Origin of the sequence: Dactylosporangium sp. NPDC048998 (assembly GCF_043197855.1) — a bacterium.
Lineage (GTDB): Bacteria > Actinomycetota > Actinomycetes > Mycobacteriales > Micromonosporaceae > Dactylosporangium.
Map to the genome: position 1 here is coordinate 1 of NZ_JBICTV010000013.1, position 54,984 is coordinate 54,984.

General features: G+C 74.6%; 57 protein-coding genes (1 of these 57 only partly in view). 24 read left to right on the plus strand and 33 right to left on the minus strand.

From position 1 onward, the window contains the following. Both ACGFI8_RS26870 and ACGFI8_RS26875 read left to right on the plus strand, forming a co-directional pair. Positions 1-489 (plus strand): substrate-binding domain-containing protein (locus ACGFI8_RS26870; RefSeq protein ID WP_392808987.1); only part of this gene is annotated, 489 nt, incomplete at its 5' end. Positions 490-635: 146 nt separating this feature from the next. Continuing rightward, positions 636-1,520, plus strand: a complete 885-nt coding sequence (locus ACGFI8_RS26875) for an ion transporter (RefSeq protein WP_392808989.1) — start codon at positions 636-638, stop codon at positions 1,518-1,520. Between the two features lie 13 nt (positions 1,521-1,533). On the opposite strand, the gene ACGFI8_RS26880 is transcribed toward ACGFI8_RS26875, so the two are convergent. From ACGFI8_RS26880 to lipB, 10 genes are all read right to left on the minus strand, one after another. Then, positions 1,534-2,433 (minus strand): class I SAM-dependent methyltransferase, encoded by a 900-nt coding sequence (locus ACGFI8_RS26880; protein WP_392808990.1) that lies wholly within the window; start codon positions 2,431-2,433, stop codon positions 1,534-1,536. Positions 2,434-2,506: 73 nt separating this feature from the next. After that, positions 2,507-3,286 (minus strand): aminotransferase class IV, encoded by a 780-nt coding sequence (locus ACGFI8_RS26885; protein ID WP_392808991.1) that lies wholly within the window; start codon positions 3,284-3,286, stop codon positions 2,507-2,509. Beyond that, positions 3,255-3,404, minus strand: coding sequence for a hypothetical protein (locus tag ACGFI8_RS26890; protein WP_392808992.1), 150 nt, complete (start codon positions 3,402-3,404; stop codon positions 3,255-3,257). The genes ACGFI8_RS26885 and ACGFI8_RS26890 overlap by 32 nt, the downstream gene beginning before the upstream one ends. A gap of 117 nt (positions 3,405-3,521) precedes the next feature. Continuing rightward, a complete protein-coding gene (locus ACGFI8_RS26895; RefSeq protein WP_392808994.1) occupies positions 3,522-4,013 on the minus strand; it encodes a hypothetical protein in 492 nt (163 codons plus the stop codon). A gap of 264 nt (positions 4,014-4,277) precedes the next feature. Further along, positions 4,278-7,232: a glycoside hydrolase family 3 C-terminal domain-containing protein gene (locus tag ACGFI8_RS26900; protein WP_392808996.1), complete on the minus strand. Its 2,955-nt coding sequence runs from the start codon at positions 7,230-7,232 to the stop codon at positions 4,278-4,280. Positions 7,233-7,247: 15 nt separating this feature from the next. Next, positions 7,248-9,590: an alpha-xylosidase gene (yicI, locus tag ACGFI8_RS26905; protein WP_392808998.1), complete on the minus strand. Its 2,343-nt coding sequence runs from the start codon at positions 9,588-9,590 to the stop codon at positions 7,248-7,250. 21 nt (positions 9,591-9,611) lie between these two features. Beyond that, positions 9,612-10,436 (minus strand): carbohydrate ABC transporter permease, encoded by an 825-nt coding sequence (locus tag ACGFI8_RS26910; protein WP_392809000.1) that lies wholly within the window; start codon positions 10,434-10,436, stop codon positions 9,612-9,614. After that, positions 10,433-11,305, minus strand: a complete 873-nt coding sequence (locus ACGFI8_RS26915; RefSeq protein ID WP_392809002.1) for a carbohydrate ABC transporter permease — start codon at positions 11,303-11,305, stop codon at positions 10,433-10,435. Before ACGFI8_RS26915 ends, ACGFI8_RS26910 begins: the two co-directional genes overlap by 4 nt. After that, complete coding sequence (locus ACGFI8_RS26920; protein WP_392809004.1) at positions 11,302-12,603, minus strand: extracellular solute-binding protein; 1,302 nt, start codon at positions 12,601-12,603, stop codon at positions 11,302-11,304. The genes ACGFI8_RS26915 and ACGFI8_RS26920 overlap by 4 nt, the downstream gene beginning before the upstream one ends. A 229-nt stretch (positions 12,604-12,832) precedes the next feature. Next, entirely contained in the window at positions 12,833-13,465 is a 633-nt protein-coding gene (lipB, locus tag ACGFI8_RS26925; protein WP_392809006.1) for a lipoyl(octanoyl) transferase LipB, read from the minus strand. Here lipB and ACGFI8_RS26930 point away from each other — a divergent pair. The 3 genes from ACGFI8_RS26930 to ACGFI8_RS26940 all read left to right on the plus strand — a co-directional run bounded on the left by ACGFI8_RS26930 (position 13,464) and on the right by ACGFI8_RS26940 (position 16,211). After that, complete coding sequence (locus tag ACGFI8_RS26930) at positions 13,464-13,640, plus strand: hypothetical protein (protein ID WP_392809007.1); 177 nt, start codon at positions 13,464-13,466, stop codon at positions 13,638-13,640. The genes lipB and ACGFI8_RS26930 overlap by 2 nt on opposite strands. 31 nt (positions 13,641-13,671) lie before the next feature. Beyond that, on the plus strand, positions 13,672-14,541 hold the full coding sequence (locus tag ACGFI8_RS26935; protein ID WP_392809009.1) for a universal stress protein: 870 nt from the start codon (positions 13,672-13,674) through the stop codon (positions 14,539-14,541). A gap of 164 nt (positions 14,542-14,705) precedes the next feature. Beyond that, positions 14,706-16,211 carry a hypothetical protein gene (locus ACGFI8_RS26940; RefSeq protein ID WP_392809011.1) on the plus strand — a complete coding sequence of 502 codons (1,506 nt, stop codon included), beginning with the start codon at positions 14,706-14,708 and terminating at the stop codon, positions 16,209-16,211. Positions 16,212-16,234: 23 nt separating this feature from the next. On the opposite strand, the gene ACGFI8_RS26945 is transcribed toward ACGFI8_RS26940, so the two are convergent. The 4 genes from ACGFI8_RS26945 to ACGFI8_RS26960 all read right to left on the minus strand — a co-directional run bounded on the left by ACGFI8_RS26945 (position 16,235) and on the right by ACGFI8_RS26960 (position 20,020). Next, positions 16,235-17,050 carry a hypothetical protein gene (locus ACGFI8_RS26945; protein ID WP_392809012.1) on the minus strand — a complete coding sequence of 272 codons (816 nt, stop codon included), beginning with the start codon at positions 17,048-17,050 and terminating at the stop codon, positions 16,235-16,237. Positions 17,051-17,109: 59 nt separating this feature from the next. Next, on the minus strand, positions 17,110-18,315 hold the full coding sequence (locus ACGFI8_RS26950; protein ID WP_392809013.1) for a cytochrome P450: 1,206 nt from the start codon (positions 18,313-18,315) through the stop codon (positions 17,110-17,112). A gap of 141 nt (positions 18,316-18,456) precedes the next feature. Then, the gene (locus tag ACGFI8_RS26955) at positions 18,457-19,470 is read right to left on the minus strand and encodes a LacI family DNA-binding transcriptional regulator (protein ID WP_392809015.1); all 1,014 of its coding nucleotides are present in this window, start codon (positions 19,468-19,470) and stop codon (positions 18,457-18,459) included. A gap of 226 nt (positions 19,471-19,696) precedes the next feature. After that, positions 19,697-20,020, minus strand: coding sequence for a GlsB/YeaQ/YmgE family stress response membrane protein (locus tag ACGFI8_RS26960; protein WP_392809017.1), 324 nt, complete (start codon positions 20,018-20,020; stop codon positions 19,697-19,699). Between the two features lie 192 nt (positions 20,021-20,212). Between ACGFI8_RS26960 and ACGFI8_RS26965 the strand changes: the two genes are divergently transcribed. Then, entirely contained in the window at positions 20,213-21,586 is a 1,374-nt protein-coding gene (locus ACGFI8_RS26965) for a dihydrolipoyl dehydrogenase family protein (RefSeq protein ID WP_392809343.1), read from the plus strand. 55 nt (positions 21,587-21,641) lie between these two features. Here the strand turns inward: ACGFI8_RS26965 and ACGFI8_RS26970 are convergent, their stop codons facing one another. The 3 genes from ACGFI8_RS26970 to ACGFI8_RS26980 are packed head-to-tail and all read right to left on the minus strand — an operon-like array spanning position 21,642 to position 24,053. Beyond that, the gene (locus ACGFI8_RS26970; RefSeq protein WP_392809018.1) at positions 21,642-22,544 is read right to left on the minus strand and encodes a TIGR03620 family F420-dependent LLM class oxidoreductase; all 903 of its coding nucleotides are present in this window, start codon (positions 22,542-22,544) and stop codon (positions 21,642-21,644) included. Between the two features lie 47 nt (positions 22,545-22,591). Next, positions 22,592-23,167: an FhaA domain-containing protein gene (locus ACGFI8_RS26975; protein WP_392809020.1), complete on the minus strand. Its 576-nt coding sequence runs from the start codon at positions 23,165-23,167 to the stop codon at positions 22,592-22,594. A gap of 10 nt (positions 23,168-23,177) precedes the next feature. After that, complete coding sequence (locus ACGFI8_RS26980) at positions 23,178-24,053, minus strand: LysR family transcriptional regulator (protein ID WP_392809021.1); 876 nt, start codon at positions 24,051-24,053, stop codon at positions 23,178-23,180. Positions 24,054-24,122: 69 nt separating this feature from the next. Between ACGFI8_RS26980 and ACGFI8_RS26985 the strand changes: the two genes are divergently transcribed. Genes ACGFI8_RS26985 through ACGFI8_RS26995 form a run of 3 tightly spaced genes read left to right on the plus strand, consistent with a single transcriptional unit; the run spans position 24,123 to position 26,065 of the window. Then, positions 24,123-25,094, plus strand: a complete 972-nt coding sequence (locus ACGFI8_RS26985) for a DMT family transporter (protein ID WP_392809023.1) — start codon at positions 24,123-24,125, stop codon at positions 25,092-25,094. A gap of 51 nt (positions 25,095-25,145) precedes the next feature. After that, the gene (locus ACGFI8_RS26990; protein ID WP_392809024.1) at positions 25,146-25,799 is read left to right on the plus strand and encodes a hypothetical protein; all 654 of its coding nucleotides are present in this window, start codon (positions 25,146-25,148) and stop codon (positions 25,797-25,799) included. After that, on the plus strand, positions 25,796-26,065 hold the full coding sequence (locus ACGFI8_RS26995) for a DUF1876 domain-containing protein (RefSeq protein ID WP_392809026.1): 270 nt from the start codon (positions 25,796-25,798) through the stop codon (positions 26,063-26,065). Before ACGFI8_RS26990 ends, ACGFI8_RS26995 begins: the two co-directional genes overlap by 4 nt. 77 nt (positions 26,066-26,142) lie before the next feature. Here ACGFI8_RS26995 and ACGFI8_RS27000 read toward each other — a convergent pair whose 3' ends face one another. The 6 genes from ACGFI8_RS27000 to efeO form a co-directional block, all read right to left on the minus strand. Continuing rightward, entirely contained in the window at positions 26,143-26,382 is a 240-nt protein-coding gene (locus tag ACGFI8_RS27000) for a TrfB-related DNA-binding protein (RefSeq protein WP_392809027.1), read from the minus strand. Positions 26,383-26,414: 32 nt separating this feature from the next. Further along, positions 26,415-26,990, minus strand: a complete 576-nt coding sequence (locus tag ACGFI8_RS27005; protein ID WP_392809029.1) for a hypothetical protein — start codon at positions 26,988-26,990, stop codon at positions 26,415-26,417. Positions 26,991-27,031: 41 nt separating this feature from the next. Continuing rightward, positions 27,032-27,991: a UDP-glucose 4-epimerase GalE gene (galE, locus tag ACGFI8_RS27010; RefSeq protein WP_392809030.1), complete on the minus strand. Its 960-nt coding sequence runs from the start codon at positions 27,989-27,991 to the stop codon at positions 27,032-27,034. Positions 27,992-28,195: 204 nt separating this feature from the next. Next, positions 28,196-28,915, minus strand: coding sequence for a polysaccharide deacetylase family protein (locus tag ACGFI8_RS27015; protein ID WP_392809031.1), 720 nt, complete (start codon positions 28,913-28,915; stop codon positions 28,196-28,198). An 85-nt stretch (positions 28,916-29,000) separates the two neighbouring features. Continuing rightward, positions 29,001-30,005 (minus strand): glycosyltransferase, encoded by a 1,005-nt coding sequence (locus ACGFI8_RS27020; protein ID WP_392809033.1) that lies wholly within the window; start codon positions 30,003-30,005, stop codon positions 29,001-29,003. A 140-nt stretch (positions 30,006-30,145) separates the two neighbouring features. Beyond that, positions 30,146-31,249, minus strand: a complete 1,104-nt coding sequence (efeO, locus tag ACGFI8_RS27025; protein ID WP_392809034.1) for an iron uptake system protein EfeO — start codon at positions 31,247-31,249, stop codon at positions 30,146-30,148. Between the two features lie 94 nt (positions 31,250-31,343). Here efeO and ACGFI8_RS27030 point away from each other — a divergent pair, with 94 nt between their 5' ends. Together ACGFI8_RS27030 and ACGFI8_RS27035 are read left to right on the plus strand one after the other, a co-directional pair. Beyond that, a complete protein-coding gene (locus tag ACGFI8_RS27030; RefSeq protein WP_392809036.1) occupies positions 31,344-31,763 on the plus strand; it encodes a BlaI/MecI/CopY family transcriptional regulator in 420 nt (139 codons plus the stop codon). Further along, positions 31,760-32,704: a M48 family metalloprotease gene (locus tag ACGFI8_RS27035; protein ID WP_392809038.1), complete on the plus strand. Its 945-nt coding sequence runs from the start codon at positions 31,760-31,762 to the stop codon at positions 32,702-32,704. Before ACGFI8_RS27030 ends, ACGFI8_RS27035 begins: the two co-directional genes overlap by 4 nt. Positions 32,705-32,712: 8 nt before the next feature. Here the strand turns inward: ACGFI8_RS27035 and ACGFI8_RS27040 are convergent, their stop codons facing one another. Both ACGFI8_RS27040 and ACGFI8_RS27045 read right to left on the minus strand, forming a co-directional pair. Continuing rightward, positions 32,713-34,089, minus strand: a complete 1,377-nt coding sequence (locus ACGFI8_RS27040) for a sensor histidine kinase (RefSeq protein WP_392809040.1) — start codon at positions 34,087-34,089, stop codon at positions 32,713-32,715. A 145-nt stretch (positions 34,090-34,234) separates the two neighbouring features. Beyond that, entirely contained in the window at positions 34,235-35,338 is a 1,104-nt protein-coding gene (locus tag ACGFI8_RS27045) for a glycosyltransferase 87 family protein (RefSeq protein ID WP_392809042.1), read from the minus strand. An 83-nt stretch (positions 35,339-35,421) separates the two neighbouring features. Between ACGFI8_RS27045 and ACGFI8_RS27050 the strand changes: the two genes are divergently transcribed. Continuing rightward, positions 35,422-35,946 (plus strand): PadR family transcriptional regulator, encoded by a 525-nt coding sequence (locus tag ACGFI8_RS27050; RefSeq protein WP_392809044.1) that lies wholly within the window; start codon positions 35,422-35,424, stop codon positions 35,944-35,946. Between the two features lie 57 nt (positions 35,947-36,003). Further along, positions 36,004-36,975 carry an undecaprenyl-diphosphate phosphatase gene (locus ACGFI8_RS27055; RefSeq protein WP_392809046.1) on the plus strand — a complete coding sequence of 324 codons (972 nt, stop codon included), beginning with the start codon at positions 36,004-36,006 and terminating at the stop codon, positions 36,973-36,975. An 86-nt stretch (positions 36,976-37,061) separates the two neighbouring features. Here ACGFI8_RS27055 and ACGFI8_RS27060 read toward each other — a convergent pair whose 3' ends face one another. From ACGFI8_RS27060 to ACGFI8_RS27070, 3 genes are read right to left on the minus strand one after another with little or no spacing between them, the layout of a single operon-like run. Further along, positions 37,062-38,879 carry an FtsX-like permease family protein gene (locus ACGFI8_RS27060; RefSeq protein WP_392809047.1) on the minus strand — a complete coding sequence of 606 codons (1,818 nt, stop codon included), beginning with the start codon at positions 38,877-38,879 and terminating at the stop codon, positions 37,062-37,064. 4 nt (positions 38,880-38,883) lie between these two features. Further along, entirely contained in the window at positions 38,884-39,606 is a 723-nt protein-coding gene (locus ACGFI8_RS27065; protein WP_392809049.1) for an ABC transporter ATP-binding protein, read from the minus strand. After that, positions 39,603-40,124, minus strand: a complete 522-nt coding sequence (locus tag ACGFI8_RS27070) for a PadR family transcriptional regulator (protein ID WP_392809344.1) — start codon at positions 40,122-40,124, stop codon at positions 39,603-39,605. The genes ACGFI8_RS27065 and ACGFI8_RS27070 overlap by 4 nt, the downstream gene beginning before the upstream one ends. A gap of 139 nt (positions 40,125-40,263) precedes the next feature. On the opposite strand from ACGFI8_RS27070, the gene ACGFI8_RS27075 reads away from it, so the two are divergent. Next, positions 40,264-41,043 carry a hypothetical protein gene (locus ACGFI8_RS27075; RefSeq protein WP_392809051.1) on the plus strand — a complete coding sequence of 260 codons (780 nt, stop codon included), beginning with the start codon at positions 40,264-40,266 and terminating at the stop codon, positions 41,041-41,043. Positions 41,044-41,086: 43 nt separating this feature from the next. Here the strand turns inward: ACGFI8_RS27075 and ACGFI8_RS27080 are convergent, their stop codons facing one another. Continuing rightward, entirely contained in the window at positions 41,087-41,521 is a 435-nt protein-coding gene (locus ACGFI8_RS27080) for a BON domain-containing protein (RefSeq protein WP_392809053.1), read from the minus strand. Positions 41,522-41,586: 65 nt separating this feature from the next. Here ACGFI8_RS27080 and ACGFI8_RS27085 point away from each other — a divergent pair, with 65 nt between their 5' ends. Further along, positions 41,587-43,254, plus strand: coding sequence for an FAD-dependent oxidoreductase (locus ACGFI8_RS27085; RefSeq protein WP_392809055.1), 1,668 nt, complete (start codon positions 41,587-41,589; stop codon positions 43,252-43,254). 123 nt (positions 43,255-43,377) lie between these two features. On the opposite strand, the gene ACGFI8_RS27090 is transcribed toward ACGFI8_RS27085, so the two are convergent. Both ACGFI8_RS27090 and ACGFI8_RS27095 read right to left on the minus strand, forming a co-directional pair. Next, positions 43,378-43,965 carry a hypothetical protein gene (locus ACGFI8_RS27090; protein ID WP_392809057.1) on the minus strand — a complete coding sequence of 196 codons (588 nt, stop codon included), beginning with the start codon at positions 43,963-43,965 and terminating at the stop codon, positions 43,378-43,380. Positions 43,966-44,094: 129 nt separating this feature from the next. Beyond that, positions 44,095-44,733: a trimeric intracellular cation channel family protein gene (locus ACGFI8_RS27095; RefSeq protein ID WP_392809058.1), complete on the minus strand. Its 639-nt coding sequence runs from the start codon at positions 44,731-44,733 to the stop codon at positions 44,095-44,097. A 65-nt stretch (positions 44,734-44,798) separates the two neighbouring features. On the opposite strand from ACGFI8_RS27095, the gene ACGFI8_RS27100 reads away from it, so the two are divergent. The 5 genes from ACGFI8_RS27100 to ACGFI8_RS27120 all read left to right on the plus strand — a co-directional run bounded on the left by ACGFI8_RS27100 (position 44,799) and on the right by ACGFI8_RS27120 (position 50,889). Next, complete coding sequence (locus ACGFI8_RS27100) at positions 44,799-46,052, plus strand: amidohydrolase family protein (protein ID WP_392809060.1); 1,254 nt, start codon at positions 44,799-44,801, stop codon at positions 46,050-46,052. Positions 46,053-46,109: 57 nt separating this feature from the next. Continuing rightward, positions 46,110-47,513 (plus strand): ferric reductase-like transmembrane domain-containing protein, encoded by a 1,404-nt coding sequence (locus ACGFI8_RS27105; protein WP_392809062.1) that lies wholly within the window; start codon positions 46,110-46,112, stop codon positions 47,511-47,513. A gap of 107 nt (positions 47,514-47,620) precedes the next feature. Continuing rightward, positions 47,621-48,340 carry a response regulator transcription factor gene (locus ACGFI8_RS27110; protein ID WP_392809063.1) on the plus strand — a complete coding sequence of 240 codons (720 nt, stop codon included), beginning with the start codon at positions 47,621-47,623 and terminating at the stop codon, positions 48,338-48,340. Further along, the gene (locus ACGFI8_RS27115; protein WP_392809064.1) at positions 48,337-49,821 is read left to right on the plus strand and encodes an ATP-binding protein; all 1,485 of its coding nucleotides are present in this window, start codon (positions 48,337-48,339) and stop codon (positions 49,819-49,821) included. Before ACGFI8_RS27110 ends, ACGFI8_RS27115 begins: the two co-directional genes overlap by 4 nt. 75 nt (positions 49,822-49,896) lie before the next feature. Then, a complete protein-coding gene (locus tag ACGFI8_RS27120) occupies positions 49,897-50,889 on the plus strand; it encodes a YbhN family protein (RefSeq protein WP_392809065.1) in 993 nt (330 codons plus the stop codon). On the opposite strand, the gene ACGFI8_RS27125 is transcribed toward ACGFI8_RS27120, so the two are convergent. Then, entirely contained in the window at positions 50,876-51,205 is a 330-nt protein-coding gene (locus ACGFI8_RS27125; protein ID WP_392809067.1) for a hypothetical protein, read from the minus strand. The genes ACGFI8_RS27120 and ACGFI8_RS27125 overlap by 14 nt on opposite strands. Positions 51,206-51,277: 72 nt before the next feature. On the opposite strand from ACGFI8_RS27125, the gene ACGFI8_RS27130 reads away from it, so the two are divergent. The 4 genes from ACGFI8_RS27130 to ACGFI8_RS27145 all read left to right on the plus strand — a co-directional run bounded on the left by ACGFI8_RS27130 (position 51,278) and on the right by ACGFI8_RS27145 (position 54,736). Further along, positions 51,278-52,213 carry a TIGR03619 family F420-dependent LLM class oxidoreductase gene (locus ACGFI8_RS27130; protein ID WP_392809069.1) on the plus strand — a complete coding sequence of 312 codons (936 nt, stop codon included), beginning with the start codon at positions 51,278-51,280 and terminating at the stop codon, positions 52,211-52,213. Between the two features lie 254 nt (positions 52,214-52,467). Then, on the plus strand, positions 52,468-52,818 hold the full coding sequence (locus ACGFI8_RS27135) for a hypothetical protein (protein ID WP_392809071.1): 351 nt from the start codon (positions 52,468-52,470) through the stop codon (positions 52,816-52,818). Positions 52,819-52,957: 139 nt separating this feature from the next. Further along, a complete protein-coding gene (locus tag ACGFI8_RS27140) occupies positions 52,958-54,244 on the plus strand; it encodes an SLC13 family permease (RefSeq protein ID WP_392809073.1) in 1,287 nt (428 codons plus the stop codon). Between the two features lie 21 nt (positions 54,245-54,265). After that, positions 54,266-54,736: a potassium transporter TrkA gene (locus ACGFI8_RS27145; RefSeq protein WP_392809076.1), complete on the plus strand. Its 471-nt coding sequence runs from the start codon at positions 54,266-54,268 to the stop codon at positions 54,734-54,736. A gap of 79 nt (positions 54,737-54,815) precedes the next feature. Here ACGFI8_RS27145 and ACGFI8_RS27150 read toward each other — a convergent pair whose 3' ends face one another. Next, a protein-coding gene (locus ACGFI8_RS27150) for a CGNR zinc finger domain-containing protein (protein WP_392809078.1) crosses the window boundary here: on the minus strand, positions 54,816-54,984 show its 3' end. Its footprint extends 377 nt past the window's final position; only the last 169 of its 546 coding nucleotides appear in the window; its start codon lies off the right edge, out of view — the gene reads right to left on this strand; it ends in the stop codon at positions 54,816-54,818.

Here is a 54,984-nt window from a genome sequence, read left to right on the forward strand (position 1 = left end):
TCCCTCGGCCGCCGCCACATCGCCCACATCACCGGCGACCTCGGCTACCGCGCCGCCCGCGACCGCGCCGCGGCGCTGACCGAGGTCCTCGACGCCGCCGGCCTGCCCCTCGCCGCCGAACCACAGTTCGGCCAATGGTCACAACGCTGGGGCCGGCACGCCACGGCACGGTTGCTGGCCGCCCACCCCGACATCGACGCCATCTTCTGCGGCAACGACCAGATCGCCTCCGGCGCCGCCGAAGCCCTCCGCGAACTCGGCCGCACCGTCCCCGACGACGTCGCCCTCGTCGGCTACGACAACTGGGAAGTCTTCGCCACCGAATGCCGCCCACCACTCACCACCGTCGACCTCAACCTCGAACAACTGGGGGCGACGGCGGTGCAGCACCTGTTCGCGGTGCTGGACGGCGAGCAGCACTCCGGGGTGGTACGCCAGCCCGGCCGCCTGATCGTGCGCGAGTCCACCGGCGTCGCCCCGGCCCGCTGAACGATCGACCGGGCGCCGTTTCGGCCGTCAGGGGCGGCTCCAGGTCACCGGATGGTTCACCTGGCCCGCGGCGACCGTCCCGTCGGTCGCGGACAGTACCGCCCGCTTTCGGCCGGGTGGCCGACCGCTGTGTAGGCTCGCGCACCGTGGACAGCACGCCGACTGCGGTGTCCCGGATGGCGGCCGCGTGCCGTGCATTGGTGGCCGCCCCTTGGTTCAACGTCGCCTCGTTCGCCGTCATCGTGCTCAACGCCCTGACCCTCGGCCTGGAGACGTACCGCAGCGTCGTCGCCACGGCGGGTCCGGCGTTCCACGTCGTGGAGTACGCCTTCCTCGCCTGCTTCTCGGTGGAGCTGCTCATCCGCCTCGCGGCGCACCTGCCGCGGCCCGGCGGCTTCTTCCGCGACGGCTGGAATCTCTTCGACCTCGCGATCATCCTCGCGCCGCTGGTGCCGGGCGTGCGGGAGAACGTGACCGTGCTGCGGCTGCTGCGCCTGGCCCGCATCGTGCGGGCGTTCCGGCTCTTCCCGAGCCTGCGGGTGATCCTCGTCGGCATCCGGCGCAGCCTGCCCGGCCTGGGCAGCTTCCTGCTCATCACGGTGCTGGTGCTCTACGGCTACGCGATGCTCGGCTGGATGGTCTTCGGCAAGGCGTACCCGGAGGAGTACGGCACCATCGGCCAGGCGATGCTCACCCTGTTCCTGCTGCTGTCGCTGGACGGCATCACCGACACGCTGCAGGCCGGCCGCGAGGTGACGGAGTGGGGGATCGTGTACTACCTGTCGTACATGATCGCCGCGTCGTACCTGCTGACCAACCTCCTCGTCGGCATCGTGCTCAACGCCCTGCAGGAGGCGCACCAGGTCGAGAAGGAGCCGGCCCCGGCGCCGGACGCGGGCATGGAGCAGCGCCTGGCCGTCCTGCGCACCGCCCTGGAGGAGCTGGAGCGGGAGTACGCCCGCTCCAGGTCATCCGGGCACGCCGCGCTGCCGCGCCCACCGCTGCCGGTGGAGGCGGGCGCGCCGCGCTGACCGGCCGGCCGGGTCACGACGGGCGGGCGGCGATCCAGCCGAGGCGCTCGGCCCGGACGGTGAGGTCGGTGCGGCGCAGGATCGAGTGCGGGCCGTGCTCGTCGAGCAGCGCGTCGAGCGCCGCGACGTCGTCGTCGGCGAGGTCGTCGGCAAGGTCGTCGGCGAGGGCCTCGCGGGCGCGGCGCAGCGAGGCCAGGGCGTAGCGGCCGGTCGCCTCGGGCGCCGGGGCCGCCAGGTCGGCGGCGAAGCGGCGCTCGGCGCGCACCTCGAACCCGGCCCCGGTCAGCGCGGCGGCCCAGTCGGCGCCCAGGTGCGGCATGTCCTCGGCGCGGCGGTGGGCCATGGCCTCGTGGCAGCGCTCCTCCAGGCCCGGGCGGCCGACGCCGGCGTCGGCCGGCAGGAAGCGCGGGAACGACTCCAGCTCGACCAGCGCGAGCAGCCCGCCGGCGGGCAGGGCGGCGTGGATGTCGCGCAGCACCCGGCCGGGATCGGCCATATGGTGCATGGAGTTGGCCGCCCACACCAGGTCGGCCTCGCCGAGGCCGGCAGGCCAGCCGGCGTCGAGGTCGGCGACCACGGTCCGGATCCGGCCGTCGAGCCCGCGCCGCGCGGCCTTGGCGGCGAGCCGGTCGAGCATGCCGGCGTCGCTGTCGACGGCGACGGCGCTCGCCGCGGGGAACTGGGTGAGCAGTTCAAGGGTCCCGGTGCCGGTGCCGGCGCCCAGGTCGACGATCGTGGCGGGCTCGCGGCCGGCGGCGTGCTCGCGGACCCAGCCCACGACGCCGGCGTGGTATTCGCGCAGCACCTCCGCGTCGAGGTCGAGCAGTTCGGCGAGGCCTTCGCCATGGTCGTGGCCGTGGTGGCTCCGGCCGTGGTGGCCCTGGTGATGATGGCCGTGATGGTGCGCAGGCATGGGGCAACTGTAGCGATGGTGCCGCACGCGTTCGGCGCCCACGAGGGCCCGGCCGAGATCCTCGGCGCCTCGGTCAGGGCCGGATCTCGTCCCAGGGGATGGTGGCCTCCGCCTCGGCCAGGCGGCGCATCAGGCCGGCGTCCACGCCGTAGTCGACGTCGTCGATGCGGCGCACGGCGGCGGTGCCGATCGAGTTGGTGATGAACGCGGCGCGGTACGACGGCAGATCGGCCAGCAGCACCTGGGCGCGGCGCGACGGCAGGCCGGCGGCGGGCAGGCGCGGGGCCAGCAGGAGCATGGCGATGCCCGGCAGGTGCGGCGCCGTCGGCCAGGTCACGCCCGTGCCGTCGAAGAAGCCGATGTTGGCGATCGCCGACTCCTCCACCGCGCCGGTGTGGTCGGTCAGCAGGGCGTCGTCGAAGCCCTCGGCCTCGGCGCGCCGGCCGTGGTAGCCCTGGCCGAAGCCGCCCACGTGCTTGATGTGGGCGGCGGGGCGCTCATAGCGCACCGAGCGCAGCGAGACCGGGGCGGACGGCGCCGGCGCGGGCGGCCGGACGACGACCATCAGCATGAGCTCGTCCGGGCGGTACACGTTGATGCGCACCGCCGCGTCCGGCACGTCGCGGATCGCGTGGGCCAGGCGGGCGCGCACCAGGCCGGTGTCCAGCTCCACACCGAACAGCTCGCGGGTGGCGGTGGCGAGCCGGTCGAGGTGCAGCCCGAGGCCGCGCACCCGGCCGCCGCGCACCTGCATGGCGGTGAAGTGGCCGTAGTTGGCCAGGATCGGGTGGTACAGCTCCTCGAGCCTGGGCTCGCGGCCGTCAACCTCGACCCGGATCGTCGCCGTGTTCACGATCGCCAACCATAGTGCGGGCGACCGCGGCGAGGTCGAGGCGGGCGAGCATGCGGGTGCCGATCTTCACCAGCGGGCTGCCGGCCAGCTCAGTGTGGACGGGCGCGTCGCTTGGCACCCGCTCCTCCCACGTCGACTCCTCGATCGCGCCGCCGCGGTGCGGGTCGCTACACCGGCCAGTTCGGCGGGCCCCCGGCCGCCTTGAGGCAAACGGCCGGGGGCGTTGTCGCCGGGGTCAGGCGACGGGCGGCGCCAGATACGTGACCGCCTTGCCGCAGTAGCTCGGCGGCAGGGTGACGACCGGGTTGCGGCAGACCTGGACCACCACGCGGTTGACGCCGGTCGAGTTCGAGCCGGCGCCCAGGACGAACGAGAAGCTCGTCGTGGTGTTGTCGGCCGTGCGGGACTGCCGGCCCACCTCGACGTTGCCCGCGTAGGCGACGAACGTGACGGTGCTGGAGTACCCGTCGTCGCCGCAGGTGGCGGCCGGGTCGGTCGGCAGGGGCCGGTCGGCCAGCTTGCCCGAGACGGCCACACCGGCCGTGGGCAGCGGCGAGGCCGAGCCGTACTGCCAGCCGAGCGTGCCATCGGTGGAGCCGTACCGGCAGCTGTCGCCGGAGTCGGCGGCGAACGGCTGCGTGATAACGGCGGCCTGGGCAGCGGCCGGGAACGCCAGGACGGCGGCCGCGGCGGCGGCCGGGATTGCGGCGAAGCGAGCTCGTCTCATCGACGTCTCCTCTTGTCGGGGGTGCGGGGAATGTGCGGGGCGGCGCACGTGCATAGGAGATCTTCTATCCACAGGCGCGTGATCGCAAGCACCCGCGCCGCCCGGCCATCAGAGGTCGAGCGGTGCCACGACATTGGCCGCAGCGCGACAATTGACCGGCGGGCGCGGGGGGCCGGCGAGGAGCTGCGCACCCTGATGGCGTGAGGGCGATGCCCGCTTGGGAGGGCCGGCGCCGCCCCACATACGGCGCCGGCCCCCGATCACTCAGTGCAACGAGAAGGTCGACAGCCGCGCGGGGCCGCCGAACACCAGGTAGACGTCGTGCCGGCCGCCGGTGCGCGGCAGGGCGGCGGCGACGTCCGCGTACGAGTACACGCCGGCGGTCGCCGGAACGTTCACCGTGGCCAGGAGCCGGCCCCCGACCGGGTCGTCGAGGCGGACCTGGATCGAGGTCGGCGCGCCGGGGCTCGCGACGCGGGCGCGGAACGCCGACGGGTTGCCGCGCAGGTCGGCGTCGGCGTAGCGGACCCACTGCCCGGCCCCGGTCGCGGCGACCGACGTGCCGGCCGCCTTCGTTTCGTCGACGAGGATCGTGCCGCGGTACGAGTCGAAGTTCTCGGCGCGCACCGAGCGCAGGTCACGGGCCGGGATCGTCTCGCCCCGCACCCGCAGCTGGGCGGTGGACCGGATGTCGGCCGACGAGGCGCCGATCATGACGTCGTGGGTGGCGTCCTCGACGACCCAGCGGCCGCGGGTCACGTCCCAGAAGCGCAGGTCCGTCGCGGCGAGCGAGAAGGTGACCCGCTTCGTCTGCCCGGCCTCCAGGTGTACCCGCTGGAAGCCCCGCAGCTGCTTGAGCGGCTGCTCCACGCGGGAGGCGCGCTGGTGCGTGTAGAGCTGCACGACCTCGTCGCCGGCCCGCGAGCCGGTGTTGGTGACGTCGAGCCAGACCCGCACGGTGCCGCGCTCGTCCATCGTGGACGAACTCAGCTGGGGCCGTCCATAGCGGAACGTGGTGTACGACAGGCCGTACCCGAGCGGGTAGAGCGGGTCGCCGGTGGAGTACTGGTAGGTGCGCTTCGAGCCGATGACGTCGTAGTCGGTGATGGACGGCAGGCCGTCCGCGCTGCGGTACCACGTCTGGGTCAGCCGGCCGGAGGGGTTGACGTCGCCGTAGAGCACGTCGGCGAGGCCGTGCCCGGTCTCCTGCCCGCCGTGGCTGGTCCACAGCAGCGCCGGGGCGTTGGCCTGCTCCCAGTTCAGCGCGGTCGGGTAGCTGTTCTCGACCACGACGACCGTGTTCGGGTTGGCCTGCCGCACCGCCCGCACGAGCGCCTCCTGCCCGGCGGCGAGCTCGAGGTCGGTGCGGTCGTGGTCCTCGCGCCCGTTGATGAACGGCATGCTGCCCACCACGACGACGGCCGCGTCGGCGCCGGTGGCGGCGGCCACAGCGCCGTCCACGCCGGTGCTGACGACCTCGCGGGTGAACTCGGTGGCGGCCTCGGCGGTGGCGGCGCCGAGGTTGAGGGTGCCGTCGGGCTGCACGACGACGTACGGCGTGTGGTACGACGGCGCCCAGTCGAAGGCGGACTCGTAACCGGCGTAGCGCAGCACGACGTTGCCGTCGGGGCGGGCCTCGAGCGCGAACTGCTGCTGCACGAACCAGCCGTTGGGCTGCGCCTGGTCGGCGGCGAACCCGGACCAGTTGTAGCCGACGGTCAGGCCGTTGGCGACGTTGCGCAGCGTCACGATGCCCGCGCCCCAGTCGAACACGTCGAACTGGGCGCCGGTGTCGGCGGTGGCCGAGGTGGCGGCGAGCTGGCCGTTGCCCGAGCCGGAGCCGCCGGCGACGTACCGGCCGGTGCCGGCGTCCCGCAGCGCGATGCGGTCGACGCCCTCGCTGAAGGTGACCCGCGAGCGCTCGGCGATGCCCTGTCGCGGGGTCACCTGGTACGGCATGTTGCCGCCGTACCAGTCGCTGTAGACGGTGTCGGCGAGCGGCCCGACGACGGCGACGCGCCCGCCGGGGCGCAGCGGCAGCACGCCGGAGTTCTTCAGCAGTACCGTGGACTCGGCCGCGGCCTGGCGGGCCAGTCGCTGGTTGTCCACCGTGGACGCCTTGACCTTGGCGTAGGGTCCGCCGCCGGGGTCGAACTCGCCGAGGCGGAAGCGCAGGGACAGGCTCTGTTTCACGGCGTCGTCGATGTCGGCGACGGTGAGCAGGCCCCGGTCGAGCGCGGTGCGGACGGCGGTCACGGTCGCGGCCGGGTCGGTGTTGTCCTGGGTGAAGCTGTTGAGGCCGGCCTTGATGGCGGCGGCGTCCGCCTCGGCCTGGGTGGCGTAGTACGCCTCGGAGCCGGTCAGGTTGCCGGGGGCGTAAGCGTCGCTGGGGTTGAACAGCGGCCACGCGCTCCAGGCCCGGATCGCGTCCAGCTCCGGGCTGACGGTGTTGGGGCGGCCGTTGACGAGGTTGTACGAGGGCATCACGCCGGTGGCCGCGCCGGCCTGCAGCGGGATGCGGAACGCGGTCTCGTCGTATTCGTGCAGCACCCGCGGCGGCACGGAGGCCGACGTCGTGTCCCGGCGGACCTCGTTGTTGTAGGCGAGGTAGTGCTTGAGCGTCGGGGCGGCCTTCAGGTAGAAGCGATCTGCGGAATCCCCGCCCGCCATGCCGCCGGCGTAGGCGGTGGCGAGCTGGCCGGTGAGCCAGGGGTCCTCGCTGTAGCCCTCCTCGTTGCGGCCCCACCGCGGGTCGCGCAGCGGGTTGACGACCGGCGCCCACAGGTTGAGCCCGAACACGTCGGGGTTGGCCGCGTGCAACTCGCGGGCCTCGTCGCCGACGGCCGAGCCGACCCGCCGCAGCAGCGCGGGGTCCCAGGTGCTGGCCAGGCCGATCGCCTGCGGGTACTGCGTCGCCGTAGCGGTGACGACGTCGCCGTTGTGGTGGTAGTCGTTGGACCAGGCGACGCCGTGCAGCGCCTCGGTGCCGGACTTGAACAGTCCGATGCCGAGGCGCGCAATCGCGGGCTGGTACTGGTGCAGCAGCGAGATCTTCTCGTCCAGGGTGAGCCGCCCGACGAGGTCGTTCACGCGGACCTGCAGCGGCAGTCTGGGGTTCTGGAAGTCGAACTGCGGGTTCGCCGCCAACGCCACCGGGGGTGCCAGGGCCATGGCCAGGGCGACGGCGGCGACGTTGGCGACGAGTACGCGCCTGTACATGCGGTGCCTCCTGATTCAGGGGAGGTGCACGATCACCAGCTCGGTGCCGGCGTCCGCCTCGATGAGGACGCCCGCGGATTCGGGACCGGGGTCGGGAGCGAGCCGGCCGGCGTCGACGGCTGCCACCGCGGCGACGCCGGCCAGCTGCACCCGCCAGGGCGCCGCGCTCCCGCCGCGGCGCACCTCGACGACGGTCCCGGTCCCGTTGCCAGTCACACGCACGGTGAACGTGGCGGCGGGCCGGCCCTGGAGGGTGGGAATCTCAACGGTGGTGCCGGCACCGTCGGGCAGCTCGTACACCCGCAGCGTCACGCCGTCGGCGTAGTCGTAGTCGGGGCGATCGTCGCGCGCCCCGAGTGCGATGACCGAGCCGGGCCGGACGAACACCGGCAGGTCGCCGATCCCGTACCGGCGCCGGAACCAGCCCGGCCCGGTCAGCACCTCCCCGCCGCGCAGGTCCGTCCAGCGGCCCGCCGGCAGGTAGAACGTGGTGTCGCCGTCGGCGCTGAACACCGGCGCGACGAGGATGGAGTCGCCCAGCAGGTACTGCCGGTCCAGGTTGGCGCAGGCGGGGTCGTCGGGGAACTCCAGCGCCATCGGCCGCATCATCGGCAGGCCCTCGCGGTGGGCGGTGACGGCGGCGGCGTAGAGGTACGGCATGAGCCGCGCCTTGAGCCGGGTGAACTCGCCGAGCACGGCGACCGCGTCGTCGCCGAAGAGCCACGGCACCCGGTAGGACTCGTTGCCGTGCAGCCGGCTGTGCGAGGACAGCAGCCCGAACGGAATCCAGCGGGTGAAGACCGCCGGGTCCGGGGTGCCCTCGAAGCCGCCGATGTCGTGGCTCCAGAAGCCGAAGCCGGACATGGCCAGCGACAGCCCGCCGCGAAGGCTCTCGGCCATCGACGGGAACGTCGAGGCGCAGTCGCCGCCCCAGTGCACCGGGAAACGCTGGCCGCCGACGGTCGCGGAGCGGGCGAACAGCACCGCCTCGCCCTCGCCGCGGTGCTCCCGCAGCACCTCGAAGACGGCCTCGTTGTACAGGTGGGTGTAGTAGTTGTGCATCCGCAGCGGGTCGGCGCCGTCGGCCCACACGACGTCGGTGGGGATGCGCTCGCCGAAGTCGGACTTGAAGGCGTCGACGCCCATGTCCAGCAGCGCCCGCAGCCGGTCCTGGAACCAGCGCCGCGCCTGCGGGTCGGTGAAGTCGACCAGGCCCATGCCGGCCTGCCAGCGATCCCACTGCCAGACGTCGCCGTTCTCGCGGCGCACGAGGTACCCGGCCGCGGCCCCCTCGGCGAACAGGCGCGAGCGCTGCGCGATGTAGGGGTTGATCCACACGCAGATCCGCAGCCCCTTGGCCTTGAGCCGGGCGAGCATGCCGGCCGGGTCGGGGAAGGTCTGCGGGTCCCACTCGAAGTCGCACCAGTGGAACTCGCGCATCCAGAACGTGTCGAAGTGGAACACCGACAGCGGCAGGCCCCGCTCGGCCATACCGTCCACGATGGACGTCACGGTCGCCTCGTCGTACGACGTGGTGAACGAGGTCGACAGCCACAGCCCGAACGACCACGCGGGCGGCAGCGCCGGCCGGCCGGTCAGGGCGGTGTACTTGCGCAGCACGTCCCGCGGCGTCGGGCCGTACACCACCAGGTACTGCAGGACCTGCCCGGGCACGCTGAACTGCACCCGGGACACCGCCTCGGAGCCGACCTCGAAGGAGACCGGGCCGGGGTCGTTGACGAAGACGCCGTAGCCGCCGCTCGTGACGTAGAACGGGACGTTCTTGTACGCCTGCTCGCTGCTCGTGCCGCCGTCGGCGTTCCAGATGTCGACGGTCTGGCCGTTCTTCACCAGCGGGCCGAACCGCTCGCCGAGACCGTAGACCGTCTCACCGACGCCGAGGTCGAGCTGCTCGCGCAGGAACTGCCCGTCCGGGGTCCGCAGCGCCGCCATCGCCTTGCGGGGGCTGCCGGTGAGCACGCGCCCGCCGGCCAGGAAGTCCAGCCGCCACTCGCCGAGGGAGAACCGGGCGCTCAGCGCGCCGGAGGTGAACGTGACGGATTCGTCGTCGCGGGTCACCTTCGGCGCGGCGGCCGGGTCGGCCTCGATGCGGAAGTGCGGGCCGCGGTCCACGCCGCCGAGGTGCCCCGCGATGCGCACGGCGACGACGTCGGGGGCCGGGGCCGTGCACTCCACGGTGAGCAAGGGCATGTTGAGGGTGTCCCCGCGCCCGGTGATCCGCTTCGCCGGCGCGAAGACCGTCAGCCGGTCGGCGCCGATCTCGACGTCGTGGACGTGCACGGGGTACTGGGGCTCCACGCCTTCGCGCAGCTGCCAGTACCCGTCGGTGAACTTCATGGGCGCTCCATCAGTCGGTGCTCACTTGACCGCGCCCGCGGTGACGCCGCGGGTCAGGGTGCGCTGGAAGACCAGGAAGAACAGGACCGCCGGGGCGATGCCCAGCAGGGCCGAGGCGCTGGTCGTGGTGGCGTCCATCATGCGTTCGCCCTGCAGGACCCCCAGGGCGACCGGGACGGTCTGGTTCGAGTTGGAGATCAGGAAGATGAGCGGGATGAACAGCTCGTTCCACGTCCAGACGAAGAAGAACGTGAACAGCACACCCAGGGTCGGGCGGCTCACCGGGGCCACCACGCGCACCAGGGTGCGCAGCCGGCCGGCGCCGTCGATCGCGGCGGCGTCGAGCAGCTCGGGCGGGAACTCGGCCAGGACGGTGGCGAGCAGGAACGTGCCGAACGCGCTCTGGATGGCGGTGAAGATGATGATCACCGCCAGCCTGGTGTCGTACAGGTCGAACTGCTTGGCGATGTAGTACAGCGGGTAGATGAGGGCTTCCTGCGGTACCAGGTTGGCGATGAGGAAGGCGGCCAGGAACCAGTTGCGGCCGCGGACCCGCCCGATGCCCAGCGCGTAGGCGTTCAGCAGCGAGAACAGCACGCCCAGCACGGCCACCGCGGCCGAGATGAGGGCGCTGTTGAGCAGCTTCTGCCCGAAGTCGACGCGGGTCCAGAACGCCGAGATTCCGGAGAGGTCCAGGCGCCCTGGCAGGCCCAGCGGGCCGCCCGCGGCGTAGTCCTGCGGCGTCTTCACCGCGTTGAGCACGATCAGCGCGAACGGCGCGAGCACCAGCAGGACCACGACCAGCAGCACGCCCAGCACCAACCAGCGCCCGAACCAAAGTCTCATTTGGCCTGCACCCGGATGAACACGAACGTCAGCAGCACGATGAGCACGGCCAGCACGGTCGACATCGCGGAGGCGTAGCCGACGTTGGCGCGCTCGAAGTAGTTCTGGTACGCGAAGTAAGACGGCACCAGCGTGGCGTTGCCCGGGCCGCCGCGGGTAAGCACGAAGATCTGGGCGAACACCTTCAGCGCCGCGATGGTCGTGGTGATGAGCACGACCGCGATCTCCGGGCGGATCTGGTGCACGGCGATGCGGGTGAAGCGCTGCCACCAGCCGGCGCCGTCGAGCGACGCGGCCTCGTACAGCTCCGGGTCGACGCGCTGCAGGCCGGCCATGAACATGACGACCGGGTAGCCGATCTGCACCCAGAGCATGACGGCCATGACGGTGTACAGCGCGTACCGGTCGTCGCCGAGCCAGTTGCGCGCCAGCGCGCCCACGCCGGCCTTGTCCAGGATGGTGTTGAGCGCGCCGTAGCTCGGGTGCAGGATCCAGCCCCACACGATGCCGGTCACGGCCAGCGGGAGCACCTGCGGCAGGTACAGGCCGGAGCGCAGCGCCCGGGCGGTGCGATCGCCCAGGCGCGGCGCCACGTAGTCGAACAACAGGGCGGCGAGGAACAGCCCCAGCAGGGTCGGCACCACCGCCATGGCGACGATCATCAGCACGATGTTCTGGAAGGACTTCCAGAAGTTGTCGTCGTGCATGAGCCGCTCGTAGTTGGCCAGGCCGGTCCAGCGTGGGGAGCCCACGCCGGACCACTCCGTGAAGCTCGTGCCGATCGTCATGAGCAGCGGGACCGCCACGACGAGCGTGCACAGGGCCAGGCCCGGCACCAGAAACGGCCAGTACCCCTTGCGGTTCATCATCCGCCGACGTTCGCCCGGTTGTCGTTGTACGGCTTGGCGATCTCGTCGAGGACCGCGTCCGGCTTGGCCGAGCCGTTGATGAGCTTCTGCACGCCGGCGACGAGCACGTCGTAGTAGCCGGGCGCCGGCCAGTCCGGGTAGAAGGCGATCCCGTCGTCCTTCGTGACGGCGTCGAAGTTGGCGATCAGCTCCTTGCTCTTCGCGTCGGTGATCTTCGACGTGTCCGCCGCGACCGGGATGCCGCCGGAGTTGCCGAGCAGGTTCTGGATCTCGGGCTTCATCGTGATGTCGATGAAGTCGTACGCCAGCTGCTTGTTCTTCGCCTTGGCCGGCACCACCCACAGGTTGCCGCTCGAGCCCGGGTGCAGCTTCGTGCCCGGGAACAGGAACGTGCCCCAGCCGAAGGTGGCCTCCTTGACCATCCGGCCGTACCACCAGCTGCCGGAGATCATGATCGGCGACTTCTGCTGCTCCCACGCCACGCCCATGTCCTCGGCCTTGATGCCGGCCGAGTTCTTGTCGACGTAGCCCTTGGCCACCCAGTCCGCGAACGTGTTCGCGGCGTAGCTCAGCTGCTGGCCGTGGAAGTCGACCTTGTTCTTGTACAGCTGGAAGTCCTCGACCCACGCCCGGTCCGCCTTCGACAGGGCGAGCAGGTAAAGGATCTGCTGGGCCGGATACTCGGCGCCGCCGACGGACAGCGGGGTGATCCCGTTGCGCTTGAACGTGTCCATCGCCGTCTCCAGCTCGGCGATCGACGTCGGGACCTGCACGTCGTACTTCGCGAACAGGTCCTTGTTGTAGTAGGCCATGACGTACTCGGCGTAGTTGGGCACGCCGTACCACTTGCCGCTACCCATGACGCCGCGCTGGTCGTAGCGCGCGGTGGTGGCCAGGCCCGGGGTGAGCGCCTTGCTCCAGCCGCGCTTGTCCGCCTCGGCCGACAGGTCGGTGAGCAGGCCCTGCTTGGACAGCAGGCCGGCGCTGGCGTTGCCCTTGTTGTACTCCATGACGTCAGGCGCGTCGTTGGAGTTGAGGATCATGTTGGCGCTCTGGCGGATCTGCTCGAAGCTCTTCTCCTCGAACACGACCTTCGCGCCCGGGTGGGACGCCTCGAACTGCTTGATGGCCTCGTTCCAGGCGATGCCCATGGCGCTGTTCGCGCCCTCGTAGTGCCACAGCTTGAGGGTCTTGCCGTCGCCCTGCTGCTGGTCGTCGCCGCCGCACGCGGCGAGCGGGCCGGCGAGGGCGATTATGGCCGCCGCGGCTAAGGCGGCGCTGCGGATGCGCGTGAACACGTCTGCTCCTGGTGTGGGGTGAGGGCACGGCGGGGGTGTCGCCGTGTGCTTGTTCTCGCAGCGGTTCGTGGGCGTTGTCGTCTCAGCCCGCTTCGCGGCGTCCCGAGGGGGTTTGTTCGGAATCCTGTCGAAGCGCTTCGACAGTGAAGCTACGAACTCACCGGCCGCTTGTCAACAGCCGGTCAGCGACGCCGAGGTCCGGGGCCCCGCGAAACGGAAACTTCCAGCCTCAGCCGGACACCGCGCCGAGGCGCCGGGCGACCGCGTCGCGGACGGCCGCCTCCGTGGGCGTGGCGACCCCGGCCGCCTCCGCCATCCGCCGCAGCGACGTCATCGTGACACCCGGGAGCCGGCAGGCGGTGAACCGCTCGTACACCCCGAGATCGGAGTCGATGTTGAGCGCGAACCCGTGGCTGGTCACGCCGCCGCGGATGCGCATCCCGATCGACACGAGCTTGTGGTGCTCCGGCGTCCACACGCCGACGAGGCTGTCGGCGCCCTTGGGGGTGTCCCGGCGTACCGTCGCGAAGCCCAGGTCGGCGAGGGCCGCGACGAGGCCGAGCTCGAGCCGGCGCACGACGTCGCCGGGCCCCCGCTCGCGCAGGTTCATGACGAGGTAGCCGACGAGCTGTCCCGGCCCGTGGTAGGTCGCGTGCCCGCCCCGGTCGACCTCGATTGTCTGCAGCGACCCGTCCTGCGGCAGGTCCTCCGGCGGCGTGTGCCGGCCGTACGTGACGACGGGCGGGTGGGTGAGCAGAAACAGCCGGTCGGGCGCGGTCCCGGCCTGCCGCTCGGCGACCCAGCCGCGCATCGCCTCGATCGCCTCCGCGTATCCGACCTCGCCCAGATCCACCCGCACCATGCCCGTCACCGTTCGATTCTGCCTCGCCTGCCGCGCAGCCCTGCAGCACCGCAAGACGGAGGTCAGCGTGTGGTTCGCACTGGCCGGCGCGCTGCTGGTGCTGGCCGCGGTGGCCCTGGCGCAATGGTGGAGCCGGGCCGAGAGACCGGGGGGACGCCGGCAGCCCGTGGTTTGACGCGCGTAGCCCGGGTAGGGCCGGGACCATCATGCGGACTTCGAACGGGCTCCGGCTGCTGGTCGGATACGACGGCTCACCCGCGGCGAGCACGGCCATCGACGCCGGCTCGCTGCTGCTGCCCGGCGCGCACGCCGTCGTCGCCCACCTGTGGAGCCCGCCGTACGCGGACGCGGGCCTGCGGCGGCGGTTGTGGACCGGCTCGCGCGACATCGAGACGTTCGTGGACGCGGTCGAGCGCGAGGGCGGCCGCGAGGCCGAACGGCTGGCCGAGGTCGGGGTCAAGCTGGCCGTGGCCGCGGGCTGGAGCGCCGAGCACCTCGCGAGGCGCACGTACGGCGGCGAGGGCGTCCAGCTCGCGCAGATCGCCGACGAGACCCGCGCCGACGTCATCCTCGTCGGCTCCCGCGGCCTGCGCGCCGGGCGGGCCCTGCTCGGCAGCGTGTCGGACATGGTCGTGCACTACAGCTCCCGCCCGGTCATCGTCGTGCCCCACCCGCTGCTGCTGGAGGAGTACACCGCCCTCGCCCAGGGCCCCGCGCTGGTCGGCTGGGACGGCTCGAAGCACTCGGCGCTCGCGTGGCGCCGTGCCCGCGAACTGTTCGCCGGCCGCCCGGCGATCGCCGCGACGGTCGGCCCGGACGGCGTGGCGACGGTCGCGCCGGCCGACCCCGACGCGGCCGGCGCGCCGCCCGCCACGGAGCCGCAGGAGCAGCCCCGCCACCTCCGCGCGCGTACCGTGGCCGAGTCGCTCGGGGCGTTTGCGCGCACGAACGCGGCTGCCGTCCTCGTCATCGGCTCCCGCGGCCGCTCGGCGACCCGCGAGATCCTGCTCGGCAGCGTCGCCAAGGCGACGCTGCACCACGCCCACCGCCCCGTGATGGTGGTTCCCCCGTCCTGAGTGAACGGCCTGACCGGCTCGCCGGGCGGCGGCCGGGCGTCCCGCCGCCGGCCACCCGGCCGGTCCACCGCGGCCGGGTACATTTGCAGCCCAGCGGGGGCGGCTCCCGGCCGCAGGTGCCCGCGAAGCGCTGTGGTTGCCCCCGACGGAGTGCTGAGGGAGTCGTGACATCTGAGGTCAGGTCACCGCGCAGGCGCGGGCCGCGAGCCCTGCTGCGCGAGGCGCGCTCGCTGCCGACGGTGTTGCTGCTGGCGTTCTGCCTGTTCGCCGGCGTCCCGGCCGCCATCGGGCTGACGCCACCCCAGGATCTGACGGTCGCCGGCCAGAACCTGTCGGTGGGCGCCCGCGTCCCCAGCCTCACGGTCTCCGGCCCGGCCCGGCTGGTGCAGATCGGCAACACGCGGCTCGACATCGCGCCGCTGCAGGTCTACGGGCCACTGCGGCCGCAGGTGACGCTCGGGCCGATCCAGCGCAACGAGGCGGCGGCCGCCGCGGTCAACCCCAGGTCGGCCTCCCGGACCCGCGGGACGGCGGTGTCCGCGCTCGGCGCCGGGTTCCTGCGGTGGTACGCCTGGGCGACGCTCGGCCTGCTCGCCATCACCCTCGCCGCGACCGCCGTCGCCGCCTACATCCGCATCCTGGCCGTCCTGCGCCGGCAGAGCCGGGCGGTGCACCGGCAGCTCACGGTCGCGGAGGTGTGGCAGAACGGCGCGGGGCAGATCCGCCGGATGGCGTTCCTCGCCGTCGCGGTCACCCTGCTGGGCTGGGCCGGCGCCGGGACGCTGGCGTACGCCGGCACGGTGCAGGGCCTGCGGGGCGTGCGGTCGCTGTCCGACCTCGTCGGCGCCGACCGGCTGCCGCCGCTGGCGGTGGGCCCGAAGGTGACCGGCTACACCGGCGCGGTGATCGGCGACTCGCGCGCGGCCCGGCTCGGCGGCGCCCCGGTGCCCGGCGCCACCGAGGACGACACCGCCTGCGGCCGCAGCGCCGACTCCCTCGCCGCCGAGATCGGCAACCTGCGCGGCCAGCGGGTGCTCAACCTGGCCTGCTCCGGCGCCTCCATCCCGCGCGGCCTGCTCGGCCCGCAGGTGCAGGGCGGCCGCGTCCTGCCCGCCCAGGTCGGGGTGCTGCAGCAGGTGGAGGGGCTGAAATACGTCGCGGTCGTCATCGGCCCGAACGACCTGTACTGGGGCGACTTCCTGCAGTACTGCTACGCCGTGTCCGACTGCCAGGACAAGTTCACCCAGGGCGAGTACGACTACCGGCTGGCCGACTTCGACCGCGACTACGGCGACCTGCTGCACAGACTCAACGACCTGCCCGGCCGCCCGCAGGTCATCGTCGTCAACTCCTACGACGTGTTCAGCCCGGACGCGGACTGCGCCGACGCGCGGGGCCCGGCCGGCGTGGCCGGGCTGAACCCGAACAACATCACCCTGCTGGCCAGCCGCAACAAGGGGCTCAACGACGTGCTCGCCGCCGGGGCGCGCAAGTACGGGTTCAGCCTCGCCACCCCACGGCTGACCCCGCTGTGCACGGACGGCGGCGACCGGCTGGGCGCCGACCTGCAGGGGTTGCAGGACAGCGACCCGTTCCACCCGACCGGCATCGGATCGATCCGGATGGCCGCGGCGGTGGCGCAGGTCATCCGGGCGGACGGGCGCGCCTGACCCGGGCGGCGCCCGGCGGGGATTCAGCAGGTCGTGGTCCGGCGTACGGTGACCGCGGTGCCGTCGTCGGTGGCGTCCACGACGACGCTGACCGTGCCGTCGCGGTAGGCGACCCGGTTCGAGGCGGCCACCGCGAAGACCCGCGCACCCTGCGGCACGGCCACCCGGTCGGCCAGCCGCCCGCTGTCGGTGCTCGCGCTGTACGCGGCCACCGTCTCGATCCGCCCACCCGGCGCCCCGCCCGGGCACGGTACCGACGCCGTGTCGAACCCGGCCGGCGCGGTGCCGAGCGCGGCGAGCACGGCGCCGATCGCGGGCACCGCCGGGTCCCCCGGCCCCGGGCTGGCGTCGGTCACGGCCGCGGGGCCGGCGACGCAGCCGGTCTGTGCCTGCGCCACCAGCCACCCCGGGCCGAGCTCCCGCACCGACAGCTGGACGCCGCCATCCGCCGTGGCGGCCAGCGGCCGGGCCCAGCCCGACGGCGCCGTGCCCCGCTGCGGCCGGTACGCCGCCCCGAGCTGCTGCTCGATCCGCGTGACGGTCGCGTCCTCCTGCCCGCCGGGCACAAACAGGTCGGCGGCCCGGCTGTACCGGCCGCCGCCGCGCAGCACGCCCAGCGAGCAGGTCGCGGCCCGGACCATCCCGCTCACCGCCACCGCCGCGTCGGCACCGGCCGCGGTCAGCACGTCCGCGACGCCGCGGTCCATCGCGGCCACGCTGTCGCGCACCTGCGGGTCCCGCGAGGCGTCCCACCGCCACACCGCGGTCGCCGCGGCGCCCAGCACCAGCAGCGCCCCGAGCGCCGACCCCGCAACGACCAACGCGCGCCGCCTCGACATGCCCCGATTGTGCACCCGGCCGCCGCGCGCGGGCCGGCCGGGTCGGCGAGCGGGCCAGGTCAGCGGCCGGCGCCGGCCACCGCGAGCGGGAGCCGGGTCGGGCTGACCATGATCCACGGGTTGCGGAACTCGGCGGGCTCGGCGGCGTCGACGGCGATCTCGCCGTACCGGCGCAGCAGGATCTCCATGGCGATCCGCGCCTCCAGCCGCGCCAGCGGGGCGCCGAGGCAGAAGTGCAGCCCGTGGCCGAAGCCGAGGTGCGGGTTGGGCGTGCGGCGCGGGTCGAACCGGGCGGGGTCGGCGAAGACCCGCTCGTCGCGGTTGGCGGCCGCGAGCCAGGTGACGATCACCGCGCCGGCCGGGACAGCGGTCCCGCCGACCGTGGCGTCCGCCGTCGCCCGGCGGACCAGGCGCGGGAACGGCGTGTACAGCCGGACGACCTCCTCGATCGTGCTGGGCAGCAGCGCCGGGTCGGCCCGCACCTCGGCCGCGGCGTCCGGGTGCGCGTCGAGGCACAGCACCGTGTTGCCCAGGGTCGCGGTCGTCGTGATGTGCCCGGCGAGCAGCAGCAGCCCGGCGAACCCGACGATCTCCTCGTCCGACAGGTGCTCGCCGCCGGCCTCGGCGACCACGAGCCGGCTGATCAGGTCCCCGCCCGGGGCGGCGCGGCGGGCCCGGATGTGCCCGAGCAGGTAGGCGTTCATCTCGCGGACCGCCGGGGCGACCTCGGCCACCGCCTTCGTGCTCGTCAGCCGTGACAGCGACTCGTCGGGGCCGGCGTCGGAGCGGTCGAACAGCCGGTCGGCCCAGCTGCGGAACAGCGGGCGATCGGTGGCGGGGATGCCGAGCAGCTCGGCGATCACGATCACCGGCAGTGGGTAGGCGAGGTCCTCGATGAGGTCGAACCGGCGCTCCCCCGCCCGGTCGTCCAGCAGCCCGTTGGTGACCTCGGCGATGCGCGGCTCCAGACCCGCCACCATCCGCGGCGTGAACGCCTGGCTGACCAGCCGCCGCAGGGTGTCGTGGCGGGGCGGGTCCATCCGCACGAAGTTTCCGCGCTGGAACAGGTCCAGGTCCTCCTGGCGGGGCATCAGGTCACCGAGATCGGAGGAGAACGTCGCCGCGTCGGCGAGCACCGCGAGGGTCTCGGGGTGCCCCAGCACCGTGCAGCACCGCTCCTTCTCGTCGTAGTGCGCCGGGCCGTTCCGGCGCGACCGCTCCAGCCAGGCGTGCAGGTCGGGCAGGGTAGGGGTGGGGGTCGGCATCGCTGATCACGCTCCCGCCGTTGTGGGGTCACGGGTCGGCTCAGGGTTCGCTCGGGCCTACCCGGCCGCCCCGGCACCAAACCCGGGCCCCGCCCGCGGCGCCCCCGCCCGCGACCGTCCGGCCGCGGCGCTGGCCGCCGCTCACCCCCGGGCGGCGGCCGGGCCGGCGCTGTCGCGCGCCGTCAGCACCGGCGGGACCAGCGTCGCGCCGGGGACCGCCCGGCCGTCCAGCTTCGCGGCCACCAGCTCGACCGCGCGGCGGCCGATCTCCTCGGCCGGGATGCCGACCGAGGTGAGCCGGGGCTTCGAGCGCTCCGCCAGGTCGTCGGGGCCGATCGTCACCACCGACACGTCCCGCGGGACGGCGCGGCCCAGCGCGGCGAAGGCGTCCAGCAGCAGCGGTACCGCCGGCTCGTTGTGCACCACGACCCCCGTGAGGTCCGGGTGGCGGGCCAGCAGCGTCTCCAGCGTCGCCTGGACCGCGTCCGGCGAGGGCTCGCACGGCACCGTCGAGCCGGTCAGGCCGCGCCGGCGCAGGGCCTCGTCGAAGCCGGCGGCGGTGCGGCGCGCGAAGCCCAGCTCCCGCTCGTACACCTCGGGCGGGGAGCCGATCAGGGCGACGCAGCGGTGGCCTAGGTCGGCGAGGTGGTCCACGCACGCCGCGCCCGCCGCCGCGAAGTCCAGGTCGATGCAGGTCAGGCCGGAGCCGTCGGCCGGGAAGCCGATGAGCACGGACGGGCGGCCGAGGGTGCGCAGGCGCGGCAGCCGAGGGTCGCGCTCCTCGATGTCCATGACGATGAGCCCGTCCGCCAGCGAGCTCGCGGCGACCCGCTCCAGGCCCTTCTCCCCCTCGTCCTGGGTCAGCAGCAGCACGTCGTGGTCGAAGCGACGGGCGGCGGTGACGACCGAGATCACGAACTGCATGAGGATCGGCACGTAGAGGCCGGTGTACAGCGGCATGATCAGCGCGATCACGTTGGAACGGTTGCTGGCCAGGGCCCGGGCGCCCGCGTGCGGGTGGTAGCCGAGCACCTCGATCGCGGCGAGCACCCGTTGCCGGGTCTCCTCCGAGATCGTGCGCTTACCGCTCAGGACATACGAGACGGTGCTCGGGGAGACCCCCGCCTGCCGCGCCACGTCACCGATCGTCGCCATGGGCGTCACGGTAGCGGGTCGCGTGTGCCTCGTCCCGCACCGGCGCCCGGCGTTGTCGATCAACAGCGCCCCGGCCGCGGCCGGGGCGCCGGCCCGCCGCTGTGGTCTCGCAGCGGATTTGCGGCGAGTGGGACGGTCTCGGGAGATCGGCGCGGGCATGCCCGGATTCAGGAACGTTCCACTTCCCGCCCGGTTCTGGCCCGGACCGCCGCGCCGGGCGGCGGGGTCAGTGGCGGTGGCGGTCGTAGCGGTCGGCGTCGTCCGTGGAGAAGGCCTTTGCGAGCAGCGCGGCGATCGCCACACCCACCACGGCGATGCCGACCTGGACGCCGATGACCAGCCAGTCGTACTCGTGGCCGCGCACCACGAGGTGCTTGTCACTGTGCAGGTCCCAGCGGTCCGCGGCCCAGGTGCCGGCCACGGCGGCGCCCATGCCGATGAGGACCGTGAGGATCAGCCCGATCGGCTGGCGGCCGGGCAGCAGGATCCGCGCCACGATCCCGATGACGGCGCCGAAGACGATGGCGGCCAAGTAGTCCTGGATGTGCACCGGATGCCTCCTCCAGCCAGGGGGTGCTCACCGTGCATTGTTCCGCGCCCGCGCAACCGCGAAACGTGACGGCGGCCGCCGGCCGGTGGCGAGGACCAGGGTGGGCGTTCCACCGGCGCGCGAGGTGTGGCACCCGGCCGGGCATGCGCGCGTACGGTTCGAGGTATCGGCTATGGGAAGGGATGTCCCGTGATGCAGCAACGCAGCTTCGACGTCGTCGTGGTCGGCGCCGGGCCGGGGGGCGAGGTCGCGGCCGGGCGGCTCGCCGAGGCCGGCCTCGACGTGGCGATCGTGGAGGACCGCAAGGTCGGCGGCGAGTGCTCGTTCTGGGCGTGCATACCGTCGAAGGCGCTGCTGCGCCCCGGCGAGCTGCTGGCCGAGGCGCGCCGGGTCCCGGGCGTGGTGGAGGCGGTCACCGGGCCGCTGGACACGGCGGCGGTGCTGCGCCGCCGCGACGAGCTGATCAACGGGCTCGACGACAGCGGGCAACTGCCGTGGCTGCAGGAGCGCGGCATCGCCCTGTTCCGCGGGCACGGCCGGCTCGACGGCGAGCGCCGGGTGGCGGTCGGCGACGTCGTGCTCGAGGCGCGGCGGGCAGTCATCCTCGCCGGCGGCACGTCGCCCGCGATGCCGCCGATCGAGGGGCTCGCCGAGGCCTCGCCGTGGACCAACCGGGACGCCACCACCGCGCGGACGCTGCCCGGGCGGCTGGTCGTGCTCGGCGGCGGCGTGGTCGGGGTGGAGATGAGCCAGGCGTACGTCTCCCTCGGCACCGAGGTGACGCTCATCGAGGGCGAGCGGCGGCTGCTGCCGCGGGAGGAGGAGTTCGCCTGCGTGCAGGTGACCGAGTCCCTCGCGGAGCAGGGCGTGGACATCCGCACCGCGCAGAAGGCGACCTCGGTGCGCCGCGACGGCGACGCCGTGGTCGTCACGCTCGGCGACGGCGCGACCGTCTCCGGCGACGAGCTGCTCGTGGCGACCGGCCGGGTCCCGGACACCGGCAACCTGGGGCTGGAGACGGTGGGGCTGTCCCCCGGCGGGTACCTGAAGGTCGACGAGCACACCCGCATCCCCGGCAAGGACTGGCTGTACGTGATCGGCGACCTCAACGGCCGGGCGCTGTTCACGCACATGGCGAAGTACCAGGCGGCGCTCGCCTCCGGGCACATCCTCGGCCGGCCGATGGCCGCGACGCACCTCGCCGACGGCACCGGCGCCCCGCGGGTCATCTTCACCGATCCGCAGGTGGCGGCGGTCGGGCACACCACGGCCACGGCCGAGGCGGCCGGGCTGAAGGTGCGGGTCGTGGACCTGCCGACCTCCGGCAACGCGGGCGGCTCGTACTACGGCCGCGGCGCCCGCGGCACCAGCCGGTTCCTGATCGAGGAGGAGCGCCAGGTGATCGTCGGGGCCACGATCACCGGCTCCGAGGTCGCCGACTTCCTGCAGGCGGCGACGATCGCGGTGGTGGGCGAGGTACCACTGGGCCGCCTGCGGCACGCGATCCCGGCGTTCCCGACGCGCAGCGAGATCTGGCTTTACCTCTTCAACGCGCTGGGCCTGTGAGCCGCCTGTGAGCCGCCTGTGAGCACGGGGTGACCGCACGGCGGTCGCCCCGGGATCACGAGGTGAGCAACGGGGCCAGCTCCTCCAGTTGGCGCAGCGCGTCCTTGGCGCCGGCGCCCAGGGGCTGGATCAGGACGTGGTCGGCGCCGGCCTCGCGGTGGGCGTGCAGCCGCTCCACGATCTGCGCCGGCTCGCCCCACGCCACGATCGAGTCCACCAGATGGTCGCTGCCGGCGCCGGCCACGTCCTCGTCGGTGAAGCCCAGCCGCTCGAGGTTGCGAACGTAGTTCGGCAGGGCCAGGTAGCCGGCGGTGTGCCGCCTGGCGGTCTCGCGGGCCACACCGGGCCTCGCCTCCACGACGACGGCCTGCTCCGGGATGAGCAGCCGGTCGGGGCCGAGCACGGCGCGGGCCTGCGCGGTGTGCTCGGGCGGCACGAAGTACGTGTGCGCGCCGTCGGTGCGGTCCCGGGCCAGCGCCAGCATCCGCGGGCCCAGCGCGGCCAGGACCCGCGGCGCCGTCGCCGGCGGTGCGTCCGGCGCGCCGTCCATGCCGTCGAGGTACTCCCCCATGCGCTCCAGCGGCCGCCGGTAGGTCTGGCCGGTGCGGTCCACGATCGGGGCGTGGCTCACGCCGAGGCCCAGGACGAACCGGCCCGGCCACGCCTCGACGAGCGCGGCCGCGGCGGCCCGGGCGGTCGCCGGGTGCCGGGCCCAGATGTTGGCGATCCCGGCGCCGGCCACGATCCGGGACGTGGCCGCCAGCCACACCGCCTCCTGCGCGAAGATGTCGTTGCGGCCGACGGCCTCGCCCTCCCACAGCGAGCCGTAGCCCAGCTGCTCGATCCGGGCCGCCGCCGCGCGCTGGTCCGCGGCCGGCTCGCGCGACAGGGCGCCGAGCCACACACCGGTCGGGCCGAGAGCCTGCCGCGCATCGGTCACGGTCTGCGATTCAGCCATGCCCGTCCCCTTCCCGCCCGACGCCGGATCATGCTGGCGCGGAGCGCTCAGCGCTCGGCCTGCACGGTCAGGGTGACCGACCCGACCCGGATCGTGTCGCCGGGCGACACGCGGACGGCCGCGCTCACCGGGCGGTCGTTCACCGTCGTGCCGTTCGTCGAGCCGAGGTCGGTAACCGTCAGGGCCCTTCCGTCGTACTGCAGGCGAGCGTGCCGCCGCGAGACGCCCTCGTCGCGCAGGCGCAGGTCCGCCTGGCGGCCGCGGCCGATCACGGTGACGCCGGCCTGCAGCGTGTACCGCCGGCCGTCCCCGACGAGCAGCCCGATGCCCCGGCCGGCCTCGTCGCCGCGGCGGGTCCGCGCCTTGCGCACGTCGGCGACGACCCGGAACTCCCCCGCCGGCACGTCCTCGTCGGGCTGCAGGTCGACGACCACCTCGTCGGCGACGCTCCAGCCCTGCGCGGCGAGCCACTCGGCCTGGGAACGGGCCAGCGACGCCGCGTAGGCGCTCACGTGCTGGTGGTCGGCCGGGGCGACGAGCACGAGGTAGCTGTTGGGGGCCAGGGTCTGCTCGCCGAACTCGGCCTCACGCTGCATGGCGCGCAGAATCGTCAGCCGGTTCATCTGCCGAACTTTAGCCGTGCGGGTTCATGGGGCCCGTCCCGTACGCCGCCCGGGCGAGGCCGACCAGGTCGTCCAGGAACGCGGGCGGGTCGTCGCGCCACCACGCCAGCCAGACGTGGATCGGCGGGGCGTCGCGGACGCGGCGGTACGCCACGCCCGGCCGCGGGTTCTGGTTCGCGGTCGCCTCCGACGTGATCCCGACGGCCTGGCCGGCGGCGATCAGCGTGAGCCACTCGTCGACGCCGTGCGTGGCGCGCACCGTCGCCGGGGCGCCGCCGGGGTGCCACAGGTCGACGGTGGTGGTGCCGGTGCGATCGTCGATGGCCACCGTGTACCGCGCGAGGTCCTCCAGCCGCACCGTCCGGCGCCGGGCCAGGGTGTTGTCGCTGGCCACCGCCGCGTAGCGGGTCTCGACCCCGACGAGGGCCGTGTCGAAGCGCGGGTCCTGCAGGGCGCGGCGGACCACGGCCACGTCGGCGCTGCCGTCGCCGAGGCCGGCGGCGGGCGTGTTGGACTGCACGAACACCAGCGGTACCGCCGGATGACGAGCGGCCCAGGCCCGCTGCAGCCGCCGGGTGTGCTTGCCCATCGCCGCCCAGGCGTAGCCGACCCGCAGCTCGGTGCGGGACCGCTCCACCGCCCGGCGCAGGTGCGCCACCTCGTCGAGCACCGCGCGGGCGCGGGCCAGCACCTGCGTGCCGGCGGCGGTGAGGCGCACGTGGCGGGTGGTGCGGTGCAGCAGCCGGGCGCCGAGGGCCGCCTCCAGGGCGGCGACCGCGCGCGACACCGCCGCCTGCGACAGGCCCAGGGCCGCCGCGGCGTCGGTGAAGGTGCCGGCGTCGACCACCGCGACGAACGCGCGCAGCTGCCGCAGCTCCAGATCCATGCGTACAGCGTATGGATCGCGCGGCCGGCGCATTTCTCCTCCCGTCCGCGCCGGCCGAGACTGGCGATCGTGAACAGGCCGAACCTCGACACGAGCGGCGCCCTCGCGACGATGTTCGCCGGCGCCGCGGGCAACCAGGCCGGCGCCGCGCTGGGGGCGCGCGCCTTCGACGCGATCGGGCCGGCGGGCGTGGTCGCGGTGCGCCAGTTCGTCGCCGCCACGGTGCTGCTGCCGGTGGCCCGGCCCGACCTGCGCCGCTTCACGTGGGCGCAGTGGTGGCCCACCCTGCTGCTCGGGCTGGTCTTCGCGACCATGAACCTCAGCCTGTACACCGCCGTCGACCGCGTCGGGCTCGGCCTGGCGGTGACGCTGGAGTTCCTCGGGCCGCTCGCGGTCGCCCTCGCCGGCTCGCGCACGGGCGCCGACCTGGCCTGCGCGATGATCGCCGGCGCCGGCGTCTACGTGCTGGTGCTGCCCGGACCGGGCAGCGACTTCGCCGGCGTGGGCCTGGGCCTGCTCGCGGCGGCGTGCTGGGCCGCCTACATCCTGCTCAACCGGCTGCTCGGCGCGCGGCTGCCCGGCCTGCAGGCGCCCGCCGCCGCGACCGCCGTGTCGGCCACGCTCTACCTGCCGGTCGCGGCGCTCATGCTGCTGCACGGCCGGTTCGGCGCGGCCGCGATCGCGTACGCGGTCGGCGCCGGGGTGCTGAGCTCGGTCGTGCCGTACGCCGCCGACGTCATCGCGCTGCGCCGCGTCCCGCCGCGGTTCTTCGGGCTGCTGCAGAGCGTGCACCCGGTCCTCGCCGCCCTCGCCGGCGCGCTCATCCTCGGCCAGGTCCCCGCCGCGCACGTGTGGCTCGGCATCGCGATCGTGGTCGCCACCAACGCCGTCGCGGTCGCGATCGCGGGCGCGGGCGCCCGGGCGGCGCGGGTCTCTGCCACGGCGGCGGGCAGCACAAGCGGGCCCCCGGTGTCGTGGCCCGCGCCCGCCGGTTCGACGCCCCCGGGTGAAGCGTCGTTTGGCCCTCGGGCGACCGGGTAGGCGAGGCGAGGTGATGATGTCTCGCGCCGCCCCGCACGGCGCCGGCCGGGCGTGGCCGCCATGGTGAGCGGCGTCGCCCTGGGCGCCGTGCACGAGTTCGTGGCCGGGCGGCTCGACGACACGGGCCAGGCCGCGCTCGCCGACCAGATCGCGGCGCTGGTGGGCCAGCCCGAGCCACCGTCGACCCCGATCGCCTCCGCGCTGCGCCGGGTCATGCAGCACGTGGGCGGCGACGAAGCGCTGCTGGCCTGGCTGGACCGGTTCCCCGGCCGCCCGCGCATGATCGCCCGCATCCTCGGGCTGGTCGCCCTGCTGGACCGCTTCGGCGACCGGCTGGCCGTGGTCGTGGCGTTGCGGGACCTGCGGGAGCGCACGCCGTACCCCAAGGACCTCGCCGGCCACCTGCCCGCCGTCACCGACGAGGAGACCCTGCCGGGTCTCGGCGGCGAGATCAAGATGCTGCTCGGCGAGGACGATCTCGCCGAGGCCGGCCGGGTCGCCCTGGCCGGCGCGGGCCTGCTCACGAAGATCGCGCCGCGTGTCGCGGACGTTCCCGGCGTGGAGGATCTGGGCCCGCCGGCCGAACGGTCGCGGCAGGGGCTCGAGGAGGCGCTGAGGGCGCTCAAGGAGGCGCGGCAGGCCACGGGGTCGCCCGGGGGCGCGCAGGCCGCCCGCACACGCACAGAGGGGGGAGCACGGCCATGACGGCAACCAAGCACTGGACTGTCGAGATCGTCATCGGCGAGCACGACGGCCAGACCCACGCCGAGGCGCGGCTGAGCGCCGAGGACGACACGCTCATCACCGGTGCCGGGGACGCGCACCTGCACCCGGCGGACGACAACATCCCGGAGATCGGCGACGAGCTCGCCGCGGCCCGGGCCCTGTCCGACCTCGGCCACCAGCTCCTGCTGACGGCCGCCGCCGACATCCAGGCGGTCACGGACGAGCCGGTCCGGCTGGCCGGCTGACGGCGACCGGCCGCCCGACGGGCCGCCATGCCGGCGTGGCCTCTGGCGGCTTCAGGCGCTCGGACGACCCTTGCGGCTCACGCCTGCGAGTCCTTCTGGGCGATGGCCATCATCTTCTGGATCGCCTGTCGCGTCACGCCCAGCTCGCGGGCGAGATCCGCCTGGTTGAACCCCTCCGCCAGCAGCTGATCCATGATCCGGCGGCGCTCGCGGGCCAGGTGCTGCGCGATCCGGGCGTGTTCGATCGCTCGAGACCGAACGTCTTTGAGCTGGGCGATCAGGTCGGCGTGCGCGGGAGTCTCCACCGATTTGCTCATATCGACAGCATGACAACCCCAGGTTGTCAGTGTCAACCCCCGGTTGTCACGGTGGCGGAATTCAGCCACCGCACCGAGTCGGTGACGGTCCGCCATGGGTCGATGTTGTCGGCGCCGTGCGGGCCGGCGAGGGTGACGGTGAGCAGCTGCCGGTCGTGCCAGAACTCGTACCGCTCGACGTCGTCGTTGACAATCTTGCCGGTGACCGGATCGGCGGGGGCGTCGGCGCGGTAGGTGATCAGCAGGGCGGTGCCGGACCGGCGCTGCACGGTGGACACCGAGCCGGCGGCGAAACCGGGGGTCTTGCCGGCCAGCGCGTCCAGCGCGGCGGTGCCGTCGGCGGTGGTCGGCGCGGCGGGGCTGCTGCCCAGGGTCACGGTGATGGTGTTGAGCTTGTCGGTGAACGTGGCGGTGTCGCCGATCTCGGTGCGCGCCCAGCCCTCGGGGACCTTGACGGCGTACTGCTCGCCGACCGGCCGGTATTCGCCGAACGCCCGATTGTCGGGGATGTCGCCGGCGCCGCCGGTGTCGCCGCCGGCCCCGCCGCAGCCGGCGAGCCCGATGAGCGCGGCGACGCCGGCGGCCGCGAGGAGGGAAGCCTTGCCCATAAACCGGGACCTTACGGGCGAAACACTGAAAGAATTCTGAATTAGACGGTCGCGGGCGCCAGGCGCGAGGCGTGCCAGGCGGAGCGGACCGCGTCGATCAGGGTGTGCCGGGCCCGCCAGCCCAGCTCGCGGCGGATGCGGCCGACGCCGGCGATGACCTCGGCTGGATCGCCGGGGCGGGGCGGGCCGACGACGTACGGCACGCGGGCGCCGCAGACCCGCTCCACGGCGGCGATCACCTCGAGCACGGAGTGGCCGCGGCCGGTGCCGACGTTGTAGACGCGGGCCATCGGCGCGGCGTGGATCGCGGCCCCGGCGGCCAGGTGCGCGGCGGCGAGGTCGGCGACGTGGACGTAGTCGCGCACGCCGGTGCCGTCGGGGGTGGCGAAGGCGTCGCCGGTGACCACGAGCGGCTCGCCGGTGCGCGCCGCACGGAACACCAGCGGCAGCAGGTTGGTTGCGCCTCGGTCGCCGAGGTGCGCGGCGGCGGCGCCGACGGCGTTGAAGTACCGCAGCGCGACCCACGACACCCCGGGCGCGGCGGCCATCGCGCGCTCGGCGAGCAGCTTGCTGTCCCCGTACGGGTTGAGCGGCGCGGTCGGCGCGTCCTCGGTCACCAGGGCGGCGGCCGGGGTGCCGTACACCGCGGCCGAGGACGACAGCACGATGCTGCCCACGCCTGCCTCGGCCATCGCCTCGAGCACGGTGGTGACGACCGTGACGTTCTGCCGGTGGTACCACTGCGGCTTCTCGAACGACTCGGGCACCGACTTGCTGCCGGCCAGGTGCATCACGCCGGTGATGCGGTGGCGGCGCAGCGCCGCGCGGACCGTCTCCGGGTCGCCGGCGTCGCCGACGAGCAACGGCACGCCGGCCGGGACGCGGCGCGGGTCCCCGGTGGACAGGTCGTCGAGGACGGCCACGCTCTGCCCGGCCGCCTGCAGCGCCGCCGTGACGTGCGCACCGATGTAGCCGGCGCCCCCCGTGACCAACCAGGTCATGCGGCCTCCGCTGTGCTCCGGACCGGTCATGCCGTCACCTCCGCTTCGCTCCGGCAGCGGCATGACTTACACCCGCATTCCCGATGACCGGCCCCTCCGCTCCGCTCCGGACCGGTCATGCCGTCACCTCCGCTTCGCTCCGGCAGCGGCATGACTTACACCCGCAATCCCGATGACCGGCCCCTCCGCTCCGCTCCGGACCGGTCATTGGCCCACCACCGCGTGCTCGCGCAGCGGGCCGAGGGTCAGCCGCCGGGCGGCGGCCCACTCGATGAGGCCGGGCAGTGCGCCGAGGGTGCGTCGCCACGAGCCGGCGGCCGAGGTGCAGTCGCTGTCGTGCAGCAGTACCGTGCCGCCGCCGACGAGGGGCCGCGTGACGGTACGCAGGATGGTGTCCGGGGTCGCCCGCGCCTCCCAGTCGCGGCCCCAGGCCGTCCACAGCACCGGGGTGAGCCCGAGGCGGCCGCACGCGCGCAGCCCGGCGGTGGTCAGCACGCCGTAGGGCGGGCGGTACCAGCGCGGCAGCGCCCCGCTGGCGGTCGCGACGAGGTCGCGGGCGCGGGCGATGTCGTCATAGGTGGCGGCGGCCCGGCGGCGCAGCAGCATCCGGTGGTGCCAGCCGTGCACGGCGACCTCGTGGCCGGCGTCGACGAGCTCGCGGCCCAGGGCCGGGTCGAGCCGAAGCATCGAGCCGAGCAGGAAGAACGTGGCGCGCACGTCGTGCTCGGCGAGCACCTTGAGAAAGTGCGGGGTGGAGCGGCGGTCGGGGCCGTCGTCGAAGGTGAGCGCGATGTGGCCGGGGCGGCCGATGCCGGCGAGGTCGGGCAGCACCGCGCGGCGCAGCGGGGTCAGCGTGGCGAGCACCGGCGCGGCCAGCACCACGTCCCCGGCGTCGATCCGATTGCTCCGCTCCGGACCGGTCATGCCGTCACCTCCGCTTCGCTCCGGCAGCGGCATGACTTGCACCCGCATTCCCGATGACCGGCCCCTCCGCTCCGCTCCGGACCGGTCATGCCAGCACGTCCTCGGGGCGCTGCGCGGCCGGTGCGAAGGGCCGCGGATCGCGCAGCGCCTCGCGCAGGCCCGCGGCGAGGCTCCCGCGGTCGCGGATCCAGGGGACCCAGCCGATGCGGTCGAGCACCTCGGCGTTCGTGCGGCCGTGGCCGGGCAGGCAGCGGTACGTCACGACGGGCCGCCCGGCGGCGAGCGCCTCCAGGGACGACAGGCCGCCGGCGTTCTGCACGACCACGTGGCTGTCGCGCATGAGGGCGGGCATGTCGTCGACCCAGCCGAGGGCGTCGCCGAACCCGCCGCGCTCGATGCGGCGACGCAGCGGCTCGTTGCGGCCGCACACGACCACGGGCCGGGCCAGGCCGGTGGCGGAGATGTCGGCGGCGGCCGCCTCGATCGCGCCGACGCCCCAGGCCCCGGCGACGACCAGCGCTCGCGGGAACCCGGCCGGCGGCGGGGAGTAGGCGAAGCGGGGCGACACCGCGGGCGCGACGACGCGCACGTCGGCGGCGCCGTGCTCCTTGGCCTGCCGCGCCGCGTCGTCGTGCAGCGCCAGGTGTACGTCCACACCGCCGCAGACCCACAGCGGGTGCACGGAGAGGTCGGTGAGGTACGTGTACACCGGGACGTCCAGCCGGCCCTGCTCGCGCAGCCGGCCGAGCACCTGGCTGGCCAGCGGGTAGGTGGAGATCACCGCGTCGGCGCCGCTGCCCACGGCGTCGAGCACGGCCCGGTCGGCCATCGCGGTGAGCCGGGTGGCCAGCGCCGTGGAGCCCCGGGCGCCGGACAGGGCGAGCAGCCAGCCCCACGTCTGCGGGGCCGCGGTCAGCTGGCGGCGGTACAGGCCCCGCAGCACCCGCCCGGCGCGCCGCGGCAGCAGGTCCACGAAGTCGTACCGCTCGACGGTGACGCCGCGCCCGGTCAGGCGACGCGTCAGCTCCGCCGCCGCGCCGTCATGTCCGGCGCCGAAACTCGCCGAGATCACCACCATCCGCTTGTTCATGCGCCGGATGTTGGTGGGGTCTGCCTGAAAGAACGCTGAACGCGCACCCGGCATATCCCATATTCCGGATTTATCCTCGTACCTCCTGACGGAGGTCACATCGCCCGGGGCGGCGGGGAGTTGAGGTCAGCGGCGCACGCTCAGCGGCCGGCGATCGCCGGCGGTACGGCGCTGACCCGCTCGGCGAGCGCGTCGACGGTGGCGGCGAGCCGCTGGACCTGGGCCGGCTGCAGCGTGTCGTAGCCGGCGTAGCCGTCGCCCTGCCGGTACTTCGCCAGCTCCTGCTCGACCGCGGCGAACTGGGCGTCGAGGCCGGCGTCGTAGGCGGGGCGCAGCGCCGCGATGACGGCCTTGCACCCCTCGACGTTGGCGGCGAAGTCCCACAGGTCGGTGTGCGAGTAACGGTCCTCCTCGCCGGTGACCTTCTTCGTGGCGACCTCGTCGAGCAGGCTCTTGGCGCCGTTGGCGATCTCCAGCGCGGTCAGCGACACGCCGCCGAGGCGCCGCTGGAGCTCGGCGACGTCGGCCAGCAGCCGGTCGGCGACCCCGGCGACGGCGGCGAGGTCCTCGCCGTCCCACAGCGCCTTCTCGATGCGGTGGTACCCGGTCCACTCGACGCCCGGGTCCAGGTCGCCGTCGCGGGCGTCGATGCGCGGGTCGAGGTCGCCGAAGGTCTCCGCGACCGTCTCGATCCGCTCGTACGGGGTTCGCGCCGGCGCGTACAGCGCCTTCGCCCCGGCCCGGTCGCCGGCCTTGACCGCGGCCACGAACCGCCCGGTCTGCTCCGCGAACGCGGCGGCCTGCTGCTGGACGTACTGCCGGTAGTCCTCGGCCGCCCGCGCGAGGGCCGGGTCGGCGGAGGCGGACGCGCGCGGGCCGGTCACGGTGAACGCGCCACGGATCCCGGCGCCGGTCATGCCCGGGCGGCACGAGGTCGTGTACGCCCCGGCGGGCAGGTCGACGCGCAGGCTGCGAGTGACGCCGGGCGGGATGTTCTCGACCTCGCCGACGACGCGGTCGCCCGCGGCGTACACGTAGAACTCGGTGACCTTGCTGCCCCCGTTGCGCACGTCGAACACCCGCACGCCGGCCGGGGCGCTGTCCGCGCTGAGCTTGCACTCAGTGTCGGTGGCCGTCACCGCGATGTCGCCGCCGCCGGACGGCTGGGCGCCGCCGTTGCAGGCGGCGAGCAGGGCGAGGACCGCGGCGGCCGCGAGCGGCGGCAGGGCACGGGGACGCGACACGAGGCACTCCGAAAAGTCAGGTGAGGCTAACCTCGCTAACGTCCTACATGTTGTCGGCGAAAGTCAAGTTCCCCCGCATCGGTACCGTAGCCGCGTGAACCGACCGGATGGCGCCCCCGAGCGGCGGGCCTGGGGCTCGCTGGAGTCGGACACGATGGCCGTGCTCTGGGCGGCGCCGGGCCCGCTCACGCCGGCCCAGGTGCAGGAGGCGCTGGGCGGCGGCCCGGCGTACAACACCGTGCAGACGATCCTCACCCGGCTCCACGAGAAGGGCCTGGTGCGCCGCGGCCCGAGCCCGCAGGCCGGACGGGGCCGCCGCGGCCACGAGTACTGGCCGACCGACGACGCCGCCACGGCCGCGGCCCGCCGGATGCGCGCGGTCCTGGACGGGCCCGGCGACCGCCTGGCCGTGCTGCGCCGGTTCACCGCCGGCCTGGACCCCGCCGACGCGGCGGCCCTGCGCGCCCTGCTCGACGAGCCCGCCGGCGGCGGCGACCCGCGCGGCGCGCCGTGACCTGGCCGGTGTACCTCCCGCTGCTCCTGCCGGCCCTGCTGCTGCCGGCGGGTCGGCTCGCGGCCGCCGCGAGGCGCCCGGAGCGCGCCGCCCGGGCCCTGGCCGCCGCCGCGCTGCTGAGCGCCGGGTCCGCGGCCGGCTGCGTCGCGCTGCTGGCCGCCACGCTCGTGGACGACCTGCCGTCGCTGGAACGGCAGGAGCAGCGCGCCTTCGCCCTCGGCCACGCCCTGCCCGAGCCCGTGCCCGACTGGGCCGGCGCCGCGGCGGCCCTCGCCCTGGCCTGGCTGCTGTACCGGGTGGCGGCCGAGACCCGGCGCCGTCGCCGGGTGGCGGCCGACCTGCACGCCGCGGGCCGCCCGCACGACGGCCTGCTGGTGGCCGGCTGGGCCGCACCGCACGCAATCGCGGTGCCGCCGACCCGCCGCCGGCCCGGCCACGTGCTGGTGACCAGCGGCCTGCTGCGGATGCTGGGGCCCGCGGAGCGCGATGCGGTGCTCGCCCACGAGCGCGCCCACCTGGCGCTGCGCCACCACCGCACGGCCGCCATGGCCGGCCTGGCCGCGGCGGCCGACCCGCTGCTGCGCCCGGTGTCGGTGGCCGTGGGCCTGCTGCTGGAGCGCAGCGCCGACGAGACCGCGGCGGCCGCGGTGGGCTCGCCCTCGCTGGTGGCCCGCACGATCGCCCGGGTCGCCCTGGCCGCCCACGAGGACCCCGGCCCGGGACACGACAACCCCGGTAACCTCCTTGCCGCGACCGGCAGCGATGTCGTACGCCGCGTCGAGGCCCTGACGCGGCCCGGCGCGCTCGGCCGCGTGCACGCCACCCGCGCCACCGTGGCCCTCGCCGGCGCGGCCGGCCTGGCCCTGGCCTCCCTCACCGCCGCGGGCGCCGCCCTCGCCGGCTTCCTCGACGTGGTCCGGGCCTGGCTCCCGGTGCTGTGACCTGCCGGTCACCCGGGCAGGTGCAGGCGCAGCAGCGCGCCGCCGGAGGGGGCGTCCTCCACGGTCAGGGTGCCGCCGTGGGCGGTCACGATGTCGCGGGCGATCGGCAGGCCCAGGCCGGTGCCGCCCGCGGTGCGCGAACGGTCGTCGTCGAGGCGGACGAACCGGCCGAAGATGCGCTGCCGCTGCTCCGCCGGGACGCCCGGGCCGTCGTCGGCGATGGTCAGCTCGGCGGTACCCCCGTCCGAGCGCAGCGTCAGCTCGACCGCCTGTTTCGCGTGGCGGGCCGCGTTGTCCAGCAGGTTACGCAGGACGCGCTGCAGGTGGTGAGCGTCGCCGCTGACCCGCACCGGCGCGACGCGGGCGGTGACGCGCAGGTCCGGGCGCTCGGCGGTGAGGCGCTCGCGCTCGGCGTACACCAGGTCGTCGAGGTCCACGTCCTCGCTGCGCAGCTGCAGCCCCTTCTCGTCGACCCGGGCGAGCAGCAGCAGGTCGGTGATGAGGCGGGCCATGCGCTCGCTCTCGCGGTGCATGCGGGTCACGTGCGCGCCGGCCGGCGGCGGCAGGCCGGCGGTGGCGAGCAGGTCGAGGCCGGCGTGGATGGTGGACAGGGGGCTGCGCAGCTCGTGCGAGGCGTCGGCGACGAACCGACGCTGCGCGACGGTGGCGGCCTCGATCCGGTCGAGCATCGTGTTCATCGTGCTGGCCAGCGCCGCGATCTCGTCGCCGGTCTGCGGCACCGGCAGCCGGTTGTGCAGGCTGCGGCCGGTGATGGTCTCGGCCTGGCGGCGCATCGCGTCGACCGGGCGCAGCGACCGCCCGACGAACAGGAACGTGGCCACGCCGACCGTGAGCGTGAGCAGCGGCAGGCCGACGAGCAGGGCGCCGAGCGCCGCCTCGGTGCCGTCGTCGATCTCGTCGATGGACTGCCCGACCAGGACGGTGCGCGGTCCGGCACCGGTGTCAACGCCGAGGGCGGTGATGCGGAAGTACTCGTAGTGCGCCACGCTCAGCCGTCGCTGCTCCTGCTCGCTCTCCCCCGCCGGGGGCCGCAGCGCCGAGATCGGCCCGGCACCGGAGATCGCGGCCGAGGCCGCCACCACCCGCCCGGTCGGGTCGACGACCTGCGCGATGGTGCGGTCGCGCGGCGACGGGCTCAGGACCGCCAGCAGCGTCGCGCGGTCGCTGTCGTCCAGCGTCCCGGCGATCTGCGCGGCGCGGTCGAAGGTGTTCTGGTCGACGTTGCCGGTGAGGATGAACCGGGCCGCGACGACGAACGCGACCCCGGTGAACACGGAGGCGACCGCGACCACGGCCGAGGCGGCCAGGGCGGAGCGCATCCGCACTCCGAGCCGGTTCCGGATCCGCTCCACGACGCCCCTCATGCCCCCGACGCTAGCGGTACGGAACTGAAGAGCTCCTGAAGCACCGCCCGTTCCCTGCGCGGCCCGCTGCACAGGCCTTTGAGCGAACTATGGCCGCCACGGCCCCCTGCGGGCCATCGGGGAGGTCCCTGAGCGTCCCCCCAAGTCAGACGGCGGGTGACGGTGCGTGACCGAGCTCACTCGGAGCCGAAGCCCGGGCCGGGGCCGGGGCCAGCAGCAGTACGCACGCGGCCGCGAAGAAGGCGACGAGGAGCCGGCCGTGCCAGGCGTCCGGCATCGGCACCCAGCGCGCCAGGAACAGCCCCAGGCTGGCGGCGATCGTCCACCAGGGCGACGACCAGCGGGAGCCGACGAAGTCCCACACGAGCGTGCCGACCACGAGCCCCGCGATGTAGTACTTGTTGCCGCCCGGCTCGAGGACCAGCCGCGCGGCGACGGCCAGCAGCGGGATCGCCGCCCAGCGCCCGCGCCACACCGCCAGGGCGCCGAGGGCCAGCGCGAGCGCCAGCTGGGCGGGGCGGTCCCACGGCGGGGTCCGCGGGTCGCGCACCCCGATCACGCGCAGCGCCGAGACCGGGCGGTTCTCGATGGTGTACCGCAGCGCCGCGCTCGTGTGCGGGTCCCCGGCGAAGAACGGCAGCCACGCCACGGCCAGCACGAGCCCGAGCACGACCACGGCGGCCAGCTGCGCCCGCCACCCGGGCAGCAGCAGGAGCAGCGCGGCGAAGGCGAGCGCCCACGGCTTGGCATCGGCGGCGAGGCCGAGCAGCAGCCCGGTCACCCACGGCCGGCCGGATCGGGCCGCGCGCAGCGCCGCGACCGACAGCAGCAGCGCGAGGACGTCGTCGACGTGGACGACGCCGACGGCGAGGAACATCCACACCGGCACGAAGTACAGCGCGGCCTGCGCCAGCCGGGTGCGGTCCCGCTCCGGCCGCAGCCCGCGGACGAGGTACACCACGAACAGCCCCGCCGCGGCGCCGAGCACCTGCCAGCCGAGCATCGCCGCGGCCGGCCCGGCCGGCAGCAGCGGCAGCACGGCCAGGAACGCGAGGGGCCCGATCTGCAGCACCGGCGCCGCGGCGTAGAGGTGCAGACCGCCGGCGACCCGGTCGTGGGCGTCGGCCAGGGCGTGGGCGCCCTGGACGAAGAAGGGCCACGACGAGCCGCCGCCGATGACCATGACCGCGAACCACCCGGCCGCCCACGCTGTCACCAGCGACGCTGCGGCCCGTGCGGAGAGGCGCATGTCAGGAACCGTAGGAACGCGTTCCTGAAGGATCTCTGAATGGCTATATCCAACGGGTATACCCACTGGATATACTGCCGGGCATGACGGTGCCGTACGCGCTGCTCGGCCTGCTGGAGGGCACCACCAGGCACGGCTACGACGTCAAACAGGCCTACGACCGCCGCTTCGGCGGCACCCGCCCGCTGCGGGTGGGGCACGTGTACCGGATACTGGCCCAGCTGGTGCGCGACGGGCACGTCGCCGAGGCCGGCACCGAGCCGGGCGCCGGGCCGGAGCGCAAGCGCTACGCCATCACCGAGGCCGGCGTCACCGACCTCGGCCGCTGGCTGGCCGAGCCGGAGGAGCCGCAGCCGCAGCTGCAGGCCGTGCTGTTCGTCAAGGTCGTCCTGGCCCTCATGTCCGGCCGCCCCGCCGAGGAATACCTCGACGCCCAGCGCGACCTGCACCTGGCCCGGATGCGCGAGCTGACCGCCGCCCGCCGCGCCGCCGGCCCGCAGGCCGCGCTACTGGCCGACTACCAGCTCTTCCACATCGAGGCCGACCTGCGCTGGATCGAGCACGCCGCCGGCCGCCTCGACGCGCTGCGCGCCGAGGAGGGGCAGTGAGCGCGGCAGAAGGCTCTTCAACCTGCTCTCAGGATCTGCTCGCCAGGATTTCGCTCCATGCAGCTGCTGACCTATCCCGAGGCGATCGTCGTCGGGCTCCTCCAGGGCGTGACCGAACTGTTCCCGGTGTCCAGCCTGGGCCACAGCGTCCTGCTCCCCGCGCTGATCGGCGGCCGGTGGGGCCGCGACCTGGACGTCTCGGCCCCCGAGTCGCCATACCTCGCCTTCGTCGTCGGCCTGCACGTGGCCACGGCCCTGGCCCTGCTGCTGTTCTACTGGCGCGACTGGGTGCGCATCGTGGGTGGGTTCTTCACCTCCATCCGGTACCGCCGGATCACCACCCCCGAGGAGCGCCTCGCCTGGATGATCATCCTGGCGACCATCCCGGTCGGCATCACCGGCCTGCTGCTCGAGCACACCTTCCGCACGGTCCTGGGCCGACCCGTCCCGGCGGCCGTGTTCCTGACGCTCAACGGCCTCATCCTGCTGGGCGCCGAGCGCCTGCGCCGCCGGGCGGCGCGCGCCGCGGAGGCCGAGGTGGTGGTCGAGGCCGCGATGGCCGAGGTCAGCACGGGCAGCGTGTACCGCAGCCGTGCCGGCGCCGCGACCGCACCGGACCGCACCACCGGCGACCCGGACGAGCGCCTGGCGGCCGGCACCTTCTGGCGGGCCGTGCAGATCGGATCGGCCCAGGTCCTGGCCCTGCTGCCGGGCATCAGCCGCTCGGGCGCGACGATGGGCGCCGGGCTGCTCAAGGGCCTCTCCCACGAGGACTCGGCCAGGTTCTCGTTCCTGCTGGCCACCCCGGTCATCCTGGCCGCGGGCGTGCTCAAGCTGCCCGACCTGTTCGGCCCGCTGGGCAGCGGCATCCACGGTCAGGTGCTGGCCGGCAGCGCGGCCTCCTTCGTCGCCGCGTACCTGGCGGTGCGGTTCCTGACGAAGTACTTCGAGCACCGCACCCTGAACCCGTTCGCGATCTACTGCATCGCCGCCGGCCTGGCGAGCCTCGCCTGGCTCACGCTGCGCTGAACGGGCTCAACCTCACTCCTGGCCGAGGACCTCGCGGATCCTGGCCAGGAGCGCGGCCTCCGTGAACGGCTTGGTAGTCCCCCCGATCAGGCCGTCCGCAGCACGGCCGCGACCGGGCGGCGGGCGCCGAGCAGGGACGGCACCGCGGTCAGCGCCAGCACGCCGAGCACCGTCGCGGCCGGCAGCAGGACCAGCTGCCACCACGGCGGGGCGACCGCGCCCTCGCCGGTGGCGGCGCGGTAGAGCTGCACGCCGAGCGGAAGGCCCGCCAGGGCGCCGATCGCCGCGGGCAGCACCTGCACCACCGACAGGCCGGCGCCGATCCGGGCCGGGGTGGCGCCGAGCGCGCGGGCCAGGGCCGAGGCGTGCCGCGCGTCGGTGACGGTCGCCCAGGTCATGAAAACTGTGTTGACCGCGGCGAGGACGAGCAGCATCACGGTGAGGGTGGCCGTCACCTGGCCGAGGCGCTCGGCGCGCAGGTTGTGCACGCCTGCGGCGTACCGGGACGTGACCGTGGCGCTGGTCAGGATCGTGGTGAGGCCCGTGACGGTCACCGCGGTGCTGATGCCGAGCAGCACGGCCCGGGACGGGCGGCGGGCCACGAGCCGCAGGCCGAGCAGCAGCGGTACCGGCAGACGGGCCGACACGGCGATCAACGCCGGGCTGCGGCGCGGGCGGCGGGCCGGGTCGCGCAGGGCCGCGACCGTGCTGGTGCGGGCGGCGCGCAGGGCCGGCCCGGCGGTGGCGGCCAGCGCGCACGCCAGGGCCGCGCCGACCACGGCGGCGACGGTACCGGGGGTGAGCGCGGGGGCGTCCGGGGCCCCGACGAGGCCGGCGCCGGGGGCGGCCAGGCTCGGGGCGAGGAGCCGGCCCGCGAGCAGCCCGGCCGCGGCGGCGCCGAGGGCCAGGGCGAGATGCTCGACGAGCAGGACGCCGGCGATCAGGCCGGGGCTGCCGCCGACGGCCTTGAGCAGGCCGACGCGGCGGGTCTGCTCGACCATGCGGCGGCCGGCGAGCACGGCGAGGCCGGCGACCGCGAGCAGGGCGAGCAGACCCGCGCCGACCTGCAGGGCCGCCTGCTCGGTGCGGACCAGGCCGCTGTCGGCGTCGCGGATCTCCTGCCAGGACAGCACGAACGGCGCGGCAACGCCGGGGCCGGGGCGGGTGTCGTGCGCGGCGGCGAAGGCGGGCGCGGCGGCCGGGTCGGACAGGCGCAGGCCGACCAGGTACAGCACGGTGGGCGTGGTCGTCGCCAACGTGCCCGCATCGGCGTCGGTCAGCCAGACCAGGCCGATGTCGAAGGCGCCCGGGCCCGGGGCCACGCCGGCGAAGCAGAAGATGTGGCACAGGCTGCTGGGGTACGCCGGCAGCGCCGAGCCGACCGCGATGCCGCCGACGCGGAACGTCCGGCCGCCGAGGCCGATCGCGTCGCCGACCCGCACGCCGGTCGCCTCGGCAAAGCCGCGCTCCACGACGACCTCGCCGGGGCGGACCCAGCCACCGTCGACCAGCATCGGCTGGTCGACGGCCGAGGCCTGTTGACCGGCCAAGGCGTCGCGCCCCTCGGCCTCGACGGTCACGGTGCGGCCGCCGGCGGTCATCGTGGTGTGCAGGAGCCGGAACGGGCCGCCGTGGGCGGTGACGCCGGGCGCCGCGGCCAGCTCGTCGACGGCGCCGGGCTCGAGCGGGGCGCCGTCGTCGCGGACGAATCCGGCGATCGCGTCGGGGCCGGCCGAGGCCGCTTTCGTCCGCTCGTACGGCCGGTCGGTCACCCCGCGCAGTGTCAGCCCGAGCGACAGGGTGGTCGTGGCGGCGGCGAGCACGAGCAGCACGAGCGCGGCCTCGAACGGGCGGCGTCGCAGGTCGCGCCGGGCGAGGCGGAGCACGAGGCGGAGGCGTCCCACCGGCTCAGCCCTGCGCGCCGAGGGAGCCGGACAGGTCCGGGAGCTGCGACAGTACCGTCTGATCGACGAACGCGCCGTCGCGCATCTCCACGATCCGGTCGGCGGTCGCGGCGATGCGCGGGTCGTGCGTGACGACGACGAGCGTCTGCCCGGCCCGGTGCAGCGCGTCGAACAGGCGCAGCACGTCGAGGGTCGCGGCGCTGTCGAGGTTGCCGGTCGGCTCGTCGGCGAGCACCAGCAGCGGCTCGTTGGCCAGCGCCCGGGCGACCGCGACCCGCTGCCGCTGCCCGCCGGACAACTGCGCGGGCAGAAACCCGGCCCGATCGGCGAGGCCGACCCGGTCCAGCAGCTCGAGGGCGAGCGCCCGGGCCGCACGCGGGGACCGCCCGGCCAGCAGGGCCGGCAGCTCGGCGTTCTCCACCGCGGTCAGCTCGTCGACGAGGTGGAAGGCCTGGAAGACGAAGCCGATCCGGTCGCGGCGCAGCCGGGCCAGCCCGCGCTCGCCCATGCCGTCGGTGCGCCGGCCGTCGACGGTGATCTCGCCGCTCGTGGGGCGCTCGAGGCCGCCGAGCAGGTGCAGCAGCGTCGACTTGCCGCAGCCGCTGGGGCCCATGACGGCCACCGTTTCGCCGCGGGCGACGTCGAGGTCGACGCCGTCGACGGCGCGGACCAGGCCCGCTCCCGCGCCGTACTGCTTGCGCAGCCCGCGGGTCCGCAACACGGTCATGAAGGTTCCTTTCGGGAGGTCCAGCGCCGCTCGCAGGCCTGCAGCCAGCGCAGGTCGGCCTCGAGCCGCAGGACGAGGCCGTCGAGCAGCAGTGCCGCGTCGGAGCCGTCAGGCTCGGCGAGCCCGGCCCGCTGGGCGTCGCGCAGCCGGCGCAGCAGCTCGCGCCGCTGCGCGTCGATGAGCGCGACCGGGTCGGCGAGCCGGGTGGCCGCGGCGGCGACGAGCTTGAGGTGGAAGTCGGTGGGTGCGGGTCGGGGCCAGGCGACCTCGGCGAGCCAGTCGGCGACGCGCCGCTGCCCGGCGGGGGTCAGCGCGTAGACCTTGCGGTCGGGCCGGTCGGCGCCGTCGGCCGCCTCCCAGCGGACCAGGCCGGCTTTCTCCAGCCGGGTCAGCGTCACGTAGATCTGCCCGGCGTTCATCGAGTCGCCCAGCGGGCCGAGGGCCTCGCGCAGCCGGGCACGCAGCTCGTACCCGTGCGAGGGCTCCTTGGCCAGCAGGGCGAGCACCACGTCCTGCATCGCCACCCCTAGATAACAGTTATCTAATGGATAACTGTTATCCGCGGCGATGTCAACTGGCCGCGCGCGTTCAGCGTCGCCTCAGGATCGGCCTGTGATCCTCTCGGCCATGCCGATGGAAAAGTCCGCAATAGTCCGTATGGCGAATAAAGTTCCAGAGGTCACCGTGTACTTCTGGATCATCAAGGTGCTCGCCACCACGGTCGGCGAGACCGCCGCCGACCTGCTGAACTTCCAGCTCCACCTGGGCCTGGGCGGCACGACGCTCGTCATGACGGCGGTGCTGGCCGGCGCCCTGGTCCTGCAGTTCCGGGCCCGCCGGTACGTCCCGTGGCGCTACTGGCTCGCCGTGATCCTCGTCAGCGTGGTCGGCACGCTTATCACCGACAACCTCACCGACGTACTCGGCGTGCCGCTGCCGGTGAGCACCGCGGTCTTCGCCGTCGCGCTCGCCGCCACGTTCGTCTGGTGGTACCTCAGCGAGGGAACCCTGTCGATCCACACCGTCCACACCACGCGCCGGGAGGCGTTCTACTGGGCGGCGATCCTGTTCACGTTCGCCCTCGGCACCGCCGCCGGCGACCTGCTGTCGGAGCAGGCCCAGCTGGGCTACCTGGTCGCCGCGGCCCTGTTCGCCGCCGCCATCGCGGTCATCGGCCTGGGCTTCCGCCTGCGCCTGCTCGGCGGCGTGTTCGCCTTCTGGGCCGCGTACGTGCTGACCCGTCCGCTGGGCGCCTCCCTCGGCGACTGGCTGGCCCAGTCGCACGCCGATGGCGGCCTGGGCCTCGGCACGGTCGGCCCGAGCGCGGTCTTCCTGATCGCGTGCGTCGCGCTGGTCGCGTACCTGACCCGCAGCGGCGTCGACGCGCCCCGCGCCCAGCGGCCGGCCGCGCACGTGACGCAGCCGGTCCGCCGCTGACCGCCCGGATCGCGGCCTCGGCGCCACCAGGCTCACCGGAGGCTCACCGCACGTCGGTCACGCCCTGCACGCCGGCCAGCCGGGACAGCAAGGTCGCCTCGCGCAGCCGCCGCGGGACCGTGGCCGGGTCGCCGCCGAGCGTGACCCACCCGGCGGTCACGGTCACCTCGACCCGCGGCCCGGCCCCCGCCGGCTCCAGCGCGCGCAGCGCCGCCGCGGCGATCTCGGCGTCGCTGCGCGGCAGGACCTCGGGCAGGCGCACCTCCACGTCGTCGACGACCGCCCGCACGCCCGGCACCCGGTGCCCGGCGGCGACGGCGGCCCGGCGCTTGTGGTCGCGGTCGACCCAGCCGGCCAGGGTCAGCACGCCCCGGCGGACCGCGACCGCGATGTCGTTGGGCCACAGCCCGGGATCGCCGCGCAGCGCGTCGAGCACGCCGCGCTCGACGTCCTCGTCACCGCGGTCACCACCGCCCATGGCCGCCACGGTGGCGCGGCGGCGGGTGAAGCGACCTCACCCCGGCGCCGGTGACGATGGCCCTCGTGAGCGAGGCCGAGACACCGGACTTCGCCGGGGCCTACCCGAGCCTCGGCGAGCAGCACCTGCGCCCGCTGCGGCGGGCCGGCCGGGTCCGGGACGTCGAGGCCGGCACGATCCTGGTCCGCGAGGGCCAGCGGGAGCGCGACTTCACCGTCGTGCTGCACGGCGAGGCCGGCGTCTACGAGCGCTTCGGCCGCACCGGCCAGCGGCTGATCCGGGTGCACGGCCCGGGCCGCTTCCTCGACGAGCTTGGCCTGCTCACCCAGCAGGCGTCGTACGCGACCGCCGTCATGCTCCACGACGGGCAGGTGCTGGAGGTCCCGCTGCCGGACCTGCGCCGGATCACCGCGCAGGACCCGGTGCTCGGCGACCTCGTTGTGCGCGCGTACGTCCGCCGCCGCGACCTGCTCGTCGGCGACGCCGCCGGCGTCCACGTCCTCGGGTCGCGGTACACCCCGGACACCCGCCGGCTGTGCGAGTTCGCCGAGCGCCACCGGCTCCCCTACGTCTGGACCGACCTGGAGGAGGACCCCGACGCCGACCGGCTGCTCGCCGAGCTCGGCATCCCGCCCGGGCAGACGCCGGTCGTGCTGCGCGGCGACGGCCCGTTGCTGCGCAACCCGACCGACGCCCAGCTGGCGCAGGCGGTCAGGCTGGTGCCACCGGTGGGCGCGGTGCCGGACCTGCACGACGTCGTCATCGTCGGCGCGGGCCCGGCCGGCCTCGCCGCGGCCGTCTACGCCGCCTCGGAGGGGCTCGACACCGTCCTGCTCGACGCGCGGGCGGCCGGCGGGCAGGCCCGCACGTCGTCGCTGATCGAGAACTATCCCGGCTTCCCGGCCGGGCTGTCCGGCGGCGAGCTCGCCGACCGCGCGATGACCCAGGCCGAGCGGTTCGGCGCCGCGATCCGGGTGCCGGCGCGGGCCGTCGGGCTGCGGCGGGAGGGCGGCGACCACGCGATCCGCCTGCACGGCGGCGGTGAGCTCGGCGCGCACGCGGTCGTCGTGGCGACCGGCGCCCGGTACCACACCCTCGAGCTGGCGAACCAGGCGAAGTACGCGGGCACCTGCCTGCACTACGCGGCGACGTTCGTCGAGGCCCGCCTCTGCCGGTCGATGCCGGTGACCGTGGTGGGCGGCGGCAACTCGGCCGGGCAGGCGGCGGTGTTCCTGGCCGGCAGTGCCGCCGCGGTACGCCTGGTGATCCGCCACACCGACCTGGGCCGCGACATGTCCCGCTACCTCGTCGAGCTCATCGAACGCCACCCGCGCATCACGGTGCTGCGCGGCACGGAGGTCCGCCGCATCGAGGGCGACTGCGGCGGGCTGCACGCGGTCGTCGTCGCGGACCTCGCCTCCGGCCAGGAGCGGACCCTCGACACCGGGCAGCTGTTCGTGCTCGTCGGCGCCCAGCCGCGCACCGGCTGGCTGGACGGCGCGCTGGAGCTCGACGAGCGCGGGTATGTGCGCACCGGCGCCGCCGCGCTCCCGGCGATCGGCCGCGAGCAGGCCCCGGCGGTGCTGGAGAGCAGCCGGGCCGGCGTGTTCGCGGTCGGCGACGTGCGCAGCGGGGCGGTCAAGCGGATCGCGTCGGCGGTCGGCGACGGGGCGACGGTCGTCCGCCTGGTCCAGGACCACCTCACCGGCCGCACACCGGGCCGCCACGGGTAACCGTAACCGGCCCGGCGTGCGGCCGGGGCCACGAGCGCCGCGCACCGAAAACTGTCGTACCCGGCGGCTACGATCGTGCCGAACGCGACGCGTGGCCGGGCCACCCGCCCCGGCCGGGTGGCGTCAGGAGGCGGACGGCGCCGGGGCGGCGCTCGTGGGCGTCGTGGCAGCCGGCGCGGGTGGTGCGGGCGGCCGGATCTTGCCGTTGCGGCCGCCGTAGCGGCCGTCGTCGCCGCGGGAGTTCGGGCCCCAGCCGTCGCGGCCGCCGCCGTAGCGTCCGTGGTCGCCACGGTCGTGGATCGGGCCGTGCCCGTCGTGGCCGAACCCGTGGACCACGGCGGCACCGACCGCGGTCACGCCGGCGCCGAGGACGCAGCCGAGCAGCAGCGCGGCGCCGGCGATCACCGGCCCGCGACGGCCGCGCAGGCCCGAGCGCCAGCCGGCCAGCGGCGGCACCGCCCCGGCGATCGGCGCGCCCGGCGGCGGCCCGACGGGAGGGGGTGTTCCGACGGGCGAGGGCGACCCGACGGACGGCGGCGGCGCGGCATGCGCCTGCTCCGCGGCCGATGGCGCTGCGGCGGCGTGCGCCTGCTCCGCGGCCGGTGGCGCCGCGGGCTCGTGTTCCGGGGCCGCCGGGGGCTCGTGCGCCGGCCCCTGCAGGTTGGACTCCTCCTCGGCCGGGGTGTTGTGGCCGGCGGCGTCGTCGCTCATCGTGGACTCCAATGTGTGGCCCGGCGGCGACAGGGGGTCGCCGCAACGATGACCAGCATCGGGCGGCCGCCTAAGGACACATGGACGGCCATCATAAGAATTGCGTGAGAGCGAGTCCGCCGCCGGCTGTCAGTCCTGGCGCCCGGAGGTCCCGGGGGGTTTGGGCGCGCTGAGGCCGTAGTGCACGCCGAGCATGCGGATCAGAAAACAGATCGCCGCGGCGCCCAGCGCGGCCGGCAGTCCGTAGACGCCCGCCCGGACGGTGGTGACGGTGATCGCGGCGCCCACCAGGGCGGGGATGGCGTACAGGTCGCTGTGCAGCACCGACGGGATCCGCCGGACGAGGGTGTCGCGGATCGTGCCGCCGCCCACCCCGGTGACCACCCCCAGCAGGACCGCGGGCCCGACCCCGAGCCCGAACGCCAGTGCCTTGCTCGCTCCGATGACCGCGAACACGCTCAACCCGATCGCGTCGAGCACCACGATCGGTGTCTCCAGCCGCTCCAGCCGCCTGCTGAGGGCGAACGCGATCAGCCCGCCGGCGGCGGCGAGGGCGACGTAGCGCCAGTCGCGGAACGTGGCGGGCGGTATCGAGCCGATGAGGACGTCGCGGATGACGCCGCCGCCCAGTGCGGTGATCATGCCGAGGGCGACGACGCCGACCACGTCGAGCCGTGCGGCGCGTACCGCCGTCAGCGCGCCGTTGAGCCCGAAGGCGAAGGTGCCGGTCAGGTCCAGGGCGAGCAACAGCGGCGGTTCGAACGTCACACCGGCCCGCATACCCAGACAGTCAGCGGGAAGTGCCATACCAGCGCGCGAACCACGGAGAGGCGATGACCGCGAACACCTCGACCGAAACCGTCGTCATAGCCGAGCGGTGCTGGGACGGGCTGGCCGAAACGCCGTCCGCCCACACCGAGGTCGTGGTCCGGGGCGGGCGCATCGCCGAGGTCGGCGAACGGGTCGAGCGGGGCGCGGGGCAGGTGGTCGACCTCGGCGACCGCATGCTGCTGCCCGGCTTCATCGACTGCCACATCCACACCACGGTGGATCCGTCCGGCCTGCTCACCGCGTTCGCGACCGAACCGGCCACGGTCATCGTCCTGCGGGCCCTGCCGGTGCTGCGGGATCTGCTCGATCGCGGGTTCACCACGGTGCGTGACCTGGCCACCTTCGCGGCCGAACCGATCACGATCCACCTCCGCGACGCCCTCGCCCGCGGCCTGGTCACCGGGCCGCGCATGCTCGTGGCCCCGCACCTGATCTCGGCCCGCGGCGCCCACGGGGACATCTCCACCCTGCTCGCACCCGAATACGGCCGCGAGATCGGTGTGCTCGCCGACGGGCCCGCCGCGGTCACCCGCGCCGTGCGCGAGGAGATCCGCGCCGGCGCGGACTGGATCAAGTTCGGTGCCACCGGCGGGTTCGGCACACCCACCGACGACCCCGGGCAGGCCACCTACACGCAGCCGGAGATGGACGCCCTGGTGGCCGCCGCCGCCGACCTGGGCGTGCCGTGCACCCCGCACGCCTACGGCGACGACGGCGTCGCCCGCGCCGTGCGGGCCGGGGTGCGCTCGATCGAGCACGGCAACCTCGCCTCGGCCGAGACCTTGTCCCTGATGCAGCGGCGCGGGGTGTTCCTCGTTCCCACCCAGTTCATGGTCCTCGACGCGCTGGACCACCTCGACGACGATGACTACTGGCGGGGCAAGGACCCCGCCGAGCGGGAGAAGTTCCGCCGCTATGCCGGCCAGTTGCGTGACAGCGCCCGCAACGTCGCCGCCAGCGACGTGCGCATCGCCTTCGGCACCGACGCCGGCATGTTCCCGCATCACCAGAACTGGAGAGAGTTCCCCGCCATGGTGCACACCGGCATCACCCCGCTGCGGGCGCTGCGGGCCGCCACCAGCACCGCCGCCGACCTGCTGCAACGGTCCGACCTCGGCCGGATCCGGCCCGGCGCCACCGCAGACCTGATCGCCCTGCCCGGCAACCCCTTCGACGACATCGACGCCACCGGCGGTGTCGACTTCGTCATGCACGACGGCGTCGTACACCGCCCGGCCGCCCTGTCGACCTCTTAGGGAACTCTTAGCCGTGCGCGCCGGTCCCTCTCACGGACCGGGCCGATCGTTGGGGCCATGCCGACCACGACGACAGTCCCGGTCACCACCGCACGCCGGCCCGCCGTGCGCCCGGCGCCGCGCTGGTGGGCCGACGCCGGCGCAGTGGCCGCCGCGGCGAGCCTGCTCGTGGTCACCGCGCTCTGGGTGCGCAACCGCGGCCTGCAGGAGCTGGCGGGTGCCTGGCCGGACGCGCTGTCGTCGCTGGGGCGCCTGACCGGGCTGATCGCCTCCGACCTGCTGCTGTTGCAAGTGCTGCTCATGGCGCGGGTACCGCTGGTCGAGCGCGCCTTCGGCCAGGACCGCCTCGCCCGCTGGCACCGCTGGACCGGCTTCACCTCGTTCCACCTGATGATGGCGCACATCGTGCTCATCACCGTCGGCTACGCCGGCGCCGCCGACGCCGGCGTGCTCGGCGAGCTATGGGACCTCGTCGTGGACTACCCGGGCATGCTGCTGGCCACCGCGGGCACCGTCCTGCTCGTCATGGTCGTGGCGACCTCGATGCGGGCGGCGCGCCGGCGGCTGCGGTACGAGTCCTGGCACCTGCTGCACCTCTACGCCTACCTCGGCGTGGGTCTCGCGCTGCCGCACCAGCTGTGGACCGGCGCGGACTTCGTCGCCTCGCCGCTGTCGCAGGCCTACTGGTGGACGCTGTACGCCGTGTCGGCGGGTGCGGTCCTTACGTACCGCATCGGGCTCCCGGTGTGGCGCAACTGGCGGCACCGCCTGGTCGTCGACCGCGTCGTCGCCGAGGGGCCGGGGCTGACGTCGGTGTACCTGCGCGGCCGCCGCCTCGAGGGGCTGCCGGTACGGGCGGGCCAGTTCTTCCAGTGGCGCTTCCTCGACGGCTCGGGCTGGTCCCGCGCCCACCCGTACTCGCTGTCGGCGACCCCGCACACCGGCGTGCTGCGCATCACCGTCAAGGACCTCGGCGACGGCAGCGCCCGCGCCGCCGCGCTACGGCCCGGCACCCGGGCGCTGATCGAGGGCCCGTACGGCGGGCTCACCGGCGACACCTACGCCGGCGGGCCGGTGCTCATGCTGGCCTGCGGCATCGGCGTCACCCCGCTGCTGGCGCTGCTCGGCGAGCTGCCCTACGCCCCGCGGCAGGCCACGCTGGTCTACCGTGCCCGCAGCGAGGCCGAGGTCGCCTTCCGCGCCGAGCTGGACTGGCTGGCCCGGCACCGCGGGGTGCGGGTGGTGTACCTGCTCGGCCCGCGCGCGCCGCGCCCGTCCTGGCTGCCCGCGTCGGCCGCGGGGCTCACCGACGCCGCCGCGCTGCGCCGCCTGGCCCCGCACGTGGCCGCCTCGCACGTATACGTCTGCGGCCCGGACGCGTGGACCGCCGCCGCCCGGGCCGCGGCGCTGGCCGTCGGGGTGTCCCCGGACCGCGTCCACACCGAACAGTTCGCCTGGTAGGGCGCCTGTCATGAACCGCCGGGCGTGGCTAGAGCAGATCATGGGGCTCCGCGTGGCCCGGTCCGTGATACAGCTTTCGGGGGTGACCGATGGCGACGGAGGCGGGCGTGCGGATACTCGTGGTCGACGACGACGGTGCGGTGCGTGACTCCCTGGCGCGCACGCTGCGGTTCGAGGGCTACCAGGTCGACACCGCGCACGACGGCGCGCAGGCCCTCGCCGCGGTGCGCGCCGGCGAGCCCGACGCGGTGATCCTCGACGTGAGCATGCCGGTGCTCGACGGGCTGCAGGCCTGCCGCGAGCTGCGCGCCGACGGCGTGCTGGTGCCGGTGCTCATGCTCACCGCCCGCGACAGCGTCGGCGACCGGGTCGCCGGCCTGGACGCGGGCGCCGACGACTACCTCGTCAAGCCGTTCGCGCTGCAGGAGCTGCTCGCCCGGCTGCGGGCGCTGCTGCGCCGCTCGATGCTGGCGGTCTCGGTCCAGCCGTCCCGGGCGGCGCCGGGGGGTGCGGTGGCCACCGGCGGGCTCGCCTTCGCCGACCTGCGGATGGACCCGCAGACCCGGGAGGTATGGCGGGGCGAGCGGCAGCTGCGGCTGACCCGCACCGAGTTCGCGATCCTGGAGGTGTTCCTGCGCCACCCCCGGCAGGTGCTCACGCGCGAGGTGCTGTTCGAGCATGTCTGGGGGTACGACTTCGGGGAGACCTCCAACAGCATCCACGTGTACCTCGGCTACCTGCGCCGCAAGCTGGAGGCCGAGGGCGAGGCCCGGCTGCTGCACACCGTGCGCGGGGTCGGGTTCGTGCTGCGCGAGGAGCCGCTGTGAGGGCCGCCGTGACCGCGTGGTGGCACCGCCGCACCCTGCATGCCCGGCTGTCGCTGCTGGTCACCGGCGCGGTCGCGGTGGCCGTGCTGGTGGTCGCGGCGGTGGCGTTCGCCGCCGTCGCCGGGATTCAGCGCCGCCAGATCCAGGCGCAGCTGGCCGCCGACGCGCAGGCGATCGCCGCCCAGCCCGACCAGTGGCGGGCGGGCACCGCCCCGCTGCCCGGCGGCGCCGGCTACGAGCCCGACGACCAGGGCGGCCCGAAATTCGGCCCGCCGGGCGCCCCGGGCGCCCCGGGCGCCCCCGGCGCGCACCGCCGGTCGCGCGACCTCGGCGCCCGTTGGCAGATCATCGACGCCGACGGCAACGCGGTGAGCGACTCCGCGTCGCTGCCGCTCACCGCCGGGGCCCGGCAGGTGCTCGCCGGGCAGCGGCGCTCCGCGCAGGAGCAGGTGAACATCGCCGGCGACCGCTACCTGATGCTGACCGTCCCGGCCAGCGGCGGCGGCGTGGTGCAGGTCGCGATCAGCGAGGCCCCGGGCGTGCACACCCTCGCCCAGCTCGGCCTGCTGCTGGCCGCCGGGTGCGCGGTCGGCATCGCCGGCGCCGCGCTGCTCGGCCGCACGGTCGCCCGCGCCGGCCTGGTGCCCGTGCAGCGGCTGGCCGAGGCCGTCGAGGACGTCGCGGTCACCATGGACCTGACCCATCCGGTACCGGTGCACGGCGTCGACGAGATCGCCCGGCTCGGCCGGTCGGTCAACACCATGCTCGGCGCCATCGACGCCTCCCGCCGCGCCCAGCGGGCCCTCGTCGAGGACGCCGGGCACGAGCTGCGCACCCCGCTGACGAGCATCCGTACCAACGTCGAGCTGCTGCTGGCCGTGGACCGCCGGCCGGAGCTCGCGCACCGGCTGCCGCCCGAGGAGCGCGCCAAGCTCCTGGCCGACCTCGAGGCGCAGGTCGGTGAGCTGGCCACGCTGACCACCGAGCTGGTCGAGCTGGCCCGGGAGGAGACCACCCGCGAGGAGGCCGAGCCGGTCGAGCTCGCCGACGTCGTCACCGCCGCGATCGAGCGCGTGCGCATCCGGGCGCCGGGCCTCACGTTCGCCGCCGACCTGGCGCCGGGCACCGTCGAGGGGCGCCCCGGGGAGCTGGAGCGGATGGTCGTCAACGTGCTCGACAACGCGGCGAAGTGGAGCCCATCCGGCGGTACCGTCGGCATCGTGCTGCGTCCGGACGGCGCCGGCGGCTGCACGCTCACGGTGACCGACGACGGCCCGGGCATCGACGAGGCCGACCGGCCGCACGTCTTCGACCGCTTCTACCGCGCCGTCGCCGCCCGCGCCATGCCCGGCTCCGGCCTCGGCCTGGCCATCGTCGCGCAGACCGCGGCCCAGCACGGCGGCACGGTCGCCGCGGCGCCCAACGACCCGCACGGCACGGTGATCACCATCCGGCTGCCGGTTTTCTCACGCGGTTCTTAATCGCCGGCGGCAAAGTTCTTACCCTCCCCGCCGATCGTGGATCCTGCCCGGCCACGACCGACGAGGAGCTCGAACATGAGGCGATCCGCAGCAGGGTGGTGGCGCCCGGCGCTCCTCGTCGCCGGGGTCGCCCTCGCGGCGGTGGAGCTGCGCGGCCACCTGCCCTCCCCCGCCGCCACGTGGCAGGCGCTGCGCGGTGCCGCGCCCGGCTGGCTGCTGGCCGCCGCCGCGCTGTCGGTGCTGTCGATGGCGGCCTTCGCCGAGCAGCAGCGGCACCTGCTGGCCGCGTTCGGTGTGCGGATGCCCGCCGGGGCATCGCTCGCCCTCACCTACGCCCGCTCGGCGATGGCCGCCGCCCTGCCGGCCGGCTCGGCGATCTCGGCCGGGTACGCGTTCCGCCAGTTCCGTGCCCGCGGCGCCGGGCAGGGGATCGCCGCCGCCGTCATGCTGCTGTCGGCGCTGGCGTCGATCGCCGGCCTGGCCCTGCTGTACCTGGTCATCGCGGCGGGCCTGCCCGTCTGGGCGCTGTGGCTGCCGGCCGTGGCCGCGGTCGCCGCCGCGTGCGTGCCGGTGGTCCGCGCCGCGCGACCCGCCGCGGTCGCCGCGGAGCCCGCCGCCGAGGCGCCCGCCGCCGGTGGGCTGCGCCGCACGCTGCGCCGGACCGTGACGCTGGCCGCGGCCGTACCCGCGCGCCGCTGGCTGACCGTCCTGGCCATCGCCGCCCTCAACTGGCTCACCGACCTGGCGTGCCTGCTCGCCTCGATGCACGCCGTGGGCCTGACCGTGCCGGCGCGCACGGCCGCGATCGGCTATCTGGTCGCGCAGCTCCTCCGGCAGATCCCGGCTACCCCGGGCGGCGTCGGCGTCATCGAGGCCGCCCTGATCGTCGCGCTCACCACCGCCGGCGCCGGCGCCGCACCGGCCGCCGCGGCCGTGCTGATCTACCGGGTGCTGTCCTGCTGGAGCGTCCTGCCGATCGGCCTGGCGTGCTGGAGCGCCCTGAAGACCCGCATCGCGACGGCCGCCGAGCCGCAGCCGATGCTCGCCTCGGGGCCTATCGGTCGGTGAGCGGTTCCAGCAGCTCGGCGGTGGCGCGCTGGTGCAGGTGCCGCGCCCAGTCCAGGGCGGTGGCGTCGAACCTGCGATCGCGGATATGCGGATCGGCCCCCAGCGCGAGCAGCCGCGAGGTCCTGCGCCTCGCCGAGCTGGGCGCGACCGTCGAGCGGCCCGATCCCCCGGCGTCGGGCGCCTGAGGGGCCGGAGCGGGCCTCATCCGCCCCGGCCGCCCGGCCATCAGCGGGACCGTCACGGCAGGGGCGCCGGTCGCGGCGCAGGTCACGCGCGGCGGGTCGAGGCGGTGTCCGGCGGCGCCGGGACGCGGCATATGGTCTTGGTGCGCCGGGCGTCGGGTGTCGCGGTGCGCAACGCCGAACCGGGTGCCGGAGGGACGTCGCGAATGTCGTTGAAGATCGGGGTCGGCCTGCCCCAGCTCAAGAGCTTCGACCCGACCACCGCGGTCACGCGGGCGGCGCGGGCGGCCGAGGAGATCGGCTTCGACAGCGTGTGGGTCTTCGAGCGGCTCCTGCTGCCCGAGGACCAGAGCGGCGAGCACGGCCTGTACGGCATGCCCGGCGTGCCGTGGCCGGAGCGCTACGGCGGGATCCTCGACCCGCTGGTCGCGCTCACGCTGGCGGCCGCGGTCACGGACCGCGTCGAGCTGGGCACGTGCGTGCTCGTGGCGCCGCTGCACACGCCGGTGCGCCTGGCGCGGACACTGGCGAGCATCGACGCGGCCGCCGGCGGGCGGCTCGTCGCCGGGCTGGGCACCGGGTGGAGCATCGACGAGTTCGCGGCAGTCGCCCCACGGCCGTTCGCGGAGCGCGGCGCCGCGCTCGACGAGTTCCTCGACGTCGCGGCGGCGGTGTGGGGTGCCGACCCGGTGTCGTTCCGCAACGAGCGGTACGAGATCGCGCCGGCCGAGGTCGGCCCCAAGCCGGCCCGCCGGATCCCGGTGTACGTCGGCGGCCACTCGGACGCGGCCCTGCGCCGCGCCGCGCGCCGCGCCGACGGCTGGTTACCGACCGGGTTACCGCCCGCCGCGGTCGGCGGCGTGCTGACGCGGCTGCGGCAGATGACGGCCGACGCGGGCCGGGACCCGTCGGCGATGGGCTGCACGTTCCAGGTCGGCGTCGGCCGGACGGACGAGGTGCCGTCGGAGGGCCGCAAGCCGTACACCGGCAGCGTCGAGCAGATCGTCGGCGACATCGCGGAGCTCGCCGAGGCGGGGGTCGACCACGTCTTCGTGACGGCGGCGAACGTGGCCCGCGACATGGACGAGTACGTGGACGTGGCGGCGGACTTCCACGCCCGGATCCGGGCCGCCGGGCTGTAGGCCGGCGCGGGTCAGGCGATCGGCGGGCCCGCGCAGTTCTCGGCCGGGGCCGTCGCTGCCGCCGGCTCGACGTCACCGGCCTCATCGTCGACGCCGCGCTCGGCCGGGCCGCTGAGGTCGCGCCGTGAACCACGCCGCTGGGGCGGCGACCATCCACTATGGACTAACTCGGTGGCTGGAGCGGTGGTGAGCTGGTAACATTCTTCGCTCCACGGCGAGTGAACGTTGCGGCGCGGCGGGAGGGGGCCAGCGGCATGCGAGTCAGTCCCGCGCTGCGTGCCGTCGCGGCCACGATCGCGCTCGGCGTCTGTGCGCTGCTGCTCGGGCTCTCGCATTCCCACCTCGCCGTGCCCGGCGACACGTTCCAGGTCGCGCGGGCCGCACACACGGCGGTCGTGTCCGGTGCCGAGGCGTCGCAGGGGCGCAAGCACTTCCAGCCACGGGACGGGGCGTCGCCCGGGCCGCGCTGGTTCGCGCTGGCGCCGTCCTCGATCGATCTCGAGCCATGCCTCGCGGCCTCCGCGGCGGCGCCCGCCGCCGGCGGTGCCCACACCGGGCGGTCGGCCGAGACCGCGGGCTGCCGGGGCCCACCCATTTCCTCCTGAAACGCAAGGCGTCCTGAAGCCGTGACCCGATCGGGTCGACGGCTCCGTCCCGTTTTGTCTTTCGGAGGTACTCAACCATGTCGTACATACCGTTGCACCACACGCGCGCCGCAGCCCAGCACGCACCGCCGGGTAAGGCGTGAGTGCCGTCGCGGCGATCGCGATCTTCACGATCGCGTTCGTCCTCATCGCCACGGAGAAGGTCCACCGCGTCGCGGTCGCGCTATGCGCCGCGGGGCTGATGGCGCTGCTGGGCCTCGTGCCGGGCAAGGACGTCTTCTTCTCCGAGCACGCCGGCATCGACTGGAACGTCATCTTCCTGCTGCTCGGCATGATGATCATCGTCGGGGTCGTCAAGCAGACCGGGCTGTTCGAGTTTCTCGCGATCTGGGCGGCGAAACGGTCCGGCGGGCGGCCGTACAAGCTGCTCGTGATGCTGATGGTGATCACCGCGGTCGCCTCGCCGTTCCTGGACAACGTGACCACGATCATGCTGGTCGCGCCGGTGACCGTGCTGGTGTGCCGGAAGCTGGGCATCCCCGCCGCGCCGTACCTGATCGCGGAGGCGCTGGCCTCCAACATCGGCGGGGCGGCGACGCTCATCGGCGACCCGCCGAACATCATCATCGGCAGCCGGGCCGGGCTGACGTTCAACGACTTCGTCGTCCACATGGCGCCGATCGTGGTGGTGCTGTTCGCCCTGTTCGTCCTGCTGGCCTGGGTGATGTTCCGCAAGCGCTTCGAATACCACCCGGAGCGCGTCGCCGAGATCATGGCGCTCGACGAGCGGGCGGCGATCACCGACCGGCGCCTGCTGGTGCGGTGCCTGGTCGTGCTGGGCATGGTCGTGGCCGCCTTCTCGCTGCACACGGTCATCCATGTCGAGCCGGCCATCGTCGCGCTGCTCGGCGCGGGCCTCATGGTGCTGGTCTCGCGCGTCGAGACCGCCAAGTACCTGGAAGAGGTCGAGTGGTCGACCCTGGTCTTCTTCATGGGCCTGTTCGTCATGGTGGGCGCGCTCGTGGAGACGGGGGTCATCCACCGGATCGGGACCTGGGCGACCGGGCAGGTCGGCGACAACTACTTCGTCGCCGCCAGCGGGCTGCTGTTCGGCTCGGCCGTGCTGGGAGCGTTCTTCGACAACATCCCGTACGTCGCGACCATGGCCCCGATCGTCGAGGACATCGTGGCCACGACGGCCGACCCGGAGACGGGGCGGTCGCTGTGGTGGGCCTTCGCGCTCGGCGCCGACTTCGGCGGCAACGGTACGGCGGTCGCCGCCAGCGCCAACGTCGTCGTGCTCGGCATCGCCGCGCGGGCCGGGGAGCCGATCAGCTTCTGGCAGTTCACCCGCTACGGCATCGTCACCACGGTCATGACCACCGTCATCGCGTGGGGCTACGTCTGGCTCCGGTACTTCTCGTGACGACCCATTGAGGGAGGCAGCATGCAATCCGTCCGCACCCCCCTGCCGGGGGTCGGTTCACTGCACGTCCTGCACCTGCACGACGGGCGCCGCATCGGCGTCATCCGCCGGCACGACCATCGGCGTGAGCTCGTCGTCTACGACCCGGCCGACGCCGGCACCCGCCTGACCAGCACCCTGCTCACGGCCGTCGAGGCGCAGGTCCTCGCCGGGCTGGTGGAGTCGGACGGCCCGCCGGTGCACTCGGCGCGGCTGGAGCACCTCGGCGCCGGCCTGACCGTCGTGCAGGTGCTGATCAGCGCCGGGTCGCCCTGGCTGCGACGGCCGTTCGGCGACATCGCCGTCGAGGGCGCCGTGATCGCCGCCGTCATCCGCGACGAGCGGGTGCTGCCCGCCCATCCACGGCCCCGGTGCGAGCCCGGGGACGTGCTCGTCATCGTCGGGCACTCGGACGCGGCGTTCCGGGCGCTCGACGCGCTGCTCGCGGCGTAGCGGGCCGGGTTCCGGCGGGCGCCCACCACGGGCGTCCGCCGGAACGCGGACGGCGCGCGGGCGCGGTGGTCAGGACCCGTCAGGACCGTGGCCGGGCGGCGCGGCGGGCGCGGTAGGCGGCGGCGTTGGCACGGTTGCCGCAGCCGCCCTCGCAGAAGCGGCGGGACCGGTTCTTGGACAGGTCGACGAGAACGTCGTCGCAGTCGTCGGCGGCGCAGACGCGCAGCCGGTCCAGCTCCTTCATCCGG

Coding starts and splice junctions, on each gene's coding strand:
- ACGFI8_RS26880 (WP_392808990.1), bottom strand. CDS start 2,433: ATGCCTGCGCACCATCACGGCCATCATCACCAGGGCCACCACGGCCGG.
- ACGFI8_RS26895 (WP_392808994.1), bottom strand. CDS start 4,013: ATGAGACGAGCTCGCTTCGCCGCAATCCCGGCCGCCGCCGCGGCCGCC.
- ACGFI8_RS26900 (WP_392808996.1), bottom strand. CDS start 7,232: ATGTACAGGCGCGTACTCGTCGCCAACGTCGCCGCCGTCGCCCTGGCC.
- yicI (WP_392808998.1), bottom strand. CDS start 9,590: ATGAAGTTCACCGACGGGTACTGGCAGCTGCGCGAAGGCGTGGAGCCC.
- ACGFI8_RS26910 (WP_392809000.1), bottom strand. CDS start 10,436: ATGAGACTTTGGTTCGGGCGCTGGTTGGTGCTGGGCGTGCTGCTGGTC.
- ACGFI8_RS26915 (WP_392809002.1), bottom strand. CDS start 11,305: ATGATGAACCGCAAGGGGTACTGGCCGTTTCTGGTGCCGGGCCTGGCC.
- ACGFI8_RS26930 (WP_392809007.1), top strand. CDS start 13,464: ATGCCCGTCACCGTTCGATTCTGCCTCGCCTGCCGCGCAGCCCTGCAG.
- lipB (WP_392809006.1), bottom strand. CDS start 13,465: ATGGTGCGGGTGGATCTGGGCGAGGTCGGATACGCGGAGGCGATCGAG.
- ACGFI8_RS26935 (WP_392809009.1), top strand. CDS start 13,672: ATGCGGACTTCGAACGGGCTCCGGCTGCTGGTCGGATACGACGGCTCA.
- ACGFI8_RS26945 (WP_392809012.1), bottom strand. CDS start 17,050: ATGTCGAGGCGGCGCGCGTTGGTCGTTGCGGGGTCGGCGCTCGGGGCG.
- ACGFI8_RS26950 (WP_392809013.1), bottom strand. CDS start 18,315: ATGCCGACCCCCACCCCTACCCTGCCCGACCTGCACGCCTGGCTGGAG.
- ACGFI8_RS26955 (WP_392809015.1), bottom strand. CDS start 19,470: ATGGCGACGATCGGTGACGTGGCGCGGCAGGCGGGGGTCTCCCCGAGC.
- ACGFI8_RS26965 (WP_392809343.1), top strand. CDS start 20,213: ATGCAGCAACGCAGCTTCGACGTCGTCGTGGTCGGCGCCGGGCCGGGG.
- ACGFI8_RS26970 (WP_392809018.1), bottom strand. CDS start 22,544: ATGGCTGAATCGCAGACCGTGACCGATGCGCGGCAGGCTCTCGGCCCG.
- ACGFI8_RS26975 (WP_392809020.1), bottom strand. CDS start 23,167: ATGAACCGGCTGACGATTCTGCGCGCCATGCAGCGTGAGGCCGAGTTC.
- ACGFI8_RS26980 (WP_392809021.1), bottom strand. CDS start 24,053: ATGGATCTGGAGCTGCGGCAGCTGCGCGCGTTCGTCGCGGTGGTCGAC.
- ACGFI8_RS26995 (WP_392809026.1), top strand. CDS start 25,796: ATGACGGCAACCAAGCACTGGACTGTCGAGATCGTCATCGGCGAGCAC.
- ACGFI8_RS27000 (WP_392809027.1), bottom strand. CDS start 26,382: ATGAGCAAATCGGTGGAGACTCCCGCGCACGCCGACCTGATCGCCCAG.
- ACGFI8_RS27005 (WP_392809029.1), bottom strand. CDS start 26,990: ATGGGCAAGGCTTCCCTCCTCGCGGCCGCCGGCGTCGCCGCGCTCATC.
- galE (WP_392809030.1), bottom strand. CDS start 27,991: ATGACCTGGTTGGTCACGGGGGGCGCCGGCTACATCGGTGCGCACGTC.
- ACGFI8_RS27015 (WP_392809031.1), bottom strand. CDS start 28,915: ATGACCGGTCCGGAGCGGAGCAATCGGATCGACGCCGGGGACGTGGTG.
- ACGFI8_RS27020 (WP_392809033.1), bottom strand. CDS start 30,005: ATGAACAAGCGGATGGTGGTGATCTCGGCGAGTTTCGGCGCCGGACAT.
- ACGFI8_RS27040 (WP_392809040.1), bottom strand. CDS start 34,089: ATGAGGGGCGTCGTGGAGCGGATCCGGAACCGGCTCGGAGTGCGGATG.
- ACGFI8_RS27045 (WP_392809042.1), bottom strand. CDS start 35,338: ATGCGCCTCTCCGCACGGGCCGCAGCGTCGCTGGTGACAGCGTGGGCG.
- ACGFI8_RS27050 (WP_392809044.1), top strand. CDS start 35,422: ATGACGGTGCCGTACGCGCTGCTCGGCCTGCTGGAGGGCACCACCAGG.
- ACGFI8_RS27055 (WP_392809046.1), top strand. CDS start 36,004: ATGCAGCTGCTGACCTATCCCGAGGCGATCGTCGTCGGGCTCCTCCAG.
- ACGFI8_RS27065 (WP_392809049.1), bottom strand. CDS start 39,606: ATGACCGTGTTGCGGACCCGCGGGCTGCGCAAGCAGTACGGCGCGGGA.
- ACGFI8_RS27070 (WP_392809344.1), bottom strand. CDS start 40,124: ATGCAGGACGTGGTGCTCGCCCTGCTGGCCAAGGAGCCCTCGCACGGG.
- ACGFI8_RS27075 (WP_392809051.1), top strand. CDS start 40,264: ATGGCGAATAAAGTTCCAGAGGTCACCGTGTACTTCTGGATCATCAAG.
- ACGFI8_RS27080 (WP_392809053.1), bottom strand. CDS start 41,521: ATGGGCGGTGGTGACCGCGGTGACGAGGACGTCGAGCGCGGCGTGCTC.
- ACGFI8_RS27090 (WP_392809057.1), bottom strand. CDS start 43,965: ATGAGCGACGACGCCGCCGGCCACAACACCCCGGCCGAGGAGGAGTCC.
- ACGFI8_RS27100 (WP_392809060.1), top strand. CDS start 44,799: ATGACCGCGAACACCTCGACCGAAACCGTCGTCATAGCCGAGCGGTGC.
- ACGFI8_RS27105 (WP_392809062.1), top strand. CDS start 46,110: ATGCCGACCACGACGACAGTCCCGGTCACCACCGCACGCCGGCCCGCC.
- ACGFI8_RS27120 (WP_392809065.1), top strand. CDS start 49,897: ATGAGGCGATCCGCAGCAGGGTGGTGGCGCCCGGCGCTCCTCGTCGCC.
- ACGFI8_RS27125 (WP_392809067.1), bottom strand. CDS start 51,205: ATGCCGCGTCCCGGCGCCGCCGGACACCGCCTCGACCCGCCGCGCGTG.
- ACGFI8_RS27130 (WP_392809069.1), top strand. CDS start 51,278: ATGTCGTTGAAGATCGGGGTCGGCCTGCCCCAGCTCAAGAGCTTCGAC.
- ACGFI8_RS27135 (WP_392809071.1), top strand. CDS start 52,468: ATGCGAGTCAGTCCCGCGCTGCGTGCCGTCGCGGCCACGATCGCGCTC.
- ACGFI8_RS27145 (WP_392809076.1), top strand. CDS start 54,266: ATGCAATCCGTCCGCACCCCCCTGCCGGGGGTCGGTTCACTGCACGTC.